The following is a 57510-nucleotide window of genomic DNA, read 5'->3' as shown; positions in this document are numbered from 1 at the left end:
CTCCGGTTTCAGGTCTGGCAGGAAGCGTTAAGATGCGGACGGGTCTCCGCGAGGTCTTCGAAATGGTGATAGGTCAGGGTCAGAGAGATCACGCCTGGGATCTGGTGCAGATCCATGATCGTCTCGGAGGCCAACTTTTCGGGCGTGTCCTCGACCACGACGACAACACGGCCATCTTCGGCAGTGGCATGGATTTCGACGCCGTCAAACCCTAGCATCGCCTCCTGGGCGGTTTGCGCGACGTCGGGGGCGACATGGACAAGGCATCCGCAGATGTTCATTGCAAGCTCTCCTGGGGGAGTGTTTCGTGGCGCTCAAATCGGATTGTATTGGCCGGGCACGCGCTGGCGCAGGCGCCGCAACCGGTACAAGCTTCTTGGTCAACGGCGGGCTCTGACCGTCCCCCAAGTAGCAGTTTGAACCCGATAGCGTTGCTGTCGCAGACGTCCTGACACACACGGCAGCTCACGCCATTCATCGAAAGACATCCTGCTGTGACATGGGCCCGCCACGGCCAATCACTCAGGTTTTCGGGTTTCAGTGCACCGGTTGTACAGGCCTCGGCGCAGGCGCCGCAGAACGTGCAGGGCGAGGCATCAAGGCTGACAACTGGCCAGCCTTGATGATTAAAGGTGATGATGTGTTTTTGGCAGGCCAAGACGCAATCGTCACATTGGACGCACAATTCGAAAAAGTGGTCCTGATCCGCGCCGGGCGGAATGATTGCTGTCCGGTCTTCGCGCAGCGGAGCACCACGCAGAAAGGCACGGCGGCTGGCTAGCTTATTCATAGGCTTGCGGTCCGCTGTTGATCTCGAGACTTACCAAACTCTTTATCGAACTGTCGCAGGCCAAAAATTGACCTATGTCATGTTCAATTTGATTAATTCTTGATCGTTTTTAAACTTTGCACATTTCACGCATAAGAAGAAGAGAATTTGTTTCTACCCCCGTATTTCGCCGGTGCATCTCAATCCAGGCCAATCATCGAGTCTCTTCGATAGACGCCTCTGTTCAGATTGTTTGAAAGTCCGCAACGGCGCATTGAGCCCAGTGTGTATTTTCAAATCCCCGCCTTGGTTTTCTTTTCACAATTCAAAGTTCATACCGGCCTCTGCGGTCAAAATATTGGCCCCCTCGGTTTCTGGGTAAAGCAGGGGGAATTGAAAAATTGAGTTGGCTGAGCGATAGGAAAAATATGCAGAAAACACCTGCCACTCACAGCTATGATGCGTTTCTGCAGCTGGGGAATTCACAAGATTTCTAGCAAAATTTGTTCATAGGAAAGAAGCCAGGCAAAAAAAACCCGCTGCTTGCAAACTACCGAACACTCGTAACAGCCGCCGATTTGTCTTTTGTCAGTTTTTAGGCGTTGGAGCAGGCGCGATCATGACAGCACCAAGCGCTGCATCTGGCGCAAGATTCGTGTAGGGATCTACGAGGAAACGCTTGAAGTGCGGGCGGTGTAGGTTGCGACGAGCAATGCGGCCCCCTCTCGGTAGCATCCTGCGGATGCGCCTGCGGGTCAATGGATGCCCCCATGTTGCCGAAGTTAATTGATCAAATCCCGACCGATCAGACCATCGGATCCGTGACTACCAAAACCATGCGCCACCCTGCCGCATGACCGGCTGTCGCACTTCCCTTAACGCCAAATCGGTCACACCTATCTGATTTTCAAGCAAGACTTCTACAGGTGAACAATGGACGCGCTTCTGCTGTCCCGCATTCAATTTGGGGCAAACATATCTTTCCACATCCTCTTCCCGACGATCACGATCGCATTGGGATGGGTGCTGCTGTTTTTCAAACTGCGCTTCAACGCAACCAAAGACACCAAATGGATGGATGCCTACCGCTTTTGGGTGAAGGTCTTCGCCCTGTCCTTTGCGATGGGTGTGGTCTCGGGCATCACCATGTCCTTCCAGTTTGGCACTAACTGGCCCGGTTTCATGGAGACCGTGGGCAATATCGCCGGGCCGTTGTTGGCCTATGAGATCCTGACGGCTTTCTTCCTCGAGGCAGTGTTCTTGGGCATCATGCTGTTCGGCTTTTCACGCGTGCCAAACTGGCTTCACACAACCGCGACTTTCCTAGTGGCGTTCGGAACGACTATGTCGGCCTTCTGGATTTTGGTCCTGAACAGCTGGATGCACACACCTGCCGGGTTCGAGATGCGGGACGGTGTAGCTTTCGCAACCGATTGGTGGGCAATCATATTCAACCCATCTATGCCTTACCGACTGACCCACATGCTGCTGGCCAGCGGCCTGACGGTAGCATTCCTGGTGCTTGGCTTCTCGTCCTTCCGCTGGCTGCTCGGAGATCGCGGGCAAGACGTGCGGGCAACTTTCAAGACCGGCGCGTGGCTGGGCGCATTGTTGATCCCGGCCCAAGTCTTCATGGGAGACATGCACGGGCTGAACACGCTTGAATATCAGCCGCAGAAGGTCGCCGCGATGGAGGGCAATTGGGAGACCAAATCAAACGTACCGCTGCTGCTGTTTGCCATCCCCGACGAAGCCGCGCGTGAAAACCACTATGAGGTCAGCATTTCCAACCTCGCTTCGATCATTCTGACGCATAAGGCAGATGGCGTGGTACCCGGCCTGAATGATTTTGTTGCCGCGGACGGCACCGTGCTGCACCCACCTGTTGCGCCTGTCTACTGGTCGTTCCGCATCATGGTCGGGACCGGTCTGGTCATGCTGCTGCTCAGCTGGGCGACACTGCTGTTCATGCGGCGCGGGCGCGGGCCTGCGGGAGTACCAAAACTCATGCAAATTGCATTGGTCCCGATGGCCTTTTCCGGCTGGGTCGCAACGCTGGCCGGGTGGTACACAACCGAGATTGGCCGTCAGCCGTGGCTGGTTCATGGTGTGCTGACAACTGAACAAGCCGTGGCTGATGTCCCCGCGCCGATGGTGGGAACGACACTGGCGGCCTACCTGCTGATCTACGCCCTGCTTCTGACGGCCTATATCGGTGTGCTGTTCTATTTGGCGCGGAAGGCGGCGCAGGGCGACCAACCCTCCCGCCCAGATCCGAAATACCCCAAAGCGGTTCCAGCGGAGTAAAGAACCATGACCTATTTTGGTGATCCGACACAGTGGCTGCCCCTGACTTTCGCAGCGCTTATGGGGCTCTCGATCCTTGTCTACGTTGTTCTGGACGGTTTTGATTTAGGCGTTGGGATCCTGTTCCCCTTTGCCGATGAGGCCGAAAAGGACCGAATGGTTGCCTCGATCGGGCCGTTCTGGGACGCAAACGAGACATGGTTGGTGCTGGCCATCGGCATCCTTCTGGTGGCCTTCCCGACCGCACATGGTGTTATCCTGACTTCGCTTTATTTGCCGGTGGCGATCATGCTGATGGGCCTGATACTGCGCGGTGTCGCGTTCGAGTTCCGGGTCAAAGCCCCGGCGCACCACAAACGCAGCTGGAACATGGCGTTCTTTGCGGGCTCGACGATGACCGCGTTGGCGCAGGGCTTCATGCTGGGCAAATACATCATGGGGCTGGACAGCACGTTCGGCACCTGGATCTTCGCCGCCATCACCGCCGTGTTTCTGGCCGTCGGCTATTCCTTCATCGGGGCCTGCTGGGTCATTCTCAAAACCGACGGGGTTCTGCAGAAAAAGGCCGTCGATTGGGCCAAAGGCGGTATCTGGGGGCTGATCATCGGCATCGGCGCGGTGTCACTGGCGACCCCTTGGGTCAGCCCGCGCATCTTTGACAAATGGTTCACCTTCCCCGAGTTCTTCCTGCTGCTGCCTCTTCCACTCATGTCGGGCATTCTGATCGCTTTGCTATGGTATGCCTTGCGTCACTTGCCCACCCGCAACGACAGTTGGGCCTGGTTCCCCTTCGCGGCGTCTATCGTTCTGTTCACACTGGCATTTTTCGGGATGGCGTACAGCTTCTATCCATATGTGGTGCCCGAGCAACTGACGATTTACGAAGCCGCAAGCGCTCCAGAAAGCCTGTTAATCATTCTGATAGGGACGGTCTTTGTTCTGCCGGTGATCGCCGGATACACGGTGATGGCTTACACGATCTTTCGGGGCAAGGCGACTGAGTTGCGATACGACTGAGCCGCGACAATCTTTGAATGACCCGTGGACCTGGAAAACGGGTTTTTTCGCAAAGTCTGGAGCGGCCGAAATCATCCATTTCTTAGACCCGAACCTCAAGAAACTCGAGCAACTGGTTGTGTTATGATCCAAAACTCTTGGAAATACGACAACAGGCCAATCTCAAAACCATTTAAAAACAAATATTAAGCCGAAATCTGTCGTGGCTGTTCAGACTTCGAGCTCCAGCTGCAACTCATCTCGCAACCCGCGGAAAATATATTCTTGGCACTCTCAGCCGTTCGGCGCGGGGTTATCGTTGGGCGGTACTTTGGCACATCTGATTTCTAAGGGTACGATTTATGGTTCCGACCGTCTCTTCAGTGTCTCTCGGATCTAGGTGTTCGAACACCCCGGTGCGAAGCTGCAAATCTTCCATCGCGCGTTCAACCACGGGCCGTGGAACCTCGTTCAGGCACGGACGCGCACCGGTCTTGATGTTTGGCAACTCTCGTAGGATCGTGCGGCACATGATCCCGGGCACAAACGGACCGTGACCCTCTTCGGCGATCAGCCGCCACTTGCGAATTACGCCTCGTCCGTTGCATTTGCCAGAAACACTCACCTCCATGCCGCCACGGTCGCTCCCGAAGGGATAAAGCGCTTGCGAAAGCATGTAGAGTGCAAAATACGCCCATTCTAGCAATTCGAGCCTCGCGTGTTGCCTCAACTGCGCCAGCAGACGGAGAGCCCCGTTCATCACCGGCAGTTCAAGGCCAGCGCGGAAGGCTACAGTCTTTGCGCCGGTCAGGGTCGGAAGAAGCGCGATATCGGGAACGTTGACGCTGTATCCAGCGCGGATCATACCCGGCTCCAGTTCATACAGTTTGCGATCCGTCCATCCGATGGTCGTCCGCCAAGCACCGTCACGCCATTGTTGATATGGGCGCCCGACGCCGCTCACGATGCTTTTGATAACGGACATGCCACGCGGTGCCCGGTTGCCGGGGAGGATGGCGATGTCGATCGTGTCGACGTCTTCCAGACCTTTGATCAGGTCTGCGACGATACACGAGGACAGGCCGGGCACGCTGGACGCGCCTGACAACACGAAAACACCGGCCTCCTTGGCATCAGTGTTCAAGGCTGCGATGCCTTGTGTGAATGTCGCACTATCTGACAGGTCAAGATAGTGGCAGCGATTGGTGATGCAGAGCTTTGGGATTGTGTAGGGGTCGCCGCGATAGTGCTGGAACGGTCCTGCGGCATCAATAACCACGTCCGGTTTCTGATCAAACAGCGCCTCGGGTGCTGTGCTGATATTCAGTTTTAATGTCTGCGCATTCAGGTCGTGAGCCAGAGCGCGCCCCCTTTCGGGATGCCGTCCTACCAGCCAGAGCTGATGTCCGTCTCGCGCCAGCAAGCGGGCAGTTAGAGATCCGAAAACGCCATACCCCCCTATGATCACGACCTTCATGACCTGATGCTCCGGATTATTTCCGCATCGCGGAAGGTGGCGTCCTGCCAGATCAACGCGCCAAACAACGGATGCGTCAGTTCCAAGGTGAATCGGAAATATCCACCACCAAGCTCTTCGTGGCCGACCACCAGACGCCCTGGGCATACCCATCGCGGAAAAGACAGCCGTCTTTGTCCCAGTTTCAGAAAATACCGGTCACTAACGAAGTAGAGGCCGGCCCGCGTGCTCTTGAGTCTAAGCGAGATGCCGATCCCAAAGCCGATATATTCTTCCAACCCGGTTGGTCCGGCAAAGCGTTTGGAACTGCCAACCATCTGCGGAAACCCGTTGGCCCGGCCATATTGCCGAATCCAAAATTGACCGTCCGTTGCCGCATCTTCCGTGACTGTCACCACGGCGGAGCGACCGACTGAGGTGCTATCGAAAGGCAGCGGTGCACCGATAGCTCGCAGGACAATGGCCAAAGCGCGTCCAATGAAGTTCATCTGCATGTGGATCACGCGTCCCTGATAGGCAAGGCTGGCATCACCCAGCAACCGTTTGTTGAATCTGCGTCGGATTGCTTTGGGCAAACGGGCCCATGCCGTAGCCCCCAGTAGGTTTTTGAACCGGTCGTCCTGGTCGCAGGCGGTATTGAATTGGGGTTGAATTGGTTCTGTTCCAAGCGCGGTCGAGGTTTCCTTCATTTCGAGCATTCTGTTGTTTCCGTCATAAGAGAAATTGAGGGTTAAATTTTTTACCGGCTCTTTTTGCCTCCGGTAAGGCTGAGCAGGGAAACAACCTTGGTTCCCATTTTCATCAACATCATCAGCTTCGGACGGGGCACTGTCAGCATGTCGCGGAACCATGTGTCGGCCGTTGTTAGGAACTCTTGCATATCCTGCATCCGCTGCAGCGTGATTGGGTCCAACCCGCTTTCGGTTTCAGCTTGGGCAACGCATGCGCGCAGAGCCTGTGTTGCGGGATCAATCTCGCGCTCTTTGCGCCCCTGAGCGATACGGATTCCCATCTCCCAAACATCTACCTCGGCCTCGTAATGCTCGCGCCGATCCCCCGGTACAGGAACGCGACGGATGAGCCGCCAGCTCACCAATTCCTTTAGAGAGTTGGACACATTGGATCGGGCAATACCCAGAGATTCGGCAATCTGTTCCGCGTTAAGGGGTCGGGAGCTGAGGTATAAAAGCGCGTGTATCTGTGCCACGGAACGATTGACACCCCACTGGTTCCCCATGTCGCCCCAATACAGGATGAACTGGCTTGCAGCATTTGATTTCGTCATGTCGATAATTTCTGTCATAACAGAAATATCAGGTATAAAGCACTGAAAATCAAGAGCACGATTGGAACTTCAAACAACAAAGCTATGTGGAGTGGGAGCTGAAGCGTCAAATATGAGATAAAATACTGGCTGAAAACGGTTTTTCGTGAGCGCTTTGATTTGGGCCGTCCGCTTGATTTCAACGATAACTTTACATACGCCCAGATCGGTGCATTGCCCTTTTCGGCTTTACGTCAAGTCGCGCGCAAAAAGAAAGCGTAGTAAGAGGATAAGTTGGGGGGTCGAAAAGAGGGGTTTTTAGAATAAGCTGAGAACAGAAACACTGCCACCTGTTCTCCGATTGGAGAACTTACGCGTATTCAAAATTTTTGAGTGCGGATAGTGCTTGCAAACTTCGGCGTGCCCGCAGCATTGGTTTTCACTTGAAGTGTCAGATTCGGGCCGTGAGCAACGGCTTGGTGACACGCATCTGGTGAAAGCTTAACCCTTGGCGACGTGGCTATGGTCATCGACTACGTCAGCAGAATACAGTGCGTCAATGGAATGAACTGAGGAACTTGCCGATGAAAATGCTCACCATAGTTGCATTGATTTCCGCGCTTGCCACAAACGCTTTTGCCCATTCGAAAGTGGACACCACCACACCCGAAGACGGCGCGACAGTTACTGAGGTGCCCTCTGAGATCAGCTTTAATTTCACGGATGATATTCGCCTGACAAAGGTTAACATGATCCATCAGGATGCGCATACAGTCACGCTCGACTTGGGAGACCAGACAAGTTTTAGCCGCGCGTTCGCGCTCCCGCTTCAAGGCATGGGTGAAGGTATCTATCGAATTGAATGGCGGGGCTTGGGTGTGGACGGACACGCAATGCAGGGTGAATTCACATTTACAGTGGACTGAGTATGCCCGATATCTGGGGAATAGGCGCAATACTGTCCAAGCTGATACTCTATGTCGGTATTGGCGGTTCGACTGGGCTTTTGATTATTCAGATTGCTTTCACCGACCTTGTGTCGCGTCTCAGCGATAGTATGCGTCTGCAGGTTGTGCTGTTGGCGGCGCTTGCGCTTGTTGCCTCTGTCCTCGGGTTCATGCTGCGTGGTGCTGCCCTGACGGGTGGGGCCGATGGGATGACCGATCCTGAAATGCTCGATCTGTTGTGGCAGACCTCGGTCGGCGACGCTCTAGTTCTTCGGATCACTGGGGCCATACTAATCATTGCCGGAGTGTTTATTCCCCTTGTTGGGCAATGGATCGCCCTCGCGGGTGGATTGCTCGCTTTGTGGTCCTTTGCTCAGGTTGGGCATATTCCTGAATTGGAACCAACAGGTGTTCGCTTGCTCTTGCTCTTGCACCTTTTAGGGGTCGCGTTTTGGATCGGCATCCTCGGACCGTTGCGCACCCTTTCGCTACGGCAAGAATATCTGAGCGACGCAGCCAAGTTGGGCCATCGATTTGGCCAGGCGGCTTCGATTGTTGTCCCTGCTATGATTTTGGCAGGGCTAATAATGGCTTGGATGTTGTTGGGCGATGTGAGGGCGCTGACGACTACCGGGTACGGGCAAACCCTTCTGATCAAAATCGCACTTGTAGGCGCGGTCCTGACGTCGGCGGCCGCAAACAAACTCCGCTTCGTTCCAGCCATGCAAGCAGGGGACGATAAGGCGGCGCGTCATCTGGCGCGCTCGATTGAAATCGAAACTACGGTCATACTGATGGTGCTTGTCGCCACCGCGACGCTCACCAGCGTTCTGACCCTACCGAATTGAGGCAACCCATGAAAAGGCGAGACTTCCTGTTCACAACATGCGCGGCGGCACTGGCACCGCGCATCGCTCTTGCATCAGCGCCCTTTGAACTGGTCGCACAGCCGGTCAATGCGCAAATTCTGCCCGAAGGTGATCCGGCAACTCCGATGCTTGGCTTTAATGGCAGTACGCCCGGTCCGGTGCTTCGCGCCCGTCAGGGCGATACATTTGATATTCGGTTCCTGAACCAGATTGGTGAAGGCTCGGCGGTGCATTGGCATGGGCTGCGCATCGACAATGCGATGGATGGCGTGCCGGGGATGACCCAACCCATAGTCGAGAAGGGTGCTGAGTTCGAATACAGCTTCCGAGCACCCGATGCGGGGACGTTCTGGTATCACTCCCACAACCGATCCTGGGAACAGGTTGCCAGAGGTCTCTACGGGCCGCTGATCGTTGAGGAGCTAAGCCCGCCCGATGTGGATCACGATCTGATTGTGATGATTGACGACTGGCGCATCACCGAAGACGGAGCGCTTGTCGACGGCTTTGAGAACAGGCACGACCAGGCGCATCAAGGGCGGTTGGGTAACTATGCCCGCGCGCTTTTCGAACCAAATATTCCGGTCCGGCGCGGTGATCGCGTGCGCTTGCGGTTGATCAATGTCGCAACAGACCGGATATTCCCGATTGAGCTTGAAGGCATCGACGGCAAAATCGTTGCGTTCGACGGCATGCCACTGCCGGACCCGCAAGAGGTTTCGAACCTCATTCTCTCACCGGCTCAACGCTTAGATATCATTGCTGACGTGACATCAGCAGATCACATCGCCTTTGTTTTCCCAACGCGCGACGATCCTTACCTGTTGGGTGAAATTCCGGTTGAAGGGGTAAACACCACGCGGCAACCGTCCGCGATTCCAACACTGCCACCAAACGAGCGGAAGCAGCCGGATCTGGACAATGCGGTGGACCTGTCGCTCACCATGCAAGGTGGGGCTATGAGCCGTCCCTTAAGCACGCAAACTGACATTTGGGCATTCAACGGACAATCTGGCTTATCAGATACGCCGCTCCACAAGTTTGAACGTGGCCAAACGGCGCGCATCCGTCTGGTAAACGACACCCGTTTCCCGCATGGCATCCATCTGCACGGGCATCATTTCTTTGAAGTTGAGGCGGACAGCAGCTTAGGCGCTTTCCGGGATACGGCGCTAGTCAATCCTGGTGAGACCCGCGAAATCGTTTGCGTGTTCGACAATCCCGGTAAATGGCTGTTGCACTGTCACATGCTGGGGCATCAGGCGGCTGGCATGAAAACATGGGTGGAAGTCGTATGAAACGCGTGCTGGTACTGGCTCTATGTGGCGTTGCGAGCGAGGCAATTGCCAGCCACGAAATGGAAGACCGAGATTTGACTAATGGGCGTGTTCTTTACGGAGACCACTGCGCGTCCTGCCATGGCATCAACCTGGAAGGACAACCAAATTGGCAGACTCCTGATGACAATGGTGTTCTGCCTGCACCACCGCATGATGAGACAGGGCACACTTGGCACCATGATAACCAGCTTCTCTTCGAGTACACCCGACTTGGTGGCGAAGCGGCGTTAGCCGTGCGCGGGGTCACTGGCTTTGCAAGCGGCATGCCGGCATTTAGTGATGAACTCACCAACAATGAGATTTGGGATATTCTGGCTTATATCAGGTCGACTTGGCCCGATCGCGTTCAGGAAATGCAAGCGAGTCGCAATCCGCCGCACAATTGAGGAAGACGGTCTTCTCTGCACTGTGGTAGTAGGGTCGTCCAAGTCCAAGACTGGTCCGTCTGCTGCCAAGACGCCACAGGGTTATGGCTTTATTTTTATAGGTTTCCGTCACTCAAAATTCGGTTCCAACGGATTGTCTTGGTTTCTGGCCAGAGCTTGCGCTTTTTCGGCTCAAGACTTTGAAGACGGCTTGTTTGTCCAGAAATCAAGCAACGTTTTCGCTATCTCGGTCTGGTGGTGGGCGTAGACCACCACGTCGAGCTTTTCCTGACCCAATTGGTTGCGTAGGGAGATTAGCTCGCCGCTTTCAATTTCCTTGTGCACCATGCTGAACGGCAGCCAACCAACACCGAGACCGTTCAGGATCATTTCCTTTGCTCCGCTTGAAAAGGCCGTCTGGCAAACGGGGTTTTTGCTAAAGTCGGCGGTTCCGAACGGAAGTTTGCTTTTGTTCAATGCTTCGCCAAAATAGCTGTTTTCGGGATAGACGATGGCAGGCGTATCCAAAGGCACGTCACCGTTTCCGCGCACTGCATAGCGCAATCCGCCACCGATGACCGGAATGAGGTAGTCGTGACCCCAAGTGCCGCGACGAATGCCTGCTCCGAACGGCATTGGGGTGACGGTTTGCGCCTCGTAGCATAGCAGCATGTTGGTATCGCCGCGCAGGAACAGAGTGACACAATCGTTCAGATTGGCAGTCCTGAGACGAAAACGGAGCCCCTTGAACGTAGTACGTGCACGCAATGCCATATCAGGGAAGGTGGAGACCACCGACGCATGTGTTGCGGCGATCGTCACAATCGAAACGGTCGGACCATGTTGCGCAATTTTTGTGCGCAGGTCATTTAATCTAGCGATCAAAGAGCGGATTTCGGCTTCGTTCGAGGCCAGTGCCAGACTGATCTCGACCCGGTTCGATTTGCGATCGAGAACTTCAATCCCCAGCCACTCCTCAAAACTGCGAATACGCCTTGAGAACGCGGGTTGTGTGATGTTTCTGCGGGCCGCGGCCCGCGTCATGTTCCGCTCTTCCAGAAGGGTCAGAACATCGTCAAACCACAGCATATTCATCCGCACCTCCATAGCACCCAAAGAAAATGTATGGGCAGCCTGCGAAATATGCACTGTTTTTATTCTTTTTCTTTTGAAACTGTTTGGCTGTAGGCAAAAGCAGGGAGAGTGTGGTGGCTGAGACAATTCAGATGACCGGCGGTGACGCGATGGTCGCGCCGGAGATGGTTTTGAGCTTGTGCAAGGAGCTATCGCTGACGCTGGCGAAATTTCCCCGGGTATCGCTTGGTCATCTTCCTACGCCTTTGGAGCCGATGGATCGCCTGAGTGAGGTTTTGGGTGGTCCACGTTTATGGGTCAAAAGGGATGATTGTACCGGCCTCTCGTCGGGTGGGAACAAGACTCGTAAGCTGGAATTTCTGATGGCTGACGCTGTCCAGAAAGGTGCAGATACCATCATCACGCAGGGGGCGACGCAATCTAATCACGCGCGTCAAACAGCAGCGGCGGCCGCAAAACTTGGCCTTGCGTGCCATATCTTGCTTGAGGATCGCACGGGTTCCAATGACCCGAACTATATTCTGAATGGAAATGTCCTGTTGGATCGATTGCATGGCGCCAGTGTCTCCAAGCGTCCTGGTGGTGCGGACATGAATGCCGAGATGGAAGCCTGCGCCGCGCGGATGCAGGCAGAAGGCAAAAACCCCTACATCATTCCGGGCGGTGGATCCAACCCGATCGGGGCATTGGGCTACGTGAACTGCGCGCGCGAGTTATGCGAACAGGCGGCCAATGCAGGTTTGAAAATTGATGCGCTGGTCCATGCGACCGGCAGCTCGGGCACACAAGCCGGATTGGTCGCCGGTCTTGCGACCCTAGAAAGTGACATTCACCTTTTGGGCATCGGCGTGCGGGCCCCACAAGACAAACAGGAAGGCATGGTACATGATCTGGCCGTGCGTACTGTCGAGTATATGGAGACGGACACGCCCATTGCGCGAGAAAATGTGCGCGCAAACTGCGACTACGTCGGTGCAGGATATGGTCTTCCGACCAAGGGGATGATTGACGCGCTCAAGCTGTTGGCCCGCACCGAAGGACTTTTGTTCGACCCGGTCTATTCAGGTAAAGGTTTGGATGGGCTCATTGACCAAACCCGCAAAGGCTATTTCGACGGCATGGACAATGTCGTCTTTCTGCACACCGGCGGAAGCGCAGCCCTGTTTGGCTATCCCGAAACTTTTGAACTTCCTGGCTACGTGGCCTGAAAATCTACAACAAACCAACAAGGAGATATCAAATGAAATTAAAAAAATACTTGATCAGCGCAGCTTTGGTTTCAGCTCTCGGCGCGCCACTCGCCGCTGAAGAGGTTAAGATCGGTGTTCCTACTTGGACCGGAGCGCAGGCTATTGCCCATGTCTTGGGTGAGATCGTGACCACCCGCATTGGCGGCACAGTGGAGTACGTGCCCGGTAACAACGCCACGATTTTTCAAGCGATGGATCAGGGTAAGGGTGATATCGATGTGCACCCTGATGTATGGCTGCCAAATCAGGAGGCCTTCACAAAGCAATATGTTGATGGTGCTGGCACCGTAACGTTGTCATCGAACCCCTATCAGGGCAATCAGGGTTTCTGCGTCTCCAAAGACTTTGCCGCAGAAATGAATATCACCGACATCGCGGATCTTGGACGCCCCGATGTGGCGGCTGCGATGGACAGCGATGGCAATGGCAAGGGTGAGATGTGGATCGGCGCACCCGGCTGGGCTTCGGCCAATGTGAACGAGGTGAAAGTCCGCGATTATGGCCTGTTGGACTTTATTGATCCAATCCGTGCCGAGGAAGCTGTGAAGACAGCGCGCATCAAGGACAGTATCGCCAAAAAGGAAGGATATGCCTTTTACTGCTATGAGCCGCATGCCGTCTGGTACATGTTTGACGTGGTGATGCTGACCGAACCGACTTATGACCCTGAAAAATACGTGATGGTGCAGCCCTCCGACGACCCTGACTGGTACAACAAGTCGATGGTAGCCAGTAAGGACGCTCTGAAGGAAGTTCAGATCGCCTGGTCCAACTCGCTTGGGGATCGGTCGCCGGCGATTGCGGAATTCTTCGCAAACTTCTCCCTGACCGCCGATGACGTGAGCTCGCTGGCCTTCGAGATCAGTGCCAATGGACGCGATGCAGAGGAAGTTGCGGCCGAATGGGTTAACGCCAATTCCGAGCGCGTAGATGCGATGCTGGGTCTCTGAGCCAGACCAAAAAACAACGGGCAGCACCTAGCGGTGCTGCCCCACTTAAAGGCACGCACGGGTGGGCGGATGAGCGACGAGACTGTAATCGAAATTTCCAACATCTGGAAAATCTTCGGGGCAAAACCTGAGGCCGCTCTGGAAGCCATTCGTGCGCGGGGGCTGACCAAGGCTGAAGTCCTTGCTGAATTCAACGCGGTGGTGGGCGTGGCCGATGTCAGCCTCAACGTCAATCGCGGTGAGATCTTCTGTATCATGGGCCTATCAGGGAGCGGCAAATCCACACTCGTGCGCCATTTCAATCGCCTGCTCGAACCGACGGCGGGCAAGATCGAGATCGAGGGCACGGACGTCATGGCGCTCGGCACAAAGGAGCTTCAGGCTTTCCGCAACCGGAAAATCGGGATGGTGTTCCAGAATTTTGCTCTGATGCCCCACCGTTCGGTCCTCGACAACGTGGCAATGCCGCTGGAAATCCGCCAGGTCGCCAAAAACGAGCGTATGCGGCAGGCGGCCGCCATTCTCGACATTGTCGAACTGGGGGCGTGGGGGTCGAAATTCGCTCACGAACTCTCTGGTGGTATGCAGCAGCGTGTGGGGCTTGCCCGTGCGCTCGCGGCCAATCCTGATGTTCTATTGATGGATGAGCCATTCTCCGCACTTGATCCCCTGATCCGGCGGCAGTTGCAGGATGAGTTCATCCGGCTGTCCAAAATCCTTAAGAAGACCACGATCTTCATCACCCACGACCTTGATGAGGCCGTTCGCATTGGAGACCGGATTGCGATCATGCGTGACGGCAAGATGGTGCAGATCGGCTCGGCTGAGGACATTGTCATGCATCCCGCTGATGACTACGTCGCTGATTTCGTGGCTGGGATATCGCGGCTGAAGGTGGTGCATGCTCATGCGGCGATGCAGCCCTTGGACAGCTATCTCGCTACGCACGGCCCACTGCCTGCTGACATTGATCGGGTGGACCACAATGAGACACTTTCAGCATTGATTACACGAGCTATCGACGACGAACGGCCGGTTCTGGTGTCCGAAGGCGGCCAAGACAGAGGTGTTATCACTCGCGCAGATCTGTTGCGCACCGTGATTGAAGGGACGGAAATGTCATGAGCGAAGATCTTGGTGTGAACCCCCTTGAAGACACAGAAAGCGAAGCCGCGCAGGCCTATGCCGAGGAACGCCGCGAGAATATCCGCACCTTTGTGCGCACCAGCCCCGATTACTACATCCGCAATTTCGACAAGATCGGGGCGTCCGCGCGCTTTACGGCAACTTTCAACGCAATGGCCGGGCTCTTCGGTCCGATCTGGTTCGGCGCACGTGGACTTTGGTCATGGGCATTGGCCTTTCTTGTCGTCGAAGCAATCGGATTTGTGCAGATCGCGCGGGGCTTATTCGGAGATTTGGGAGCAGACGCGCTGGCCCGTGTGACCTCGATCGAAGGTACGCTCGATTTGCGCTACCAGCAGCTTGCGGCCGCCCAAGAGAGCGGCTCGGATCGAGCCGCGGCCATTCAACGCCAGATCGAAGGGCTGGAGGCCAATATTGAAGGCTTCCGCGCCGAGGCAGAATTGCTCGCCGCGCAAGGCCCGTCGATTGCCCTTACCGGTGTTGCCATCTTGCTTGTGGCCAAGCTCATACAGGCTGTGGCCGCCAATTGGGCACTGGAGGCCCGGTTTTCCGACTGGCTCTCAGATCGCACCATTCGCTCTGGCATGCCGGTCAGCCAGATAGTCTTTAGCGCGGGTTTCATGATCCTGTTAGTCGCGACCGCAATGATCCACTACAGCTTCCCGGGCCGTTTTTCATTTCTTAGCGAATTCCCGACAGATAACTCAATTCGCCTGGCTAGTATTGACAGTGTAGAGGCATTTATCGCCTGGTGCGTCGCCAACAGTGTGGCGTTCTTTGACGGGCTCACCGCAGCTATTCGCTGGTTGCTGGATGCCATGGAGGTTGCGTTGGTTCAGACCCCCTGGATCGTGGTGGCCGCGCTGATCGTTCTGTTGACCTGGCTTACCGCTGGCTTGCGCATGGCTATATGGTCTGGTGCCTTTCTGGCCTATATGGGCCTTCTCGGCTTCTGGGAAAAAGCTATGACGACGTTGGCGCTTCTCGGCACTGCGGCGTTGCTTTCCATCGTGATTGGCATTCCTTTGGGCATGTTCTCTGCGCGTCGACCGCGCTTCTACGCGGTCATCCAACCGATCATGGATTTCATGCAGACCATGCCTGCTTTTGTCTTCATGGTGCCTGTGATTGCCTTTTTCGGGGTTGGTAAGCCAGCGGCAGTCATTGTCACTATGATCTTCGGTGGGACACCCGTGGTACGCCTTACCGTTTTGGGCCTGCGTGGTGTGCCTGAAAGCGTGCGTGAAGCCGCGATCAGTTTTGGCGCCAACAAGTGGTACCTTCTCACCAAGGTCGATCTTCCGCTCGCCAGCCCCTCCATTCGCGCAGGCATCAACCAGACAATCATGCTGTCGCTGGCCATGGTCGTCGTGGCCTCACTTATTGGTGCGAAAGGGCTGGGCGAAGATGTTCTCGAGGCGCTGCAATACGCCAATGTGGGCCAGGGTATCCTCGCAGGCTTTGCCATTCTCTTCTGCGCGATGATCCTTGACCGGATCGTTCAAGGTCAGCGAAAGTGACCCCCCTTGTCCTTGTTCATGGTTTCATGGGGGGCAGCGCACAATGGGATGGGTGTCGCGATACTTTGCAGCAGCATGCTGATGTGATTGGCGTCGACCTGCCCGGGTTCGGAGCAAATGCCCATCTGCCGCCAATCGACAGCATTGGCGGATATGCGGATTGGGTCGTCCGGCACCTCCGCGGCCTTGGAGTGGAGGAGTATCATCTGCTGGGTCACTCCATGGGCGGCATGATCGCTCAGGAAATTGCTTTGCGAGATAGTGAAAGGATTGACCGCCTTGTCCTTTATGCAACTGGCGCCATCGGTGTTTTGCCGGGGCGGTTCGAAACCATTGAACAAAGTAAAAAGCGCGCTGTAGAAGACGGCCCGGCAGCCACCGCGCGTCGGATCGCAGCAACTTGGTTTTTGGATCGCGAAGCTGCACCCGGATATGAACACTGCGCCGCGATTGCCGCTCAAGCCAAGCTGCCGGCCCTGGAGGCCGGCCTAGATGCGATGAAAATCTGGTCAGGGCAACAGAACCTGTCCCAAATCCAACAGGAAACTCTCGTCCTTTGGGGAGATCATGACCGAACATATCCATGGAGCCAAACTAATATGCTCTGGGAGGCGATCCCCAATACTTCGCTTGCTGTCGTACCGGCCTGCGCCCACGCGCTCCATGCAGAGCAATCTGACCTGTTTCAACGCCTTATATCCAACTTTTTGGATCGCTGAAGTATGCAGTCGACTTTGACTTTTGCATGGTCGCAGCCAGCTTTGTCCGCGATCCGGAAGTTCTTTGCCGGCTCGAGTTAGCGGTCGCAGCGAATGTCTGGTTTGGTCAGTCACGCCGCAGCGAATGCCGGAATCGATGAACCGTTGGAATAGGCCGCCAGTTCAAAATTGCTACTTGAGCTGGCAACGCTTCAGAATAGAGGATGTAACTTTGGTCGGCGGAAAGGTAAGTTCATTGGTCAAAAGGCAAAGTATCTCTTTATTTGACAAGAAACTTTTTTGGCCGGAGTGAGAGGATTCGAACCTCCGACCCCTTCCTCCTGAAGGCGAGTTCTCGGGATGAAGTAAACAAAATAAGGGCTTTGAATGCCAGCCATTGCACTTCGGTGGCAGATAGCGTTGCGATAACGTTGCGGTTTCATTGCGAGCAAACCCGGCCTCTGTCGTATGTTGGTAAGCTCTTGTTTTTCAGTAAGTCATCCAGCACCTTATGCTCAGTGCTAGTTTGTTCTCTGTTATATTGCCCAGATCCAGCCCACTTATGCACGGTGAAGAGCTCTGCCATCGGTCAGGCCATTCACTTTCTCCAGAATAGCGTCTGCGTCAATGCAGTGATGGCGATAGAGGTCGCCGATTGTTCCCGTCTGACCAAAATGCTCGACACACATTGGGACAACGCTGAAATGGCGGCCACAGGTATCAGCCTCACAGCAATTCCGGCTCCAGGTCGAGCCGTCGCTTGGATGGCAGACCTTGAAAGTGAAGGCGGATGATCTCGGGACTGGTTTTAAAGTATTTGAAGGTCTGGTCATGGGCAAAAGCTACGCGACCGCCCTGTCCTGCTCAAACAAAGCTCTTCTGACAAGACACCCCAAAATCTGCGGATTTAGGTGCTGACAACTAATTAAAGCCATAGAGATTGAAAGCTTGCACTGGACATTGCCTTTGTGAACAGGAAAGCATTTCAATAATGACTGTTTGAGAAAGCGGTCCTTGATGTAGCAACTTCAAATAAGGCCGGGCAAATGCAACCGGCGATAGTTAAAAATAACATGGGGGGAACTTATGAAGTATAAATCGATTGCCATTGCCGCATCCATCGGGTTGCTGGCCACAGGTGCATTCGCTGAGACGAAGGTCGGTATGATAACTACTCTGTCCGGTGGTGGAGCCGGCTTGGGAATCGATGTGCGCGACGGTTTCATGCTGGGTATCAACCAATCCGGGCGGGATGATATCGAGGTCGTCGTCGAAGATGATCAACGAAAACCCGACGTCGCCGTGCAGCTTGCTGACAAGATGATCCAGTCCGAGAAGGTGGATATCCTGACGGGCATTATCTGGTCGAACCTCGCAATGGCTGTTGTTCCAGCGGCAACGGCCCAAGGTAAGTTCTATTTGTCGCCGAACGCCGGACCGTCGGCGCTAGCCGGTCAAGGTTGTCATGAAAACTACTTCAACGTCGCCTGGCAGAACGACAACCTGCACGAAGCAGCTGGCGCCTATGCCAACACGGCAGGGCATAGCAACAGCTTCATCCTGGCCCCGAATTATCCGGCGGGCAAGGACGCTTTGACTGGGTACAAGCGGTTCTTCCAAGGCGATCTTGCCGGTGAGATTTATACCGAGCTTGGCCAAACGGATTATGCGGCCGAGATTGCTCAAATTCGTGCGTCCGGCGCAGACAGTGTCTTTTTCTTCCTTCCTGGTGGAATGGGGATTTCGTTTCTCAAGCAATACGCGGACAGCGGGGTCGATCTGCCCGTGGTGGGACCGGCGTTTTCATTCGATCAGGGCATCCTTCAAGCCGTCGGGCCCGCAGCACTTGGGATTGTGAATACCAGCCAATGGAACAAGGATATCGACAATCCAACAAATGCCGCGTTCGTTGAAAGCTTTTTGGCCGAGTACGGGCGGCTTCCGTCTCTCTACGCAAGCCAGGGCTTTGACACGGCACAGTTGATCGTTTCGGCGCTCGGATCGGCTGATGTCTCGGATCAAGACGCGTTCAGAGATGCATTGCGCGCGGCCGAATTCGACAGCACGCGTGGCGACTTTGAATTTGGTCCAAACCACCATCCGATTCAGACTATCTACGCGCGCGAAGTCATTCAGGAAGGGGATGTTTTCACCAACCGGATCATTGGTGTGGCGTTGGAAAACCACTCGGACGCCTACGCGGCAGATTGTAAAATGTAACCTGAGGCCGCCCCCAACTAAATGGCGGCGGCCCGTTTTTGCTCAAACCGTGACTTTCATCCTTATCGCCGAGCAGATTCTGAACGGAATACAGTTCGGCTTCATGCTCTTTCTCATGGCAGCAGGCCTGACGCTGATCTTCGGCGTGATGGGCCTAATAAATCTTGCGCACGGATCACTCTACATGGTCGGCGCTTTTGCAGCTGCGGCGGCCGCTGCGGCGACGGGGTCTTTCTTGGCGGCCGTTGCAGCTGCCATTTCTGCGGCGGCCATGGCCGGGGTCATCGTCGAATTGGCAGTCATTCGTCGGCTCTATGCCCGTGATCACCTCGAGCAAGTGCTTGCGACTTTTGCGCTGATACTGATTTTCTCCGAGGGTACGCGATGGATCTTCGGTTCATTCCCGCTGTTTCTCGAAATTCCAAGCTATCTGTCCGGTCCCGTTTCATTGCCAGGCGGCATTCAGTATCCGCTCTATCGCCTCGCGCTCATCCTTGTAGGGCTTTTCGTGGCGGTTGGGCTGTGGCTCTTCATCTCACGGACCCGCATTGGCATTCAGATTCGTGCCGGAGAAAATGACCGCGAAATGATTGCAGCACTCGGCGTTGATATTGGTCGCTTGTACACGTTTGTCTTCGCGCTCGGAGCAGCGCTCGCCGGATTAGCGGGAGCACTTGTGGGTGCCATCCAATCGGTCCAGATTGGAATGGGTGAGCCGATCCTGATCCTCGCTTTCGTCGTCATAGTGATCGGGGGCATCGGGTCCATTCGGGGGGCGCTTATCGGCAGTTTGCTGGTTGGATTGACCGATACCCTGGGCGGCATCTTCCTGCCGGAACTGTTCAAACTGTTCGTGGCGCCAGATGTTGCAACGTCGACTGGTTCGGCATTGGCATCAATGTCGATTTACGTTCTTATGGCTGGCGTGCTGATGTGGAGACCGACCGGGCTGTTCGGGGCAAGAGCATGATCCCAGAAAAAGCACTAAACGTCATTCTCACGAGCCTGCTTCTTTGTGTGCCGCTTTGGGCTTGGGTCTCGGACGAACCCTTCACAATTACGTTGGCGACCCGCGCGGTCATCTTCGCTCTGGCTGCGGTTGGTCTCAATATCGCGCTTGGGCTTGGAGGACTCGTGAGCCTCGGACACGCGGTCTTCTTTGGGATTGGCGGCTATGCGATGGGTATTCTGGCTTTTCACGCGCAGACGTATTCGCCATTGATGGAATGGCCGTTCACGATTTCTGGCACCAAGCTAATGCCTGTGATCTGGTTGGTGGCAATACTGTTTTCAGGTGCTACCGCCTTTATTATCGGGCTTCTGTCGCTTCGAACTTCAGGCGTTTATTTCATCATGATCACTCTGGCCTTCGGGCAGATGTTTTTTTTCTTTGCAATCAGCTGGCCCGCCTATGGCGGAGAAGACGGCCTTTCCATCTACATTCGAAATTCGTTCCCGGGTATGAACACGCTTGATCCCATACAGTTCTTCGGAATCTGTTTTGCAATTCTGGGCTTAGTCCTTTGGCTAAACGTGCGGCTCGTAAAATCGCCCTTTGGGCTTGCGCTAAACGCGGCGCGGCAAAGCCCCGAGCGGGTAGAGGCGGTCGGGCTTGATCCGTTTCGGCTGAGACTCATTGCATTGGTGATTTCCGGCATGATCTGTGGGCTGGCGGGGGCGCTTTTTGCCGATCTTAATCGCTTCGTCAGTCCGACGATGTTCAGCTGGCAGATGTCAGGTGAACTGATCGTTTTCATAATCCTCGGAGGGTTGGGCCGGACGTTCGGGCCAGTTGCAGGCGCGACTCTGTTCGTCGTACTCGAGCATGCGCTTGGAGGCATTAGCGAATATTTCCTATTCTTTCTTGGTCTGCTTTTGTTGGCGGTCGTCCTTTTCGCCCGCGGCGGCCTGTACGGCGTCATCACGGGAAGGTCCGACCGATGATGCGGCCCGTGTTGCAAGTTGACGGTCTTACTCGACGCTTTGGCGCCCTGATTGCAAACGACGACGTGACATTGGACGTGAGGCCCCGCGAAGTTCACGCCGTGATCGGCCCAAACGGGGCTGGTAAATCGACGCTCATCGCTCAGATCTGCGGCGGCCTAAAGTCTGACGCAGGTTCGGTTCGCCTTCAGGGCCAGGATATCACTCACGAGACCACTAAAAACCGGGCAAGGCTCGGGCTAGGACGCACCTTCCAGATTTCCGCTCTAGCGTCAGACGACACCGTCTTGCAGAATGCCATGCTGGGCGCGCTTGGGGCCAAAGGCCGACCCTGGCAATTCTTCCTACCCGTTCTTGACGACAAAAACCTGCGCGATCACGCAGAGAATGCATTGCGTCGTGTGGACTTGATCGACTTTGCAGACAAGCGAACAGGCGAACTCAGCCATGGTCAGCGCCGCCAACTGGAAGTCGCAGTTGCGCTGACCCTTGAACCAAAGGTGTTCATACTGGACGAGCCAATGGCCGGTTTAAGCGCGGAAGGCACGAAGCTGCTCACGAAGCTGCTGAGTGACTTGCGAAATCAGGCCCCGATCCTGCTTGTGGAACACGACATGGATGTCGTCTTCAAATTGGCTGACCGAATAACGGTTCTTAATTATGGGCGTGTAATTGCCACAGGATCAGTCGAAGATATTCGCAAAAATCCAATAGTTCAGCGCGCCTATCTTGGAGAGAACTTATGAGCCGTCTTTCCATCTCCGACCTAGTAGCAAGCTATGGCAAGAGCCAAGCCCTCTTTGGCGTTGATCTGACGATCGAAGCGGGCCAAGTCGTCGCCCTTATGGGGCGCAATGGTATGGGCAAGACGACCACCGTTCGCGCTATTTGCAGAATGATCGCAAGCAAAGGCTCGATGGAGTTTGCCGGCACCGACATTCGCAGACTGTCGAGCCACCAAGTGGCAAGGTTGGGCATCGGCCTTGTCCCCGAAGGCCGCCGCGCATTTCGCGATCTAACGGTGCGTGAGAACCTCGTAGCTGTGTCCCGACCTGGCCATTGGGATATAGACAAGGTCGTTGCGCTTTTCCCGCGTCTCAGCGAACGCGCCGATCAGCTTGCGGGCTCATTGTCAGGCGGAGAGCAGCAAATGTTGGTCATCGGGCGCGCGTTAGTTACCAATCCACGCTTGCTAATATTGGATGAGGCCACGGAAGGGCTTGCGCCAAATATCAGGCGAGAAATCTGGGAGACTGTGGAGCAACTGAAACGGGAATCTGGTCTTTCAATTCTGGTAATCGACAAATCGCTTAGCGAGTTGCGAGCGGTCTGTGATCGCGCGACAATCCTTGAGCGAGGCAGATCAGTCTGGTCTGGCGCAATGGACGATCTGGATAGTGAAATAAGCCAGCGGCATCTCGGCGTTTAGTTGGTACAAATGCCCAAGCCTTGACAGCTACCAAGCGTCCACGAAATCGCTTTTGATGGTTCGCCGCAAAATCAGAATAGCTGTCAAATAGCGAACCGCATTGCTTCCGCCTGGATGGAATGGCTGCTGTTTCTGCAGGCTGTGAGTTAGGAGAGACACAAATTCTAGCAACGCAGCGAGTGGCCGCTAAGCTGGCTGCGACGCAGTATTCGGTTGCAGTGCTCAAAGTCGGCTCTGGGCCGTTAGTTCAAAATTACTATTTGAACTAGCAACGCTCCAGGCGAGTGGAGGTAATTTTTGTTGGCGAAAAGGTAAGTTAATTGGTCAAAAGGCAAAATATCTCTGTATTTGATAACCTGTTTTATTGGTCGGTGTGAGAGGATTCGAACCTCCGACCCCTGCCTCCCGAAGACCGGTGCAGAGGGCCAAGTTATTGCATTTTAGTCAAAGGAGCCCTGTTATCCAGGCGTTGTCGCCAATCAAACCAGCCAAGTTCAGGTTCGGCAGGTTCATTGAACCTCAGAGCACTGTCTACATGGTCCGCTAGTTATCGTGGTCTATGTTCAGTGCTAGTTTGTTCTCTACATTATTGCCCAGATCAAGCCCACTTATGCACGGTGAAGAGTTCTGCCATGGGTCAAGCCATTCACTTTCTCCAGGATAGCGTCTGCGTCAATGCAGTGGTGGCGATACAGATCGCCGATTGTTCCGGTCTGACCAAAATGCTCGACACCCATTGGGATAGTCTGATGTCCAAGCACTGCCCCGAGCCAGGATAGAGTTGCAGGATGACCATCGATAACGGTGACGAGCTTGCAGTGTGGCGGAAGGTCGGACATCAGGGTTTCGATGTGGGAGCGTGCCGCTTGGTTGCCGCGAGAACGCGCTCGTTGAGCGGCGGTCCATCCGGCATTCAGGCGATCTGCGGATGTCACGGCCAATACACCTATGTCGCGACGGCCTTCACCAATCATACCGGCAGCCTTGATTGCCTCCGGCGCGACTGCTCCTTGATAGGCAATTACAACTTCGCAATTGGGCCCGGGTTTTCGCAACCAATAGGCCCCATCAATGGCACCTTGGCGGAACTCGTCGTCGACACGTTTGCCAGGCTGTTCAATCGGGTTGGTCGTCAGGCGCAGGTAGACAGACCCTCCAGTTTCATCGCGCAACCATGTGCGCTCGTCGGGCTGTCCTTCGCCATCGCGCTGCAGGTAGTCGAAGGCCCATTCCATAATCACCGCGAGCTCGTCGGCGAAGGCGGGTTCAAAAGCGGCCAACCCGTCTTGGCTCATCCCGATGAGCGGTGTTCCAACGGATTGGTGTGCTCCACCTTCTGGGGCGAGTGTGACGCCCGAAGGTGTGCCAACCAGCATAAAACGCGCGTCCTGATAACAGGCGTAATTCAGTGCATCGAGACCGCGGCTGACAAACGGATCATAGACGGTGCCAATTGGGATCAGCCGCTTACCGAACAGGGAATGCGACAAACCCGCTGCTCCCAGAAGCAACATGAGGTTCATTTCGGCGATACCAAGCTCGATATGCTGCCCTTCGGGAGTGAATTCCCATTTTGCCGTCGAAGGGATCCGGTGTTCTATGAAGGCGTCGGATTGCTCGGATCGGGCGAACAGTTTGCGCCGGTTAACCCAAGGACCAAGGCTTGTTGTGCCTGTCACATCTGGGGAGGTCGTCATTATGCGTTCGGCCAATGGGCTGTCGCCTTTTGATAGATCGTCAAGAATCTTGCCAAACGCCATCTGTGTCGAGATTTCGCGGCTGGTGTCGATCCCGATTGTCGGCACATCCAACTTGTCATCAAAATAGCGGCGCGGACCTTTGGCAAAGAAAGGTGTATTCGCAAGGAAATCCTTCAGTTTTTCTGGTTCCTGCACCGTCGCAAGCGGCTCCCATTCTTCGCCCTTCGGCACACCCATATGCGATTGCCACGTGGCAAACTGACTATTGTTCATCAGCCCGCCGTGGTTGTCCTTGTGGCCTGCAATAGGGGTGCCCCATCCTTTGACTGTGTAGGCCAGGAAACATGTGGGGCGATCATGATCTATGGCGGTGAATGTTTGAGCCATTGTCTCGACGCAGTTGCCACCCAGATTTTCCATAAGGGCCGCGAGCTCTGCATCCGTGCGCCGTTCGATCAGAGCGGTCACATCCCCCTGATCCCCCAGATCGTCCATGAGACGCTTTCGCCAATTCGCACCACCCATGAAAGTTAAAGCGGAGTAATCCTGGTTGGGGCAAGCATCAATCCAGTCGCGCAGTCGGTCGCCACCGGGCTCTTCAAAGGCCGCGCGTTGAAGAACCCCATATTTGACACGAACGACATCCCAACTGAATGCATCGAAGATTTTCTCGATCCGTTCGAACAAGCCCTCCCGGACTATACCGTCCAGCGACTGTCGGTTGTAATCGATGATCCACCACGTGTTTCGGAGGTCGTTCTTCCATCCTTCCTGTAGTGCCTCGTAGACATTGCCTTCATCCAGTTCGGCATCGCCTACCAGGGCAACCATACGTCCCATTGGCGCGTCTGAACCCCAGCTTTTGGCCTTGATGTAGTCCTGAATGATCGACGCAAAAGATGTGATCGCGACACCTAAACCCACAGACCCGGTCGAGAAATCAACATCGTCAATGTCCTTGGTCCGGCTTGGATAACTTTGCACACCTCCAAATCCGCGGAAATTCTCCATCTTCTCGCGGGTCTGATTGCCCATGAGATACTGCATCGCATGAAACACCGGCGACGCATGGGGTTTGACTGCAACCCGGTCCTCAGGCCGCAAGGCCGAGAAATAAAGCGCGGTCATGATCGACACCATCGATGCAGACGAAGCCTGATGGCCACCGATCTTGATCCCATCCACCTTTGGTCGGACATGGTTGGCATGGTGGATCATCCAATGAGACAACCACAGCAGGCGCTGTTCAACGATCTTCAGTTGGGTGGGATCAATGTGCATGGTGGTCTCCGGGTTCAGGCGGCGCTGCGGGCAGGGTAAGGCAAAGCTTGCTCCAGGTCTGCAAGGATATCTTCGACATCCTCCAGCCCGACGGACAGGCGGATTAGGCCATCACTGATCCCATGCTCGGCCCGTTCTTCGGGCGTATATGTCGAATGGGTCATCGATGCTGGGTGCTGGATCAGTGTTTCCGCATCGCCCAACGATACCGCGCGCTGGATCATGTTCAGGCGGTTCATGAATTCAATTCCACCAGACAGACCGGACTTGACCTCAAACGCTATCATAGCGCCCGGTTGGGACATCTGTCGCTGCGCTACATCGTGCTGGGCGAAACTCTCAAGCCCAGGGAAATAAACCTCGCCGACGGCAGGATGTGTTTCGAGGAAGGCCGCGACGACCTTGGCGGACGCGCAGTGACGCTCCAGACGCAGGTTTAGTGTTTTCAGGCCACGCAAGATCAGCATCGCGTTGAAAGGGGCCATTACCGCGCCGGTCATGTCCTTCATCCCGACAAGGCGGATCTCCGCAATCTGTTCGGCGGTTCCTACCACCAGACCGGCAACCACATCGCCATGCCCGCCGAGATATTTTGTAGCGGAGTGTAGAACGATATCTGCGCCGTGCTCGATCGGGCGGGTCAGATACGGGCTGGCATAAGTGTTATCTACGACGACCGTTGCTCCGATCGAATGCGCAATTGCGGCGCTTGCGGCGATGTCCACCAAGCGCATGTTCGGATTGGCCGGGGTTTCGAAATAAACCACGCGAGTCTTTTCAGAAACGGCCGCTTTCAGGTTCTCGGGGTCTGTCATGTCGACATGCGTGATGGTAACCCCCCATTTCGCCAAACCGTGACGCATAAAGGCGAAGGTGCAGCCATAGAGCGTTTTGTCTACGATGACTTCGTCACCTGGCGACAGCAGGGTCCAAAGCACTGCCGTGATCGCCCCCATGCCGCTTGAGAGAGCTAGCCCGGCCTCGGCCCCTTCAAGCACGGCAATGCGTTGCTCAAGAAGGTCGCATGTAGGGTTTGAAATACGGCTGTAGATATGACCTTCACGCTCGCCGGCGAACATCTCTCCACCAGCCTCTGCGGTTTCAAAGGTAAACGTGGACGTCAAATGCAGCGGTGGTGTCAGCGCACCGTCATTTTCCAGAGGGTTATAAGCGTGGTGAATGGCACGGGTGGCAAATCCGGTTGGACGAGTCATTAGAAGCTCCTGAATCATGCTGAAGCTAGTTTGCGCCTTTACTTTGGGCTAATGGTTGCGAAATATACCAACATATGTAGCAACATTGGCATATTCTGCTAAGAAAGAGGGTGAAATGGACGCAAAGGACAGGCAGATCATTCGAGCGCTGCAGCGGGACGGGCGCATGACGAACCAGGATCTTGCCGACGAGGTGAACTTGTCTCCCTCACCGTGTTTGCGCCGGGTCAAAAACTTAGAAGCAAACGGAGTAATAAAGGGATACAGCGCTGACGTTGACGCTGCCGCGTATGGGATGGCCATTACCGTCTTCGTGCGTATCAGGTTGGAGCGGCACAACGAAACGGACGTTCAGAATTTCGAAAAGCGCGTTCGGATGATCGATGAAGTTCTTGAATGCCACGTGCTGACCGGGGCAATGGACTACCAATTGCGGGTTTTGGTATCGGATCTCGAGGCCTACGAGGAGTTTATTCGTCACCGAATTCATCCTATCGGTGGGATCGCCTCGATCGATACCAGCTTTGTCTATGGAACGGTAAAGAAGACCGCTGTTTTTCCGCCCGGATAGATGGGCCGCGTTAGAATGGATTGTCTCCGAATGCCTACTTAAACTTTTGTATGCTCCGTTACTCTAAGTGCTCTTTGGATAGCCGGTAGTTAGCGGTGAAGCGTATTGAAAGCTGTACTTTGATTGTATGTTCTGTTGTTCCTTTGGAAGTTCGTATGGCGACTTCAAGAGAGAAGCTTCATTGAACCCTTGAGGCACTTTTCTGCATCTTCTGCAATCGCCCGGCAATCAACGCCAGCAATTCAGGCGTGCCGCCCCTTCGCACCAGTGACGTAGTCGTATAACTTGCAGTTCGTTACGCCCAACTGGGCGGCTCAAAAACTGCTCGGGGGGCCCCGGAGTTGGACAAACTATCAGTCATGCAAGCTTTTCGCCGTATCGTTGAACGCGGCAGCTTTGCTCGTGCGGCGGAAGACCTTGGTGTTTCTCCTGCGCTTCTCAGCAGAGAAATCAAGCTTCTGGAGGAAAGTCTGGGAACCGTCCTTCTGACCAGAACGACCCGATCCATGTCACTGACTGACACCGGCAGCCTTTATTACCAGGATGCAATTGGAATCCTCGATGCGGTTGAAAAAACGGAACAAACCATCAGGGATGGTTCAAAAGCAGTGCGAGGGCACCTTCGGGTGAATGCATCAAGCTCTTTCGGTCAAACCGTTATTGCACCGATGCTGCCCGAGTTTTTGGAAGCCTACCCCGATTTGCGATTTACGCTTTCGATGGACGACAAGGTGATCGATATGGTCGAGGGCGGGTTCGATCTATCGATACGCATCCGCGCTGCCATGCCGGATTCGGCCCTTGTTGCGCGACGGATCGGCGTGATGCGACAACGGATTTTTGCGTCTCCTGACTATTTGGAGCGATGCGGGACGCCGACCCAGCCGGCGGATCTGAATAATCACGCGATGATCGGCTTTTTGCTTGCTGATCATTTGACGAGCTGGAAGCTCTCGGCCGCCAATGGTGTCACAACATTGGAGCTTGATCCACGTGTGAGGGTTGGCAACAGCCTCGTTTTGCGGGATCTGCTGATAGCGGGGCAAGGTATCGGAACTCTGCCCGAGTTCGTCTCTGATGCTCCTGAAGCTAGCGGGGCCTTGGTGAGAGTTCTTCCTGACCATGAACTGCCTGCGCCGGAAGTGTTCGCCGTTACAGCATCTCGCTTGGGAATGGACGCAAAGGTCAAAGCCTTTCTTGATCATCTGCGCCTGGCTCTCAGGTCGTGACATTGTTCAATACAGGTAAATAGTGATGTCAAAGAGCGCGCCTTAATTGGCGACGTAACAAATTCCATTCTCTCAGGGAAAGTCACAGCCCTGAGAGGTCTCTTATGTCACGTATTCTCGTTCTCTACTACTCAAGCTATGGCCACGTCCGCGCATTGGCCGGTGCCGAGGCTGAAGGCGCCAGAAGTGTTCCCGGCATCGAAGTTGACGTTCGGCGTGTGCCCGAAACTGTCCCTGAAGAAGTCCGCCAAAAGGCCGGCTATGTCGTCGATGATACACCTATTTCCTCGCCGACAGACCTGGAAAGCTATGATGCAATAATTCTGGGAACGCCGACCCGATTTGGCATGATGGCTGGCCAAATGAAGTCCTTCCTTGACCAGGCTGGCGGGCTTTGGGCCAGGAACGCACTGGTTGGTAAAGTCGGGGCGGTCTTTGCTTCAACAGGTTCGCAACACGGTGGGCATGAGGCCACCCTTCTGACAACGCAAGTCCCGCTTCAACACTTTGGGATGCTGATTGCCGGAATGCCCTACACATTTGCTGGCCAGACTACATCAGAAGAAATCATTGGCGGCGCACCATATGGTGCCGGAACGATCGCCGGTGCTGATGGTTCCCGCACGCCTACTGAAACTGACTTGGCCGGAGCGCGGTTCCAGGGCGCTCATGTTGCAAGGATTACAGCGTGCCTCGCTGGATCAAACCTGCAAGCGGAAGCAGCGTAACCTGCGCTGCTCTGACGTTTCACTCAAATTCTCAAACGCCTTAGCCGGGAGACATACCATGTCGCGCTTAACCGATATTCTTCTCACCTCACTCGCCCCAGCGGTATGGGGAAGCACTTATCTGGTAACTACCGAAGCGCTCCCGGCTGGCTATCCGATTACCCTGGCTGCGTTACGAGCTCTGCCGGCTGGCTTGTTGTTGCTTGCAGTGACGCGCTGCGTTCCACCACGCGAATGGCTCGGCCGAACTTTCGTCTTAGGCAGCCTCAATTTCGCTCTGTTCTGGGTGCTCCTCTTCGTTGCTGCGTATAGGTTACCTGGCGGTGTGGCCGCCACCCTAGGATCGTTGCAAGCGATGATCGTGATTTTGATGGCGTGGGGATGGCTGGGAACCCCAATCCGACTTGGTGCACTTGGCGCCGCCGCGACTGGCGCAATGGGTGTGTCTCTGCTGCTGATCGGACCAGCAGCACATCTTGATTGGATTGGTATAGCGGCGGGTTTGGGAGGAGCCGCGTCAATGGCTGCTGGCACAGTTCTCAGTCGTAAATGGCAACCTCCGGTCTCGGCGCTGAGTTTCACAGCGTGGCAATTGACAGCCGGTGGTTTGATACTGCTGCCAGTCGCACTGTTCCTTGAGCCGCCTCTACCTGCGCTCAGCGCGACAAATGTCGCCGGCCTTATTTGGCTCGGGTTGATTGGTGCTGCAGCAACCTATGCTCTTTGGTTTCGTGGGATAGCGCGCCTGGACCCCAGTGCAGTTTCGATGCTCGGCATGATGAGTCCTGTTACAGCTGTCGTGCTCGGCTGGGTATACTTGGGACAAACGCTTAGCCTCCCTCAGTCGATAGGAGCAGCCATAGTTATTGGTTCTGTTGTGGTTGGCCAAAGCGTGAGTCGAAGGGATAAATCGGGTTTGAAAAAATGGAGACCAGCATGCGCGGCATGACACTGGAGGAAGCCACGGACTATTTTGCAACCTCGCGCGAAACCCTGGAAAACGTCTATAGGTCCTACAGTCCAGATGCGCTTACGAACGCAGCGGGAGTTATAAATTAGAGGATATTAAGTGCCAATTCAGTAGTTGGTGGATGTCGGTAGTGAACGAACTGAGCACATCTATCGAACGAAACGTTGCGGATATCGTTGTGGCCATTCCTTTGAAAACAACAAAGGCGCCCTTGGGCGCCTTGTTTCATTGGTCGGAGTGAGAGGATTCGAACCTCCGACCCCTGCCTCCCGAATGCAGTGCGCGGGTATCACAGCGCCTCAATCCTGCATCCCCCACAGCGTTGTCTGAGTAAAGCAAAGCTCTTGTAATCATGGGTATTGATGTTCATTCTGCCTACACCTACCTCACGGCACCCCTATCCAGAAAAATCTGGTGTCCAACTGGTGTCCAGACCTATGACAGCGAAAAACGGACGACAAATGGCAGACCGACTGACAGTCAACTCGCGCGGCGACATCGCTGCTCTTGAACCACGACAGACACGCTATCGCGCCTGGGATGCACAAACGCCTGGCCTGTGCGTGCGGGTGCAGCCCTCGGGCAGTCGCACCTGGTTCTATGAATACCGCGACCCGAGCGGCGCAAGGCAAGCCGTGAAGATCGGCAGCGCCGACCGCATCTCCCCTGCCGATGCCCGCAAAGCCGCTCGACAGTTCGGCCTCGACCCGGCAGCAGACAAGCGCAAGGCCAAGGCGGACCGGGCAGCAAAGCAAGCCGAAAAAGACGCAGCAGCCCTGCGCACGGTCGGTGCCTATCTCCAAAACGAATACCAGCCCAACCACCTGGACGCGACGCGCTCCGGCGACGCTACAGCCGACCGCGTCCGCAAAGCCTGGGCCTCCCTACTCGACAAAGATATGGCGCAGATAACCGTGCTGGACCTGGAGCGCGTGCGTCGTGGTCGTTTGCAGGAGGGGATAAAGCCGCAAACCCTGAACCGCGACTGGAGTGCCCTGCGTGCGATGCTCCACTCTGCTCGCCGGGCCGGGCTGATAAGCGATGTGCCCGAGCTACGCAAACTCAAGGAAAACGACGCTGAGCGTATCCGCTGGCTGGGACAGCGCGACCCAGGCGAGCGCGACAGATTCCTCGCTGCACTGGAAGATACACCTGAGCCAGCCCGCACAGTTGTGGTTATCGCCTACTGGACGGGAATGCGGCGAGGGGAGGTGTTCAGCCTGGAGTGGGCCGACATCGACTTTGCACGCGGGCAGATAACCGTGCGGCCCGAAACAGCCAAAACAGGCAGCGCCAGGCACATCCCTCTGCACCCGACACTGGCAGAGCATCTGACCGGGCTGTATCGCATCTCTGATCTGGTCTGCCCGTCGCCACAGACGAGCGAGCGCATGACCACTATCAAAACCGCGTGGCGGTCGTTGACCACTCGCGCGAACCTAAATGATTTTCGCCTGCACGATGTGCGCCACGACTTTGCATCCCGCATAGTCCAGAACGGCACCGACTTATACGTGGTCAAGGATTTGCTGGGGCACAGCTCCATCACACTGACCGAGCGTTATGCCCACCTGGCACCCGAGCGGCACAAGCAGGCACTGGAGGGGCTGGGATGAAAATAGACATCTCCGACGAGTTGGCTGAGCTGCTTCGCAAGTTTGAAGCAAACGAACCACCGTTTAAGACAGACCACGACCGGCTCGTTGAACTGCGCGAACAGTTGCACCGTAGTAGGGTGGCTGGTGCGAACAAGACAAACGCAATGCAGAGCCGGGCGGCGGCTGACTTCCGAAAACCCTGGCTCGCCAGATACCGGGCATTGCGCGCAGACGGTCTGTGCCGCAAACGAGCAATCGACAAGGTAGATGACGAAATGATCGCAGCGGGGAAAATGATGTCGCGCGCCTGGCTCTACAAAACCCTGACTGATAGCTGACCCATTTTCTACGCCGCTAAGCGGCGTAGACCGATGACCTGCCTGGGTCTGCCAAAGTGCTTCCTATCGACATACGAAAGGAGGCACATATGCCTTTCACTAACCACGGACTACCCGCCCAGGATGGTGGTGGTTTCGGCCACCGCGACTGGTCAATCCGCGAGCTGTATCACGCAGCTGGCTGGAGCGAAAATTTCATCTACGGTCTTATCCGGTCAGGTGAGATTACGGCTTACAAGCGTGGTCGTGTCACCTCGATTGTCGGCCAGTCGGTTGACGACTACCGCGCCCGCAACGCCATCCAGCCCGATGCAGTGGTTCAGGAGGACGTTGTATGATGTCAGACGAAACATCCATCCAAAAACTACGGCGTAAGGCCCAGCAAGTGCGCGTCGGCTCGGTCGTTGCAGAGGTTGAGCCCGTGTTGCTCAAGACGCCCGATGCAGCCCGGTTTATCGGCCGGTCCGAGGGCTGGCTTGTTAATACCCGCTCCAAAGACGCGCAGCGTTTTGATAGAGGCGAGGCTCTCGTCGGGCCTGCCTGGGTCAAAATCGGCTCCACCATTTATTACCCTGTCCGACAGTTCAACGGCGTCAACGGGCTTGTCGACTGGCTCAAATCCAACGCTGAGCCGATGGGGCAGATGCCGATGCCAGGGCGGGCCAGCTGATGGACCTTTCCAATCGAACCGACGAGCAGCTTGTCCGCTGCTATGCCAAGCTGCGGCTAGCAGGACAGGCGGTTGTCGATGTCGCCGAATATGTAGACCCGAGCGTGGTCGAGCACATCGCGAAGGTCAACAAGGGGCTTATGCGCACACTGTCGGGCGAGCTCACACGACGCGGGCTGACCGACAAGGCCAACGACGCCGCACGGCTCCTGGAGAAGTCAGTGCTCGGCCCTGAGAAGCGAGAGGCTGCGTGATTACACCGAGTAACCCTGGCCCAAACAGAAACGAGACCGACCACCAGGCCAGCCCCGCTCTGAATTGGTGCCCGGGCTACCACCCCCGAGCGAATGCGTGCCTACGACAGCGACGACGCTTCAAAGATAGCGGTTCGCGATCGAGGCCACAAGCTTACAAGGAGTCGACGCGATGAATGCGCAAATCCCGAACCCCGTTTCTTTCCAGTCCCTGTGGGACGCTGGCTACCCCAACTTAATCCCCGTGTCGCCTGTCGGTGGTCGCATTCAACCAGGCAGCTCGCTGCAGCCCGAGGGGATGGGCAAAGCGCCTGCTAAACTGACCAGACAGAACACCTGGGTCGGTATGGGCGGCTGGCAGAACCACCAGGCAACCAAAGATGACATTGCCGCCTGGGAAACCTGGCAGGCCAACATCGGTATGCAGATGGGCGCTCAGACAGTCGCCCTGGATGTCGACATCCTCGACGACAAGCTGGCGCAAAAGGCCAAGGAAATCGTGCTCGGTGCGTATCCCAACGCCCCTCTGCGCTACGGTCGTGCGCCGAAGTTCCTCGCGCTTTTCAGAGTTGTCGGCGAACCAATTCCGTCCAGCCGCATCGCGATTGACAACGGCAAAGAGGGGCATTTGGTTGAGGTTCTGGGCGTCGGTAGACAAGCCGTTGTCTGGGGCACGCATCCAAACACCCACAAGCCTTACAGCTGGCCCGCCGGACTGCCCCCGCTCAACGAGCTGCCAGAGACAACACTCGATAAGCTCGGTGCCGTTCGCAGCGACATCATCAAAGCCGCTGAGGCTATGGGCTACAGGCAGGGTGTACTGGAGCTGGACAGTGACGCAGACCACGACAGCAGCGAGCTGGGCGCGGTATCACCCGACCCTGAGCTGACGGCTGAGCTGCTGGCGGACCTGAAAAACGAATACACCTGGGATGGCTGGTTTAGGATGGGCTTGGCCGCTGCCGGTGCGAAACTGGATGCGTATGGCGAGCACGCTTTCCAAACATTCTCCAAAGGTAGCCCCAAATATGACCATCAGACCACGCAGGAAACCTACGAGATGTGCTGTCGCATCTCAAAAGGCAGGCTGGGTGCTGGTACCATTCACTACCGGGCCTCAGAGCAAGGGCTTGTCGAGGGGAAAAGGAAAGCACGCCACGCACAAGCGGTCAACGACCGTCGTGCTGAGTTAGATGCACAGCGCCACGCCGACGAGATAGCCGAAGTTGCCGAGCAACTACCGCCAGGCTGGCACGATGAAGTGGCTCGTCAGTTCGGGGCGCTCGACGGCGCGCTTTCCCACGGCATAGACAGGCTCAGGGCCGAGAAGTTCGCTGCACATGAGTGCGCGCCAGACCAGGCATACATCAAAGCAGATCCACCCGAACTGCCTTCGCCACCCAAAGGCGACCAGAGCACCCAAGCGCCCCTGCATCCCTCCACAGGCGGCACAGCGCCTCCAAGTGGGGCACCTGGTGAGGCATTCCTTCACAGCCTGCCACCGGGCCTGGTTGGCAAGCTGATTGAGTATGGATGGCACCAAAGCTACTCCAACACGAACACGCTATTGCTCGGGGGTGCGCTGGCTTGTGTAGCGACAACCGCTGCAAACCGTTTCGTTGTCGAAATGCCGGGTTTCTCGACACCGCTCGCCCTACAGATTATTGCAACGGCAGGCACGGGCGTAGGCAAAGAAGCGATGTCGTCGTTGGCAGCGACAGATGTAAAACTGAGCCCGTATGCCGATGTCTTCGGCAGTTTCGGCTCGCCAGAGGGTTTCCGCGCATCATTGGCCGACAACGCCGCTGTGCAGTGGAACGGAGACGAGTTTGGCAAGCAGCTGCAATACATCCGTGCCAACGCTGGCAATGCGGGCAACGCCGTGCTTACTCAGGTGATGGCCGCGTATTCCAAACCGCTTGAAACCCTGTTTGGTAGTCGTGTCAAAGATGCCAAAAAGAGCCTGCAATCTGTAGAGAACCCATATGTCGTGATGATACAAGCGACGACGCCGAAGACCCTCTATAAAGGGCTGATAGAGGAAGACCTAGACAGCGGACAGCTTAACCGCCTGTTGCTTATCCAAGGGCCAAAGAGCGCGAGAAAGAAAACGAAACAGCAACGTGCGGCGAGCAAGTTGTTTCTGACGCAAGGAATGCCTCAAGACATCGCTGACGGCCTGAAGTTTATCCGCGAGGTAGCTGACCAGCTCATCTCACCATCCGGTCAGCCAATAGGGGCTTATAGCCCCCTCACGCGGCTCTATGGCCCCAACAGCCACAAGTGTGTGCCAATTATTCCAGACGACGAGGCTGAGGCTCTTCTGGATGAGTTCGGCGTTGAATGCGACGACATCACGGAACAGATTGCGAATGAAAAGAGGGCTGGGTTTACAGCAAATTGGGCGCGAGGCCACGAGAATGCAATCCGCGTTGCCGGGGTGGTCGCGCTGGGAGACTGGGCGGTTATGAAAAACCCACCGCGCCAAATAAGCCTGACTGCTGAGCACGCGCTCTGGGGCATCAACCTGTCGCGGGAAACTGCACTTGCCTGGGAGCACATCGTCGCCTTTGAGCTGCCCGGGTCGCAGGATGCAGAGGACGAGAAATACATTCTGGAACTGGTCGGGAAACAGGCACCCAAACACGGCGGCTGGGCTTCGCTGAAGCAACTGAATGACGCGGACTTCCGCAAAATTGGCGGGGACCGCCGTCGTCGTGCCCTGACAACATTGCTGGAACGCCAGGAGGTAGACGAGAAGGTTGAGAAGACGGGTGGCCCCAAGCCGAAAAAACGGTATCGGGTACAGGTCGCATCTGCTCCGTTGCCTGTGAAACACCCGCCCGCGCAGCTTTCGGATGATGACGACATCATTGGAATGGCACCGCTATAAGGGGGATAGTTTGCGGTGCCCTCTTTTATAACGGGGGCACCCTCCCTTTAAGCGCGCTGTCGTCGTCGGCCGCATAATTGTGTGTGTGGAGGATACAAGGGAGACCCAGAAGGGGAGGGTCAAGGTCGGCCAGAAAATCCAGCAAAAACAAAAACTAATAAAAAAGAAAATAAAGAGGATATATATAGATTGTATGTAGTTTGATTTGTATTCTGACAGAATGCAAATCATCTGTTTTTGTGTGTTTATTTGGAGCAGGCTCCTATTTACCCCCTTTTTTAACCTAAAACCCCCACAGACGACCTCTGTGTAAATATTTGCTCCTCTGGGCCGCGATATGAGAAAGGCAGCGTTGGCTACCAAAATCTGCCGGGCTGGACAGACTACCCCCACAGATGCAAATTAGTTGCAGTTAGCAACTAATCAGGAGCCGCGCCGTTTTGACTATCAAGAACCTGTTGCACATCGACGGTTCGACGGTTGCCTTTAAGGACAGCTACTTTCGGGAGCTGGACAACGGCGACGACAAACGCATCGGCTATCCAGAAAGCTGGCGCAGCGTTCGTCGTCTTGAGAGCGTAGCCCGTCGCGTCGCTGAGGGCACTTGGTGCTGCCAGTATTGCGGCGAGCCGTTCGAGATGGAGCGCAACGCGCACGCAACCCGATGCCGTAAGACGAGCCTCTGTCGCACGATGGCGTATTTCGCCCGCTGGCGAGCCTGGCACGAGCAGGTTTATCAATCTGCCAAGCAAGACTACGAGCGAACACTTCGCGCATTCGGCCCCGACGACGAACGGCCCGGGCTGCAAAGCATCTGGAGTGGGCCACATCGCGCCGCGGCTCACGTCGTAAAAACCCGCGACCGACCGACCGCAAGGGCTACTAAGCCGCACTTTTCCCTTCACCTACGCCCCTGGGCTGATAGACTCTTGGGCAGTCAACCTGACTACTAACTACGCGGAGAAACCTCGACATGATCTCTAAAAACTGCGGGCCACCGCATCACTAATTTGAAGGTTCTACCAATGACCTACGACTTGTCGAACGCCACGCGGGGCGAAAACCGCACTGACCTGATTGACTTGGACGCACTTGCGAGTGCGCGCAGGTATCCGTCGAAACCCGTTTGCTGCTCAGACCCCGTTTGCGGCTGTCAGAACGCCTCAGACTCCCAGACCCCACAAACCCACTACACGACCGCCCAGAGCGCCTCTGAGGCTGATCTGGGCTGCGTTATCGGCCCCGAGGTCGCTGAGCCCACTGACGAGCCTTGCGCGCTTGTCGAGAGCCTCAGACAGCCTGTAGTCGAGCCCGACTGGATGTGGGATATTGATAAGGAGCCCGAGCCACACGAAAGACCTTATGCTTGGGCGCTTGCAATGATCGCAATGTTGCAGAACGAAGGCGCGATATGCCCCGATTGCCCGCGCCGTTTCACCGAAAACGCCGCTATGTGATATTGATGCGTATGGTCAATTTCACTGAGCAACTCCAGCAAATCCGCGCCATGCAAAACGAAGACCCGCTCGTGGCTGATGTCAGACGCTGGCTCAAAGACGAGGCGCACAGGTTCTGCCCGGTTGAGACGGGCGGCGGTGTTGTGGAGATGCTGGCAGAGCCTGAGCTGGGCGGCTGGGCTGTTCGTCCGGCCCACGGGCAGCTTGTCGCGAAGCAGCTGGCAGCGCCTGCGCCCGATGAACCTGGAGGAAATCTGGGCTTCGCCGTCTACGAGAACTCAAAGCTGACGGGCCATTATGTCTGGCCCGCGTCGTTTGATCGTGCAGCCGAGACGATGGGCTGGAGGCCACGGGATGCACGCAGACAATTACTGAAGATGGGGCACCTGCATGCCAATTCAGGCCGCGCAACAGCTACGCTGCCACACCGACTGGCCAAAAAAGTGAAACTGGCCAACCCAGTGCAGACCAGATACCCGCGCATCAGGATAATCGCACTGCGCGGACTTTTTTGCTGAGCATGGCATTTTTAAAAAATCGCTCGTTTGTGTCTGAAAACCAGAAGCGACCATGCACAACAACATAAGTCTCAGCGCTTTGAACTTCTTGGCGACGCGTGAGACAGAAAGAGCCAAGTGAGTAGGCTCAAATACACGCTGATGCAGTCTCGCAATTAAGCTTAGTCATGAGAAACAAAAGGACGCAAGCAATGTTGAATTTAGAACGCTTCTTATTTGTATGGCCGATTTTCTGGCTGATTGCCAGTGTTGCTGCCGCAGATGACGACAATATTGTTTTCGCCGACGAGAATTGGCTGGTTACAAAACAGGCGGCCGGAGAAGGCTGGCCAATCTGTGGTTTCGAACACCGAACACATGAGTTCAAAGTCGTATTGGGAGTAGAGGAAAATATAAGCGGCAAAGGGCCTACACCATTCTTTTACTTTTTCACCAGTGTACCGGATGAATTCGGATCGTCAGTGGTCGTAATGGGTGAAACTCGAATGCCGACGCCTTCGAGTGTGAGTGATTTGTACGTTGAAAACGGATGGGCAAACTTAGAGTTGGAATACCTTAGTGAAATTATCGATGATCAATCCGCGCGGCTTGTATCCCAGTCTTTGCTTGGCAGATTGCGTGCAGGTCAACGTTTGAGGATTGGAGAATTCAATATTGCACTCGGTAGCGGCCAAGCCGCATTCTCGGATGCGAACTTAAAGAGGTGCTTTCAAGGCCGAGTAACAAGCTCGCAGGCTGTTCGTCTTGGATTGCCTCATGAAACTGCTCAGACGGTACCTTGGAAAGCTGAAGTGTGTGACTTGGTGGCCGTCAACAGCAAATCTGCAATCGGTGCAAAATTGTACTACTACGAAGACAGCGACACACTGACTGCAGTCCTGATTTCGCAGCATCAGTATTCTGATGGAAAGGCAACGTATGTAGATCCTTTGATTTGTGAGGACGGCGACGTTAACAGCTGTGTTGGTGGTGTCATTCAGGGTATCAGGTCTGACAATTTAAGCTACTGGAAAACAGAGCTTATGCGGACTGGGTCGCTTGTCGAGGTGGTCACGAACCAATTTCGGGATGGTACATTGAGTGCATCGACCCTGGACCGGGATGGGCACTTTGCAGACACCTACATGATCGAAAAGTGTGCCGAACAACAGCTTGATGTAGGAGATTGATTGACCGAAAATGATTCAAGATGCAGAGCTTCTGCATCTTTAGGCACCAACCTTAAGATGCAGAGGTTTCTTTTGGTGTGGCACGCACCAATGGAAAAATATGCGAGGTCTAAGGAATGCGCGCTCAGCAACGTCAAGGAATTCGGCTTCTCATATAGCTCGCAAAGACTTTGGCAAACTGCCCCAAACCCGATGCTGAAGGCACCGCGGGGAACAACACGTTCGTCAATGGGGAACTTAGGAGGCGGTTTCAAAGTCAGGAGAACGATGGCAAGACTATTGGAGGTTTCTGACTTGTCGTTTCAGCAAAAAAAGTGAAACTTGTGTAGAGAACAAAAACAAAAAAAGACAACAGCGGTATGTCTATCGCGTTGGGAAAGAGGCTGAAAAAATTGTATTACTATCATGATGGGGAAAACGAAGTTGGTCCTTTCAAAGCCAGTAAACTTATTGAACTAGAGAAATCCGGTTTGATTGGGGCTGGTACTCTTGTACGTGCAGCTGACGAAGATGCCTGGCGACCTTTCAACCAACTGGATCCAGAAGAAACTTCAACATGGTCCAATACCGCTGAAGCCGAAGCGGACCGAAGCAGTGTTACCCCGCCACTCCGTGCTGTAAGAGAAGCAGAACCTAGCCGAGAAAAACAGGCAAAAGAATTCATTGATAGCAACAGTGCTTCGGTGGAAATAGAAGCAGCAAAACCCGGTACTTCCTCATTCGGCTGGCTTGCGAACCCTCCCACTCCCTGGAGGCGGTACGGCGCTCGTATGCTCGATACTAGCTTTAACGGCACAGTAGTTTTCTTTTTGTTTGGAACTGCATTCTATGCCATTGCACCTGCCGCTGCAGACGACTTCTTCTCGGTATTCGAGTCAGAGAATGCGAGGTTTCTAGACATTTTGCTAACAACCATTTTTGCCAGTTTACTAGGCGGTTTGCTTATTGGAGCGAGCGGCCTCACCTTGGGGAAGTGGATCTTTGGTATTAAAGTAACCAAGCTGAACGAAAGCAAGCTTGGGATCGGAGCGGGCCTCAAAAGAGACTTCACCGTATTGCTAAAAGGGCTTGGACTGGGGATCCCGATTGTGGCCCTTTTCACTATGTGGTCCGCCTACGGCTACCTAAACAAAAACAAATCAACGACTTGGGACGAAGGTAACTTCATAGTTTGGCATCGACCGAGTGGAACTTCGCAGTACATCCTAAATGTTATCGGCATCTTACTGATTTTCCTGTTTGTGGGTGGATTGACCGCTCTAGGAAATATGTAAGCGAGGCTCTACTAGTTTTGGCGTTCTTACTAGCGTCCATTTTTCTGCTTCTAGCTTGTGGAGCGGCTTCTCTGGGCGCTGGTTCATTCAGCTATCTCGCGGAAAACGTACAGGTTGCGCACGGCGTGTTGAGCATACTGAGTTTGGTTTTCTTTCTCCTTGCGATCGCTGTAGCAATTCTGGCCAACTCCAACGAGAAAGGCGAACTTCGCGGTCCGCAAACAATTTCGGCAATCATTTGCCTAATCTTGCTCGTGCCAACCGGCGGTATCGCTGTCGGAAGGCTCGTGAATTTTCAATCATCTCTAGAAATCATGCGTGGCGTTAAGAGTGCAAAAGGGGAGAAAGTATTTTTTGATCGTGACTTAGCAATTTTAGATGGAGAGATTGGATACGAAACACTGGCGTCATTAAAAAACGGACTGGTGGACGACGGATCTACACCAACTCTTATTCTAAAAAGCAACGGCGGCTCAATCGACAGCGCAGTGAAAATTGGAGAGCTACTGAGTGATTATCAAATAGACGTCGTTGTTGTGAATTATTGTGAGAGCGCATGTGTCATCATCGCGTTGTCAGGCACGCGTCTTTTTGTTTCCAGTCGTGCACGTTTCGGTTTCCATAGGGGTAGCGCAGTCGCCAGCAGAAATAGCCAACTTGGCAAGTACATCGCGGATCTGGCGACTAATGAATACATCTCAGCGCTTAAGTCGCTTGGTGTTCCACAGTCGGTACTCAAAATTGCGAAAGAGACGCCCGCCGATGAAATGTACTATTTGTCTGGCGACCAGATGATGCATTTCGGAATGGCATTGGACCTTTCCGAAAACTAAAAATAACCTGTGTAAACCCCGAAGGGCGCTCTGGCTCAGCCTAGTCGAACTGCTCACAACCTCGCCCGAAGGAGCCGTCCAGTGCGCTCAGCTGCATGTTCTGAATCGCTGTCCTAATTAGGTCAAAACTGGAGATTTAGAGGGAAAACTTAGTCCCAAAGCAAATGTGGATGTTCAGCGAATTTTAGCGCGAAGTCACCGCACTTCGGACAGAGGTAATGGATGTCCGTGAAAATCGAAAGCTCTCCAACTTTGGAGTGACCCCAGGTTTCTGATTTCTGCCCGACGCCTCTTGATAGCCCTTCGGCATCAATACGCTGGACGTGTACTGATCCACAAGAACCGCACACCAATGGCACGTTCAAGTAGTTCGCGGCGGTCAGCGAACTGCAGTCGGCACATATTTCCGGCCACTTTACACTTACATCGTGGGTCATTCTGCCTGAGCCAAGTAAGAAGCTGCCTTCGTAGTCACAACTGCTGCAATCAAACTCTATCGCAAAACCCATTTCTTGCTTCCCACTCCTTAGTTGGCAGTTCCAGGTCATCTCAATCACAGGCTTTTCTGGCTTTAGAAACCGCGGAACACATGCCGTCGGTTAGGAAAGAAAAACGATAGTCTCAGCCATTGGCGTAACGCTAATCTCATCTGCCGAAACCAGCTTTGTTTTTGCCACTTCTGACCCAAGCGAAGTCCATTAGACAGGTGCCGATAGCTGAACTTAAGCGACAGCTGCAAAGTCAGGTATGTTGCGTTCGTCGACGGTGTTTTCAACTAGCAAAGCTAGCACCTGAATTTCTGGGGTCGAATAACCCACTTCGGCCAACGAACGGACCGCTGCATCCAAAAAAACTTCATACAGCATGTTATCATGTCCAGGATTTCTGCATGCCAAGGCATAAAGTGAAAGGTTCCAAAAAACAGCTTCCGAGACGTTATTGACTAAACCTGACTTGAGCGCAGTGTATCCTGGTAGCCAGAGTTGCTGCTTTAGGATGTCGTTCTGAATTGAGCGCTGAATGTTTGCAGGCACCCCATGATTGTCCATCGTCTTCAGTGCAATCGCCTGAGTAGAGGACTTAACAAAGAACTTCTTGACCATTTTTTACACTCCATTTCAAACTATCATGTTAGGAAGCCGGCATTGAGCTTGTGATTTCATGCCAAGGCATTATCGACACTTGCAGAAAGGGCGCGAATGCTAGTCGAGCGTCGGTCAATCCAGTTCGTCGGTGGAACCGCCGCATTTATCTACCAGGTAGTCATGGAAGGAATAGAAACTATGGGCGTCCGGGTGGTTCTTGTTCACCTTCGATAGGCGATACTCGCGAGCGAACGCTTTGTGCCAAGTCGCTTTTACTTGATCAACCAAACATCCCTGAACCGTCCCCATTTCTTCATCAATGCTGACTACGAAACCAACTCGATTTCCTTGTTGTCTCCCAATACCAACGTAGTTGCGAACATAGAAACTTTTGTTGAAATCACTCCGGTCGATCTTGTGAATGGAGAAATTCCAGTCCGAAACACCGTTGCGTTCCAGAACTGCAAGGAGTTTTTTGTCGCAAATTTCTGCAGGAGTTGGCACGCCAAGTATTTTTGATGTGGCAAAATTCAATAACCCCATATCCAAGCTCCTTTTTCTGGCTTCAAGTTCGACTTAGTGCCAGGCCCTTTGATTTGCCTTTTTTCTCTCGCCAAAGACTTGTGTTTTTCTGCCAAATTCCAGCCAGTTGGCTTTGCCTGAGCGAAGCAGTTTGATCTGTTAGCTACAAAGTGTTTCTGGCAGCTGACACCTGAATGCAGGTGTCTCGTGTTGGATTGACACCCATATCGAATTCCAGACAGGCACCCCCTTAACCATGTGGGTGGTGGACTCGCCCTGGCGTTGCTCGAGTTAAAGGCGACACGGTCATATCACTATGTGTTTCAGTTATGAGCAAGTGTCAGCAACTGTAAATTGGCTCAGCTATCACATTAGCCTCCTGTCCGCAGCGGCGGCAGGCGAACTGCGGACTAAAGGTCATTTTTCAGGGCGCAACATTGAACAGTCGCCCGAAAACGCAACCAACGCTATTCAAGTTCGAACCAAGCGCGCAACGCTGGCACTTGGTTCCCCAAAGAGGCTCTGGTTTCGGAAAAGCAAAAGCCAATCGAAAGGGCTAAACTGTACGTTGAAACTACTTAACAATCGGGAAGCGGACGGTGAAACAACATGACACTTGTTTGGACTTAAAAAACAAATGCTCATCTTCCCCTACGGCCAAATAAGGTTCTAGGCATTTCCGCGATTATTTCCGCTCTAGCCTCTTCGAGCTTAGACGATTGTGAACCTGCATGGATTTCAAATGCATCGCGTAAGGTTGCACGCGTGTCTTTCAGTTCCTCCCTCAATCGGTCTGTCATTCGAGTTTCGAACTCTGCAGCTATCGAGTTCATTTTCTCTTCGACGATCTTCTCTACTGTTGCAGGCAAACCTAAGGCCAGTTTTTCGAGCCTTTCATAGTCGCTGGACAATCCCGTTGCTGCCTTTTCGAGTGCAGTGAATGTCGACTTGGCCTGCGAAAGCAGTGCGTTCGTTTCCAATTGGATGTTCCGCATTTCAGACAAGCTTTCTTCCGCAGCCTCTAATTTGGCAACCGTTTCAGTAAGCTGGAGACCAGCAGTCTTAATTTTTTCTACTGCATCAAATCCGTCTTTGAATGACATCACTTCCTCACATTACTGTATCTAGTTCCCGGGCGAGCTCTAAGAACAACTCGGTCTCAATAGCGCGAGCGGGTATGCTGTCGTGTATTGCTAGCAACTGACTACGCGAAGGGCTGTCTTCTACCAACCACTCACCTATCAAGTCACAAACCGATGCATCATGAGAAGCTACCAATGAAAGCAATTTGCTTCCGCTCGTTTCCCAGAATTTCAGAACCCCATCTGGTAGAGCCGCATTTAACCTCATTTCCGCTTCTGCTCCGGATTTTTCGTCATTTAGTAGCGAAAACAAAAATGCTGCTAAATTTAGACCCGGGCTGTCCTGAGTTCCCTCTAGAAGGCGCGCTAGTTGTGTTGAAAGCTTTCGCAGCACCCCTTGCTCACGCTGGAGCTTGCCGGTTTCATCAATCAGAAGCTCCTCCAGGGTCTTAACTACGTCTTTTTGAGGCATGTCCCGCAACATTGCCAATTGAAACGCACTACTGTCTACCTTGAAGAATGCTTCTAAATCTTCTCGGAAGCTATCTGCTTCATCTTCATTAAACGTCATACACTTGTCGTAAAGGTTCTTTGTTGATTGGAGCCGACTGTCTAGATGCTTTCGGCGCACCCAGTTCAACAGTTGCGAATAGAGTTCTGGCCAGTTTTCTTCTGTCGAAGCTTGTGCTTTTAATCGCTCCAGAGAACTAAGATCAGCGAACTTGCCATCAATAGCTTGAAAGCGAGCGGCAACTTTTTCACAAGCTTCCTTGAAAGAATTCGGAAGTTTCGAGACCTCAGTTTCCTTCACTCCTTCGTCAAACTGCCCCCAGTTGGTGACAACCCAAGGCGCGATTAGTCCCATTTGATAAAGTCGATAGAGTGTTTCCTGTAGTCTTTCTTTGCCGTGGCTCAAATCCGAGAATTGGCTCGCGTTGATAGAGACAGTTTCATCATTGGTTCCATTGATGAGTTCGTGCGCTCGTGTGACAAGTGCTAACTCCTCTTCGACGGAAATTAGCCCCTGTGATAGAAACCAAAGCTGCCGACGAAAGTCTCCGCGAACTTTCGGTTTGTCCGCAATTTGGTTAAAAGTCTTGGGTGAGGGATCTGCTCTTAGTCTTTCAAATATGGCTTCGACGTCGTCTGCTTCAGGCTTGAATAGCATTTGACAAAAGGATTTCTTCCGGTCGCGACCAGCCCGTCCAGCCTCTTGATAGAAAGCTTCCATAGAACTAGGCATCCCTGCGTGAAGCGTATAGCGAACATCCTGTTTATTCACGCCCATTCCAAATGCTTTAGTCGTTACAATGACATCAAGCAGCCCTTTTTTCCAAAGATCTTGGACTGTTTGTTTGTAGTCTTCAAAAGTCATTGGCTTTGGAATTTCAGGATTTCCTAGCCTCACATAAGCTGTGTCGAGATCAAATTTTTTTGGCATCTTTCCGGAAAACTGCCCTATTCGAAGACCCAGTTTTGATTGACCAAGCTTCTCAGAATATGCCCATACACCCAAATCACCATTCACATATCGCGAGAAAATATGAGTTGGTGGAGGCGCATTTCCATCACTCGATGCGACAATCCTCTTTACTTCATTTTCGACATAGGAAGGGCCACTGAACTCATGCTTGATGAAAAACTCTAATTCGGTCCTGCTGCGGTGCATTTCGTAGGCAACAAGTTCTTCCGGGATTTCGAACTCAGACTGAATATCGCGTAGTACGTTTACACTCGCGGTTGCGGTAAGCCCCAACACAGGTACATCTGATGAAATGCTGCCGAGTATGCCAGGTAACGTTAAATATGACGGTCTGAAATCATGGCCCCACTCGCTCAAACAATGTACTTCATCAACAACAAACATCTGTAACAGCTGTTTTGATTTCAGGTGATTTAGCAGCTCTCGAAACGAGGCAATTTGGAAGCGTTCGGGTGAAACAAAAGCAAACCTGATCTCTCCACGTCTTATTCGACCAGCCAACAGTTGATCGCGGATAGGAGCAGGCATGTCGCTGTCGATGTTAACCACGCGATCTGAAAACCCGGCAGTTTGTAATTCGGCTGCGTGATCTCTGCCAAGCGCCTTGATGGGAACGATCACAACAGTGGCGCCTTGGCTCAATAGTGAAGGCAACTGGAAACACAGAGACTTGCCGGATCCAGTGGGCATCAAACCTAGTGATTTTTTGCCCATAAGCGCATTGAAAATTAGCGTCTCTTGACCTGGGCGAAAGTTTTCATGCCCAAAGACCTTATGGCACAGCTCAGTGAGGTCTGACGCCAAAGGCAGCTCATTTGATACTTGATCTCCCGATTTTACAGGCAGATACGAAATCCCTAAGTCTTTTGCGCGTATTGTTCGATTAACTTGACCATCCCTAAAAGCATATGGAAGGTCTTGTACCGCGCTAGTTTGGACTGTGAGCTCACCTCTTCGCAAAACTTTGTCGTCTGGTCGGTCAAACAACAGCATATTGACGTGCAGGCCGTCAGCATCAAAAACAACTCTTGGCGCAGAAAAGTCCGAAAAAGAAAGCCGCGCGAACAATTCGAGCCAGCCAAACAAGTCATCCAGTGCGGCGTTTACCCAGCTTTGGGTTGCTACTGGCTGGAAGTCTTGCGACACGGACAACCGCCACACTGGTTCCGATAGGTCAAGCTGACCATGAGAGATCGCCGCCAGCACTGCTAACTGAAGGCGGATACTGGCGGTCACGTCGAAGCGCCAAGAAGGCATCAAGTGTTCTTCGTTAAGAGAACACTCTTTGTAAGCCTGCAGTCGCGGGCTTTCTTCGCATTGCTTACGCAACTCCGAAATGAATTGCTGAAACCGGCTGTTTTTTGCACGTAGATCAGATGTTGAAAGACGTAGTGTCGAAATTCCATGCCTATTTAGATACCTGTTGCGTTCACTGTCTTTTCTAATCTGAGCGGGCTCTTGATGTGAACCGCCGTCGATTTCGATCACTAGATCCGCCTGAGGAAGGAAGAAATCTACCTGTTGGGCATTACTGTCCACAGCCTTTCTAGGTCGATGGTTGTGCAAGTCATCCAATTTTTGGAACAGCGGAAACTCAGGCACTATCAGTTGCCCTATGAAAGCCCAATAACCTAACTCTAACGGCAACACCTTATGGAAGAACTCAGAGGCAGGATTGTATCCATCGGACGCTCCGCGAATGGTTCGATCCCATTTGCGTTCGTTGTCTCCTAGTAGAAGGAGTGGCGTTTCGACATTTTTTTCCCCTAACGCGAATTGTTGATACTGTTTAGGAACCAAAAGTTCGACGAGCCTGGGCGACGGTTTTGTTGGCGCGCCCCTCGTAAGTACTGAGAACGTATTTGCAACAAATTCTGGAACAGGTTTGACGTCGCCTTCGAGTCCAGAAACCTCAAACAACAGATCGCCGGAGAAGAAGCCAGCACAGAAACTTGACAAGCGATTATCCTCTTAGAGATCTGTCCTCGCGTAAACACCATGCTGGTTTCCGTTAGCATTTCAAGCTCACTGGGCACCCAAGACTGCGAAGAGAGCAGGCTCTAGCTTGGCCTTGGCAACGGCTTTGACCAAATGGTTGGCTATCGCTTGTTTATCTTAGCCAAGTTTTGCTGGAAGTGTATCCTGTCAGCTTACGTTCGACTTTGGCTCTGAGATATGAGAGCGACCCCCATACAGTTTCTCAAGGGGGACCCCCCTGGACAGCCTCCCGGTGGGGTCTGCCGTCGGTCTCAAATAAGCGCCAACGAATAAACAATAACATGCGCGTTGCCCGGCTCGTGGTTCGTTGTGGTTCGCTGGCGACGGTTACACGGTGCAACCTATCGCGCTGTCCGTTGACGCGACAACCTACCGACCACTCGCACCTGCCCACTTAAAATGCCGGGCTGTATCGCACGACGCGTGAGTGCGCACAAACCACGGCTTTCTGGTGTCCATAGCGGTGTCCAGCTCAACGATAGTAGCGGCTTATTTAGGTTAAGATATTGATAATATTGGTCGGAGTGAGAGGATTCGAACCTCCGACCCCTGCCTCCCGAAGACAGTGCTCTACCAGGCTGAGCTACACTCCGACCGTGGCGGCGGGTCTATACGCGTGGGTTGGGATGCGCAAGAGGGTTCTTGTGCGTGAAATTGGAAAATTCTTGGCGCTCTCTACTAGGTTGGGCTGAATGCACTACTCTAGAATCTCGGTTCTATACAGGCGAATTTTCGTGCCGCCGTGATCGACGAACGGACCAGTAGGCAGAAAAGGCAGGCGCGTCGCGCGAGCGAGGGCAGGGGCGCTGGTGATGACGCCGACGCGCCAACCCTGGAAGTGGTTCATCAGCGTTTTGCCAAGGCTGCCATATAGCGAACGCAGACGTTTTTCGTCACCGATCCGTGCGCCGTATGGAGGGTTCACGATAACCAGACCAGCGGGTCCGGGGGGTGGTTTGACATCGCTGACGGCACGATGCTGAAAACGGGTATGCTCCGCCACACCAGCTTGTTCGGCGTTGGCAGAGGCGGCCTCGACAGCGCCTGTGTTTCGGTCGGAGCCGTAGAACTGAAGGGGGCTTTCGGATGGGCGCCACGCGCTTCGCATTGCCTCCCACGCCGCTTTGTCGAACCCGGACAGCTGCTCGAAAGCGAAGGATCGCGAACGTCCCGGCGCCAGCCCAAGGGCGATCTCGGCGGCTTCAATGACAAAGGTGCCCGAGCCGCACATAGGGTCGACAACCGGCTCCGTCCTCTCGAACCCGCATTCACGCAGGAACATCGCAGCCATGGTCTCGCGCATGGGGGCCTTGGCAACAGCGGTTTTGTGACCGCGCTTGTGCAGCGGCTCGCCTGAGCTGTCGATCGACAGCGTGCATATATCCCTTTCGATGCGCAGTAGAACACGCAGATCGGCCTCGGGAGAAATCGCTGCGCCCAAGGTGTCAGAGATTGCGCCCTCAATGCGCTGGCGCGCAGCCCCGGCATGGTAAATGCGAGACTTGCGACTGATGGCTTCGACCTTGACGGGCACGTCGGGGCGTAGAAAGTCCGACCAGGGAAACTTGCGCGCGCGTTTGTCCAGCTGGGCCAGATGAACGGCAGGAAAGCTGCCGATGCGCACCAGGACCTTGTTGGCACCGCGCAGGACAAGATTGGCCCGCCAGACCTCGGACCAGTCGCCCGTACAGCTTACGCCGCCGGGCACGATACGCGCGCCTGCGAATCCGTGCTGCGTGGCCTCGGCGCAGAGCGGGGTTTCGAGGCCCGGTGTTGCCACCAGGAAGATATCTAGGTCGTGGGTCATGCTCATTTTTGTTGCTTACACCGGATGCGGCAGAGGTGCGACCGGCAAAATATCGGTGTGTTAGCGCCAATATGAACATTCGATTAAGACAAAGTGACAAACAATAGATAATTTCGAGCCTAACGGGTTTGCGTTTCTGGTCGTCGGCGCGTAAAGGACCGACATCAGACACACGCCTGCGGATTCCGACCAGCAAATAGCACTTTGCGACCCGGTTGGTTTATCATCCGCGCTATCAGATGCCTCTTCCAATTGGGCGATGATAGCTGGCGCAGGAGAGAGGCTTGGAAGACAGTAGCGAGATGCAAACTTTCAAACTGAAAAAAGGGCTGGAATTGCCGATCGAGGGTGCCCCGGATCAAACGATCCAGCCAGGGCCGGAATTCAGCCAGGTTGCGGCTTTGGGCGGCGACTATTTGGGGTTGAAACCCCGCATGCTGGTGCAGGAAGGCGATGAGGTGCAGCGTGGCACTCCGCTATTCTGCCACAAGGACGTCCCCGAGGCGATGATGGTTGCTCCGATGACCGGCAAGGTCATTCAAATCAACCGGGGTGCGCGCCGCGTTTTGCAAAGCGTTGTGATCGAAATCTCCGACCCGAATGACGCGGGCGTCGATTTCTCGGGCGTGGGCAATGGCGACACGGCCGAGGGCGTGGCAGAGAAACTCTGCGCGGCGGGTCTTTGGACGGCGTTCCGCACACGGCCTTATTCGAAAATGCCGGCCCCCGGCTCCAAACCTTCGGCGATCTTTGTCACCGCGATGGACAGTGAGCCGCTAGCCGCTGATGCCGCCGTGATCATCGCCGATGCAGGTGAAGCCTTTGGCGCCGGTCTGGCAGCGGTTGCCAAGCTGTCGGATGGCAAGACCTACCTGTGCCACAAGGATGGCGACGCAATTCCCGGTGCAGACGAGGCCGGAGTGGAAGCGGTGGCCTTCGCAGGCCCGCACCCTGCTGGTCTGGCGGGTACTCACATCCACTTCCTGGAGCCGCTTGCAGGAGAAAAACAGGTCTGGACCATCGGATATCAGGACGTCATCGCGATTGGTCGCCTGATGCAGTCCGGCCACCTAGACCCGAATATCGTGATCGCTCTGTCCGGGCCGGGCGCACGTCAGCCGCGTTTGATCCGCACCGCAATGGGTGCGTCGACAGATGAGCTGACGAAGGATGAGATCAACTTGGACGGAATACCCCGGATCATTTCTGGCTCTGTTCTGTCGGGTACTCAGGCCGAGGGACCGACCGCCTATCTGGGCCGGTTTGCGCGTCAGATCACTATCATCAGGGAAGACCACGATCAGATTCCGATGGGCTGGATCCGTCCGATGCCCTCGAAATACTCGGTCCAACCGGTCCTGGGTTCGGCATTGTCCAACAAACTGTATAACCTGACCAGCAACCTGAATGGTGGCCGTCGCGCGATGGTACCGACGGGCGTGTTCGAACGGTTGATGCCGCAGGATTACCTGCCCACGCAGCTGCTGCGGGCCTTGCTGGTGATGGACACTGACACCGCTCAGGCACTGGGTGCACTGGAGCTGGACGAAGAGGATCTGGGCCTTGTCGGCTTTGCCTGTCCGGCGAAATATGAATATGGGCTGGCGCTTCGCGACTGCCTCGCCAAGATTGAAAAGGAGGGCTGATCCAAATGGGTTTGCGCAGCTTCTTTGATCGGATCGAGCCAAACTTTACCAAGGGCGGCAAGTACGAGAAGTATTTCCCTATCTACGAGATGGTGGAAAGCTTCATCTACACTCCGAAAACTGTAACCACCGCCGCGCCGCATGCTCGGTCGTATATCGACATGAAGCGGATCATGACCTACGTCGTGATCGCGACGATCCCCTGTATCCTGTGGGGGATGTACAATACCGGCTATCAGGCGAACTCGGCCATCGCGCTGCTGGGGCCTGAATCGGCCACCGGATGGCGGATTGTTCTGCTGCAGATGTTTGGTATCTCGCTGGACCCGTCCAGCGTCTTTGCCAATGTGATGCACGGGCTCACTTATTTCCTGCCGATCTACATCGTGACACTTGTCGCGGGTGGTATCTTTGAGGTCATTTTTGCCACTGTGCGGGGCCATGAGGTGAACGAGGGTTTCCTTGTTACTTCAATGCTTTACACGCTGATCATGCCTGCAACCGCGCCTCTTTGGCAGGTAGCGTTGGGCATCATCTTCGGCGTTGTAATCGGGAAAGAAGTCTTCGGCGGCACCGGCAAGAACTTCCTGAACCCGGCTCTGGTCGGTCGTGCGTTTCTGTACTTTGCATACCCGGCGAGCATGTCCGGTGACACAGTCTGGACGCCGGTTGACGGCTTCTCGGGCGCAACCGCGCTGTCCGTCTCCGCGTCGCAGGGCTTTCAGGCTCTGGCCGCTGATGGCATCACCTGGTGGAATGCGTTCTTCGGCTCGATCCAAGGCAGCTTTGGTGAAACCTCAACGCTGGCCTGTATGATCGGTCTGGCCTTCTTGCTGGCCACGCGGATCGCCAACTACCGCCTGATTGTCGGCTGTCTGGCCGGTACGATCGGCTTTACCTTGCTGCTGAACCTCATTGGTTCGGACACGAACCCGATGTTCGCGATGCCTTGGTACTGGCACGTGGTCATTGGTGGGTATGCTTTCGGTCTGGCCTTCATGGTGACCGAGCCTGTTTCCGCCAGCCACACCAACATGGGTCGCTACATCTATGGCGCGCTGATCGGTATCATGGTTGTGATGATCCGTGTCATCAACCCAGCTTTCCCAGAAGGCATGATGCTGGCCATTCTGTTCGGCAACGTCTTTGCACCGCTGATCGACTACTTCGTCGTCCAAGCCAACATCAAACGGAGGGCGCGTCGCCATGTCTGATACGCAATCCCCAGATCAAAACGAGGCACCTAAAGGCGCGATCGCCAAGTTCCTGGCAGCCTCGCCGGACTCTGTCGGCAAGACGATTATCATCGCGGTTGCCGTCTGTCTGGTCGCTTCGATGGTCGTGTCCGCAGCCGCCGTTAGCTTGCGCCCGGTGCAGGAGACCAACCGCCTGAAGGACAAGCAGGTCAACGTTTTGCAGGTAGCGGGTGTCTATGAGCCTGGCATCGACGTGACCGAAGCCTTCGCCGCGTTTGAGCCTCATGTGCTGGAACTAGCGACCGGTGAGTTTGTCGATGATCAGTTTGATCCGGCTACGTTCGACGATATCGCCGCCGCCAGCGACCCTGAACTGAGCGTCGCGCTGGACGATGACCCGGCGGGCATTGGTCGCAAGTCGAACTACCGCGTGATCTATCTGCTGCGCGACGACGCAGGTGATCTGGACAAGGTGATCCTGCCGCTGCATGGCTACGGTCTGTGGTCCACGCTTTACGGCTTTATCGCGTTGGAGAACAACGGCAACGACATCTACGGGTTGCAATTCTATCAGCACGGTGAGACCCCCGGCCTTGGGGCCGAGGTGGACAACCCACGCTGGAAGGCGCTGTGGAACGGTAAAAAGCTGCGTGACGATAATGGTGATCTGCAAATCACCGTGTCGAAATCCCAGCCCGCTGCCGGACCCGACTTCTATATCGATGCGCTGGCGGGGGCGACCTTGACCTCGGTGGGTGTCGATAACCTGGTGAAATTCTGGATGGGCGATGCGGGTTACGCACCGTTTCTGGCCAAACTGCAAGCAGGAGAGCTCTGATGTCCCAGACCAAGAAAGAGATGCTGGTCGACCCGCTTGTCGACAACAACCCGATTACCTTGCAGGTGCTGGGCATTTGTTCCGCGCTGGCGGTCACCTCGTCGCTGCAGGTGTCGATGGTGATGGCGCTGGCGGTGATCTTCGTGACCTCGTTCTCGTCCTTTTTCATCTCGTGCCTGCGCAACCAGATCCCGGGCTCGATCCGGATCATCGTGCAGATGGTGATCATCGCCTCGCTGGTGATCCTGGTGGACCAGATCCTCAAGGCTTATGCCTTTGAGATCTCGAAAACCCTGTCGGTCTTCGTCGGCCTGATCATCACCAACTGTATCGTGATGGGCCGCGCCGAGGCGTTTGCGATGAAGAACCCTCCGGTTGCGTCATTTATAGACGGCATGGGCAACGGCATGGGCTACGGCCTGATCCTGCTGCTGGTCGGCTTCATTCGTGAGCTTTTCGGTGCCGGGTCGCTGTTCGGTATCACCATTCTGGAGACCGTCAACAATGGCGGCTGGTACGTGCCCAACGGCATGCTGCTGTTGCCCCCGTCGGCGTTCTTCATCATCGGTCTGATCATCTGGGCCTTCCGCACATGGAAGCCGAACCAGGTGGAAGAGCGTGAATACAAAATTCAGCAGGTAGAGGCCCACTGATGGAAGGTCTGATCTCACTGGCCGTAAAGGCCATCTTTGTCGAAAACCTTGCGCTCAGCTTCTTTCTGGGGATGTGTACTTTCATCGCCGTGTCGAAGAAGATCTCGACCGCGCTGGGTCTGGGGATTTCGGTCATGGTCGTGCAGGCCATCACTGTGCCCGCCAACAACCTGCTGCTGAACTACTTGCTGAAACCGGGTGCGCTGTCTTGGGCTGGGTTCCCCAATGTTGACCTGACCTTCCTTGGCCTGATCTCGTATATCGGCGTGATTGCGGCGATGGTTCAGATCCTCGAGATGGTTTTGGATAAGTATTTCCCGCCGCTCTACAACGCGCTGGGGATCTTCCTGCCGCTGATCACGGTGAACTGCGCCATCCTGGGTGGTTCGCTGTTCATGGTTGAGCGGGACTACAACTTTGCCGAGGCGACCACTTATGGCCTGTCTTCGGGCTTTGGTTGGGCACTGGCGATCACCGCAATGGCGGGCGTTCGCGAAAAGCTGAAATACTCGGACATTCCCGACGGCCTGCAAGGTCTGGGGATCACCTTCATCACCGCGGGTCTGATGGCGATGGCCTTCATGTCCTTCTCGGGCGTAAAACTGTAAGGAGGGCAGAATGGAAACTTTTGGTTTAGGCGTTGCCCTTTTCACAGTGATCGTCATCGCGCTGGTGACGATCATTCTGGCGGCCCGTTCGAAACTGGTCTCGACCGGTGACGTGAACATTACCATCAACGGCGAGAAGACCATCTCGGTCCCTGCCGGTGGCAAGCTGTTGCAGACTTTGGCGGCCGAAAAGCTGTTCGTTCCCTCCGCCTGTGGTGGCGGTGGTACCTGTGCGCAGTGCCGGGTGAAGGTGCATTCGGGCGGCGGGTCGATTTTGCCGACCGAAGAAAGCCACATCACCAAGCGTGAAGCGGCCTGTGGCGACCGTCTGTCCTGTCAGGTTGCGGTCAAGCAGGACATGGACATCGAAGTCCCCGAGGAAGTCTTTGGTGTCAAGAAATGGGAATGCACCGTTCGTTCGAACGAGAACGTGGCGACCTTCATCAAGGCTCTGACCCTGGACCTTCCCGAAGGCGAGGACGTGAACTTCCGCGCTGGTGGCTACATCCAGATCGAAGCCCCCGCGCACCAGTTGAAATACACCGATTTCGACGTGGAGGAGGAATATCGCGAAGACTGGGATCGCTTCAATCTATGGCAGTACGAGTCCGTCGTCGCTGAACCGATTGAGCGTGCCTATTCGATGGCTAACTATCCGGACGAAAAGGGCATGATCATGCTGAACGTCCGTGTTGCCTCGCCCCCTCCGGGGTCCGATGGCATCCCTCCGGGTCAGATGTCGTCATACATCTTCAACCTGAAACCGGGTGACAAGGTCACCATCTCGGGTCCGTTCGGTGAGTTTTTCGCCCGCGACACCCAAAAAGAGATGGTCTTCATCGGTGGTGGCGCGGGCATGGCCCCCATGCGTAGCCACATCTTCGACCAGCTCAAGCGTCTTGAGAACCGTGATCGCAAGATCAGCTTCTGGTACGGTGCGCGGTCGAAGAAAGAGATGTTCTTTGTCGAGGATTTCGACCAATTGGCCGAAGAGTTCGACAATTTCGATTGGCACGTCGCCTTGTCGGATGCGCAGCCCGAGGACGATTGGAAGGGCTATACCGGCTTCATCCACAACGTTCTGTTCGAGGAATACCTCAAGAACCACCCCGCGCCTGAAGATTGCGAGTTCTACATGTGTGGTCCTCCAATCATGAACCAGTCGGTCATCAACATGCTGCTGGATTTGGGTGTGGACCGCGAAGACATCATGCTCGACGATTTCGGCGGGTAAGAAACAAAAAAGCCGGCGCATGGTGCGCCGGCTTTTTTTGTTGGGCTCCAAACCGCGTCAGAGCCTCAAGTCACTCGCGTCCCTAGGCAGGCAGGACTTGATGTCGAACACCACGCTGTTGGGTTTGCCGTAAGCTCGGAACGTTGACGGATCAGCGTCTTTGTATTCCTGATGCGCGACGGCCAGAACGACTGCATCATAATTTCCGTCCTGAGGGGAACTTGAAAGCGAGAGGCCGTATTCAGCCTCGGCTGCGGCGGGGTCGGCATGGGGATCGTGGACGTCGACGCTGATGCCATAGCTTTGCAATTCCTCAATGATATCAACGACGCGTGTGTTCCGCAGGTCAGGACAGTTTTCTTTGAAGGTCAGGCCAAGAACCAGAACACGTGCTGCTCCGACATTGATGCCGCTTCGGGTCATGCGTTTGACCAGTTGAGACACCACATAACTGCCCATCCGATCGTTCAGCCTCCGCCCGGCCAGAATGATCTGAGGGTGATGGCCCACGGTCTCGGCCTTGTGGGTCAGATAGTAGGGGTCCACGCCGATACAGTGCCCGCCGACCAGACCGGGGCGGAAGGGCAGGAAGTTCCACTTGGTTCCCGCCGCACGCAAAACGGCCTCGGTGTCGATCCCCATCCGTCCAAAGATCATCGCTAGTTCGTTTACCAGCGCGATGTTCAAGTCGCGCTGAGTGTTTTCGATCACCTTTGCAGCCTCGGCCACGCGGATGCTTTCGGCCTTGTACGTTCCGGCGGTGATGATCCGCGCATAGAGCGCATCGACCAGATCCGCCACCTGCGGGGTCGAGCCCGAGGTCACCTTGCAGATATCCGCAATCCGATGGGTCTTGTCGCCGGGATTGATCCGTTCGGGGCTGTAGCCGGCAAAGAAATCAGTGTTGAAGCTCAAGCCCGAGGTGCGTTCCAGCACTGGTACGCAGTCTTCCTCGGTCGCGCCGGGATAGACGGTGGATTCGTAGATCACCAGATCGCCGGGTTTCAGGGCCATTCCCACGGTTTCCGAGGCCGCGAGTAGAGGCGACAAATCAGGTTGTTTGCCTGCGGTGATTGGGGTGGGCACCGTGACGATGAAGGTGTCGCATGCCGCGAGGTCGGAGGCTTGCGTGGTGAAACTCAGGCCCGATGCGGCGGCAAGGTCTTCGGGCTCGACCTCTTGCGTTGCGTCCTTGCCATTGCGCAAGGCGTCGATCCGTTCGGCGTTGATGTCAAACCCGACCACGGGGCCGATTTTTCCAAAAGCGACTGCCAGCGGCAGGCCGACATAGCCCAACCCAATCACGGCGATTTTGCGGGCGTCAGGATTGGTTTCCAGCATTCCGGTCTTGGCCCTCTACTTGCCGTGATAGTCGCGGAACCACGCGACAAACTGCGCGATCCCGTCTTTGAAATTGGTTTCCGGGCGGTACCCTGTCAGGCGTTGCAACAGGTCGGTATTGGCCCATGTGGCGGGGACATCGCCCATTTGCATGGGCATATAATTGCGGATGGCCTTTTTCCCGATCGCCGCCTCGATGGCCTCAATGAAATCCATCAGGCGCACCTTGTCACCATTGCCTATATTGACGACGCGGTGCGGCGCGACGGGGGACAGGCTGTCGCCGTCCTCGACCTCATCCGCGCTGGCGGGCCGCACCGGAGGCACGTCGATCAGCAAACGGATGCCACGGACCAGATCCTCGACATTGGTGAAGTCGCGATACATGTCGCCGTGGTTGTAGATATCAATCGGGCGATCCTCGAGGATCGCGTCCACGAACTTATAAAGCGCCAGATCGGGCCGTCCCCAGGTGCCATAGACGGTGAAGAACCGGAACATGGTGGTCGGCAGGTCCCAAAGATGGGCGTAGGAGTGTGCCATCGCCTCATTGGCCTTCTTGGTGGCCGAATAGATCGTCAGCTGCGTGTCGGCCTTTTCAACCTCGGTAAAGGGCATATCCTCATTCGCGCCATAGACCGAAGAAGTCGAGGCCATCAGAAGGTGCTGAACCTTGTGCTGACGCGCGACCTCCATCACGTTGAACGTGCCGACAACGTTCGAGTTGATGTAGC

The 57510-nt window shown here is 54.8% G+C and carries 53 protein-coding genes, 2 tRNA genes and 1 pseudogene (1 of these 56 only partly in view); 39 read left to right on the top strand and 17 right to left on the bottom strand.

Translation table 11 applies throughout. The annotated features are described in order from the left end of the window. Positions 1–8 precede the first annotated feature (8 nt). Positions 9–281 (bottom strand): chaperone NapD, encoded by a 273-nt coding sequence (locus tag ACR0J4_RS15335; protein WP_170641165.1) that lies wholly within the window; start codon positions 279–281, stop codon positions 9–11. Further along, a complete protein-coding gene (gene napF / locus ACR0J4_RS15330) occupies positions 278–790 on the bottom strand; it encodes a ferredoxin-type protein NapF (protein ID WP_170641167.1) in 513 nt (170 codons plus the stop codon). Before napF ends, ACR0J4_RS15335 begins: the two co-directional genes overlap by 4 nt. 582 nt (positions 791–1372) lie before the next feature. Here napF and ACR0J4_RS15325 point away from each other — a divergent pair. The 3 genes and pseudogenes from ACR0J4_RS15325 to ACR0J4_RS15315 form a co-directional block, all read left to right on the top strand. Next, positions 1373–1596: pseudogene (locus ACR0J4_RS15325) on the top strand (hypothetical protein); the annotation flags it as partial. 106 nt (positions 1597–1702) lie between these two features. Next, positions 1703–3076 carry a cytochrome ubiquinol oxidase subunit I gene (locus ACR0J4_RS15320; RefSeq protein WP_170641169.1) on the top strand — a complete coding sequence of 458 codons (1374 nt, stop codon included), beginning with the start codon at positions 1703–1705 and terminating at the stop codon, positions 3074–3076. Positions 3077–3082: 6 nt separating this feature from the next. Then, a complete protein-coding gene (locus tag ACR0J4_RS15315) occupies positions 3083–4093 on the top strand; it encodes a cytochrome d ubiquinol oxidase subunit II (protein WP_170641171.1) in 1011 nt (336 codons plus the stop codon). 292 nt (positions 4094–4385) lie between these two features. Here ACR0J4_RS15315 and ACR0J4_RS15310 read toward each other — a convergent pair whose 3' ends face one another. From ACR0J4_RS15310 to ACR0J4_RS15300, 3 genes are read right to left on the bottom strand one after another with little or no spacing between them, the layout of a single operon-like run. After that, on the bottom strand, positions 4386–5549 hold the full coding sequence (locus ACR0J4_RS15310) for a saccharopine dehydrogenase NADP-binding domain-containing protein (protein ID WP_170554909.1): 1164 nt from the start codon (positions 5547–5549) through the stop codon (positions 4386–4388). After that, the gene (locus ACR0J4_RS15305) at positions 5546–6247 is read right to left on the bottom strand and encodes a DUF4166 domain-containing protein (protein ID WP_480668719.1); all 702 of its coding nucleotides are present in this window, start codon (positions 6245–6247) and stop codon (positions 5546–5548) included. Before ACR0J4_RS15305 ends, ACR0J4_RS15310 begins: the two co-directional genes overlap by 4 nt. A 41-nt stretch (positions 6248–6288) precedes the next feature. Next, positions 6289–6852 (bottom strand): MarR family transcriptional regulator, encoded by a 564-nt coding sequence (locus tag ACR0J4_RS15300; protein WP_170641173.1) that lies wholly within the window; start codon positions 6850–6852, stop codon positions 6289–6291. Positions 6853–7397: 545 nt separating this feature from the next. On the opposite strand from ACR0J4_RS15300, the gene ACR0J4_RS15295 reads away from it, so the two are divergent. From ACR0J4_RS15295 to ACR0J4_RS15280, 4 genes are read left to right on the top strand one after another with little or no spacing between them, the layout of a single operon-like run. After that, positions 7398–7739 (top strand): copper resistance CopC family protein, encoded by a 342-nt coding sequence (locus tag ACR0J4_RS15295; RefSeq protein WP_170640256.1) that lies wholly within the window; start codon positions 7398–7400, stop codon positions 7737–7739. A 2-nt stretch (positions 7740–7741) separates the two neighbouring features. After that, positions 7742–8608 carry a CopD family protein gene (locus ACR0J4_RS15290; protein ID WP_170641175.1) on the top strand — a complete coding sequence of 289 codons (867 nt, stop codon included), beginning with the start codon at positions 7742–7744 and terminating at the stop codon, positions 8606–8608. An 8-nt stretch (positions 8609–8616) separates the two neighbouring features. After that, positions 8617–9927, top strand: coding sequence for a multicopper oxidase family protein (locus ACR0J4_RS15285; protein WP_170641177.1), 1311 nt, complete (start codon positions 8617–8619; stop codon positions 9925–9927). Further along, the gene (locus tag ACR0J4_RS15280) at positions 9924–10355 is read left to right on the top strand and encodes a cytochrome c (protein WP_170641179.1); all 432 of its coding nucleotides are present in this window, start codon (positions 9924–9926) and stop codon (positions 10353–10355) included. Before ACR0J4_RS15285 ends, ACR0J4_RS15280 begins: the two co-directional genes overlap by 4 nt. A 171-nt stretch (positions 10356–10526) precedes the next feature. Here the strand turns inward: ACR0J4_RS15280 and ACR0J4_RS15275 are convergent, their stop codons facing one another. Beyond that, the gene (locus ACR0J4_RS15275; RefSeq protein ID WP_480668728.1) at positions 10527–11423 is read right to left on the bottom strand and encodes a LysR family transcriptional regulator; all 897 of its coding nucleotides are present in this window, start codon (positions 11421–11423) and stop codon (positions 10527–10529) included. A gap of 200 nt (positions 11424–11623) precedes the next feature. Here ACR0J4_RS15275 and cuyA point away from each other — a divergent pair, with 200 nt between their 5' ends. The 10 genes from cuyA (at position 11624) to ACR0J4_RS15225 (ending at position 22586) form a co-directional block, all read left to right on the top strand. Continuing rightward, positions 11624–12637: a D-cysteate sulfo-lyase gene (gene cuyA, locus ACR0J4_RS15270; RefSeq protein WP_480668727.1), complete on the top strand. Its 1014-nt coding sequence runs from the start codon at positions 11624–11626 to the stop codon at positions 12635–12637. 32 nt (positions 12638–12669) lie between these two features. After that, positions 12670–13629, top strand: a complete 960-nt coding sequence (locus tag ACR0J4_RS15265; RefSeq protein WP_170377011.1) for an ABC transporter substrate-binding protein — start codon at positions 12670–12672, stop codon at positions 13627–13629. 69 nt (positions 13630–13698) lie between these two features. Then, positions 13699–14754: a betaine/proline/choline family ABC transporter ATP-binding protein gene (locus ACR0J4_RS15260; protein ID WP_170554923.1), complete on the top strand. Its 1056-nt coding sequence runs from the start codon at positions 13699–13701 to the stop codon at positions 14752–14754. After that, positions 14751–16295, top strand: coding sequence for an ABC transporter permease subunit (locus ACR0J4_RS15255; protein ID WP_170554926.1), 1545 nt, complete (start codon positions 14751–14753; stop codon positions 16293–16295). Before ACR0J4_RS15260 ends, ACR0J4_RS15255 begins: the two co-directional genes overlap by 4 nt. Positions 16296–16321: 26 nt before the next feature. Continuing rightward, positions 16322–17014: an alpha/beta fold hydrolase gene (locus ACR0J4_RS15250; protein ID WP_480668726.1), complete on the top strand. Its 693-nt coding sequence runs from the start codon at positions 16322–16324 to the stop codon at positions 17012–17014. A gap of 1065 nt (positions 17015–18079) precedes the next feature. Continuing rightward, positions 18080–19213: an ABC transporter substrate-binding protein gene (locus ACR0J4_RS15245; protein ID WP_170641183.1), complete on the top strand. Its 1134-nt coding sequence runs from the start codon at positions 18080–18082 to the stop codon at positions 19211–19213. Positions 19214–19262: 49 nt separating this feature from the next. Beyond that, complete coding sequence (locus tag ACR0J4_RS15240) at positions 19263–20183, top strand: branched-chain amino acid ABC transporter permease (RefSeq protein ID WP_170641185.1); 921 nt, start codon at positions 19263–19265, stop codon at positions 20181–20183. Next, entirely contained in the window at positions 20180–21157 is a 978-nt protein-coding gene (locus tag ACR0J4_RS15235; protein ID WP_170641187.1) for a branched-chain amino acid ABC transporter permease, read from the top strand. The genes ACR0J4_RS15240 and ACR0J4_RS15235 overlap by 4 nt, the downstream gene beginning before the upstream one ends. Then, positions 21154–21903 carry an ABC transporter ATP-binding protein gene (locus ACR0J4_RS15230; protein WP_170641189.1) on the top strand — a complete coding sequence of 250 codons (750 nt, stop codon included), beginning with the start codon at positions 21154–21156 and terminating at the stop codon, positions 21901–21903. The genes ACR0J4_RS15235 and ACR0J4_RS15230 overlap by 4 nt, the downstream gene beginning before the upstream one ends. Then, complete coding sequence (locus ACR0J4_RS15225; protein WP_170641191.1) at positions 21900–22586, top strand: branched-chain amino acid ABC transporter ATP-binding protein; 687 nt, start codon at positions 21900–21902, stop codon at positions 22584–22586. Before ACR0J4_RS15230 ends, ACR0J4_RS15225 begins: the two co-directional genes overlap by 4 nt. A gap of 608 nt (positions 22587–23194) precedes the next feature. Here the strand turns inward: ACR0J4_RS15225 and ACR0J4_RS15220 are convergent. Both ACR0J4_RS15220 and ACR0J4_RS15215 read right to left on the bottom strand, forming a co-directional pair. After that, positions 23195–25567 (bottom strand): 1-deoxy-D-xylulose-5-phosphate synthase N-terminal domain-containing protein, encoded by a 2373-nt coding sequence (locus tag ACR0J4_RS15220; RefSeq protein ID WP_170747344.1) that lies wholly within the window; start codon positions 25565–25567, stop codon positions 23195–23197. A gap of 14 nt (positions 25568–25581) precedes the next feature. After that, the gene (locus tag ACR0J4_RS15215) at positions 25582–26781 is read right to left on the bottom strand and encodes a methionine gamma-lyase (protein WP_170641194.1); all 1200 of its coding nucleotides are present in this window, start codon (positions 26779–26781) and stop codon (positions 25582–25584) included. Between the two features lie 115 nt (positions 26782–26896). On the opposite strand from ACR0J4_RS15215, the gene ACR0J4_RS15210 reads away from it, so the two are divergent. The 4 genes from ACR0J4_RS15210 (at position 26897) to ACR0J4_RS15195 (ending at position 30258) form a co-directional block, all read left to right on the top strand. After that, a complete protein-coding gene (locus ACR0J4_RS15210) occupies positions 26897–27352 on the top strand; it encodes an Lrp/AsnC family transcriptional regulator (RefSeq protein ID WP_170554944.1) in 456 nt (151 codons plus the stop codon). 359 nt (positions 27353–27711) lie between these two features. Continuing rightward, positions 27712–28581, top strand: a complete 870-nt coding sequence (locus ACR0J4_RS15205) for a LysR family transcriptional regulator (protein ID WP_480668718.1) — start codon at positions 27712–27714, stop codon at positions 28579–28581. Between the two features lie 104 nt (positions 28582–28685). Further along, positions 28686–29309 (top strand): NAD(P)H:quinone oxidoreductase, encoded by a 624-nt coding sequence (gene wrbA / locus ACR0J4_RS15200; RefSeq protein ID WP_170377257.1) that lies wholly within the window; start codon positions 28686–28688, stop codon positions 29307–29309. Between the two features lie 58 nt (positions 29310–29367). Beyond that, on the top strand, positions 29368–30258 hold the full coding sequence (locus ACR0J4_RS15195; RefSeq protein WP_170641197.1) for a DMT family transporter: 891 nt from the start codon (positions 29368–29370) through the stop codon (positions 30256–30258). Positions 30259–30512: 254 nt separating this feature from the next. Here ACR0J4_RS15195 and ACR0J4_RS15190 read toward each other — a convergent pair. Then, a tRNA-Pro gene (locus ACR0J4_RS15190) sits at positions 30513–30585 on the bottom strand. A 155-nt stretch (positions 30586–30740) separates the two neighbouring features. Here ACR0J4_RS15190 and ACR0J4_RS15185 point away from each other — a divergent pair. From ACR0J4_RS15185 to ACR0J4_RS15130, 12 genes are all read left to right on the top strand, one after another. Next, on the top strand, positions 30741–31895 hold the full coding sequence (locus tag ACR0J4_RS15185; RefSeq protein WP_170747343.1) for a site-specific integrase: 1155 nt from the start codon (positions 30741–30743) through the stop codon (positions 31893–31895). After that, entirely contained in the window at positions 31892–32215 is a 324-nt protein-coding gene (locus ACR0J4_RS15180) for a hypothetical protein (protein ID WP_170708377.1), read from the top strand. Before ACR0J4_RS15185 ends, ACR0J4_RS15180 begins: the two co-directional genes overlap by 4 nt. An 89-nt stretch (positions 32216–32304) precedes the next feature. Next, entirely contained in the window at positions 32305–32553 is a 249-nt protein-coding gene (locus ACR0J4_RS15175; RefSeq protein WP_170708379.1) for a helix-turn-helix domain-containing protein, read from the top strand. Next, complete coding sequence (locus ACR0J4_RS15170) at positions 32553–32885, top strand: hypothetical protein (RefSeq protein ID WP_480668717.1); 333 nt, start codon at positions 32553–32555, stop codon at positions 32883–32885. Before ACR0J4_RS15175 ends, ACR0J4_RS15170 begins: the two co-directional genes overlap by 1 nt. Further along, entirely contained in the window at positions 32885–33139 is a 255-nt protein-coding gene (locus ACR0J4_RS15165; RefSeq protein WP_170747341.1) for a hypothetical protein, read from the top strand. The genes ACR0J4_RS15170 and ACR0J4_RS15165 overlap by 1 nt, the downstream gene beginning before the upstream one ends. 172 nt (positions 33140–33311) lie before the next feature. Then, a complete protein-coding gene (locus ACR0J4_RS15160) occupies positions 33312–36032 on the top strand; it encodes a bifunctional DNA primase/polymerase (RefSeq protein ID WP_170747340.1) in 2721 nt (906 codons plus the stop codon). Between the two features lie 440 nt (positions 36033–36472). Continuing rightward, positions 36473–36985, top strand: a complete 513-nt coding sequence (locus tag ACR0J4_RS15155; protein WP_170747339.1) for a hypothetical protein — start codon at positions 36473–36475, stop codon at positions 36983–36985. Between the two features lie 72 nt (positions 36986–37057). Next, positions 37058–37489 carry a hypothetical protein gene (locus ACR0J4_RS15150; RefSeq protein WP_170747338.1) on the top strand — a complete coding sequence of 144 codons (432 nt, stop codon included), beginning with the start codon at positions 37058–37060 and terminating at the stop codon, positions 37487–37489. An 11-nt stretch (positions 37490–37500) separates the two neighbouring features. Further along, complete coding sequence (locus ACR0J4_RS15145; RefSeq protein WP_480668716.1) at positions 37501–38007, top strand: hypothetical protein; 507 nt, start codon at positions 37501–37503, stop codon at positions 38005–38007. Positions 38008–38198: 191 nt separating this feature from the next. Beyond that, complete coding sequence (locus ACR0J4_RS15140; protein WP_170747336.1) at positions 38199–39176, top strand: hypothetical protein; 978 nt, start codon at positions 38199–38201, stop codon at positions 39174–39176. 359 nt (positions 39177–39535) lie between these two features. Next, entirely contained in the window at positions 39536–40450 is a 915-nt protein-coding gene (locus ACR0J4_RS15135; protein WP_170747335.1) for an RDD family protein, read from the top strand. A gap of 128 nt (positions 40451–40578) precedes the next feature. Beyond that, the gene (locus ACR0J4_RS15130) at positions 40579–41283 is read left to right on the top strand and encodes a hypothetical protein (protein WP_480668715.1); all 705 of its coding nucleotides are present in this window, start codon (positions 40579–40581) and stop codon (positions 41281–41283) included. A gap of 722 nt (positions 41284–42005) precedes the next feature. Here ACR0J4_RS15130 and ACR0J4_RS15125 read toward each other — a convergent pair. The 6 genes from ACR0J4_RS15125 to ACR0J4_RS15100 all read right to left on the bottom strand — a co-directional run bounded on the left by ACR0J4_RS15125 (position 42006) and on the right by ACR0J4_RS15100 (position 49266). After that, the gene (locus ACR0J4_RS15125; RefSeq protein WP_170747333.1) at positions 42006–42386 is read right to left on the bottom strand and encodes a hypothetical protein; all 381 of its coding nucleotides are present in this window, start codon (positions 42384–42386) and stop codon (positions 42006–42008) included. Positions 42387–42500: 114 nt separating this feature from the next. Next, on the bottom strand, positions 42501–42911 hold the full coding sequence (locus ACR0J4_RS15120; RefSeq protein WP_170747332.1) for a hypothetical protein: 411 nt from the start codon (positions 42909–42911) through the stop codon (positions 42501–42503). 620 nt (positions 42912–43531) lie between these two features. Beyond that, on the bottom strand, positions 43532–43993 hold the full coding sequence (locus ACR0J4_RS15115; RefSeq protein ID WP_170708420.1) for a hypothetical protein: 462 nt from the start codon (positions 43991–43993) through the stop codon (positions 43532–43534). A 7-nt stretch (positions 43994–44000) separates the two neighbouring features. Further along, positions 44001–47414, bottom strand: coding sequence for a DEAD/DEAH box helicase (locus ACR0J4_RS15110; protein WP_170708422.1), 3414 nt, complete (start codon positions 47412–47414; stop codon positions 44001–44003). Between the two features lie 555 nt (positions 47415–47969). Further along, positions 47970–48046, bottom strand: a tRNA-Pro gene (locus ACR0J4_RS15105). A 104-nt stretch (positions 48047–48150) separates the two neighbouring features. Next, on the bottom strand, positions 48151–49266 hold the full coding sequence (locus tag ACR0J4_RS15100) for a THUMP domain-containing protein (RefSeq protein ID WP_170554951.1): 1116 nt from the start codon (positions 49264–49266) through the stop codon (positions 48151–48153). Positions 49267–49562: 296 nt separating this feature from the next. On the opposite strand from ACR0J4_RS15100, the gene ACR0J4_RS15095 reads away from it, so the two are divergent. Genes ACR0J4_RS15095 through nqrF form a run of 6 tightly spaced genes read left to right on the top strand, consistent with a single transcriptional unit; the run spans position 49563 to position 55435 of the window. After that, entirely contained in the window at positions 49563–50906 is a 1344-nt protein-coding gene (locus tag ACR0J4_RS15095) for a Na(+)-translocating NADH-quinone reductase subunit A (RefSeq protein ID WP_170641199.1), read from the top strand. Between the two features lie 5 nt (positions 50907–50911). Further along, positions 50912–52120: an NADH:ubiquinone reductase (Na(+)-transporting) subunit B gene (locus ACR0J4_RS15090; protein ID WP_170641201.1), complete on the top strand. Its 1209-nt coding sequence runs from the start codon at positions 50912–50914 to the stop codon at positions 52118–52120. Further along, positions 52113–52940 (top strand): Na(+)-translocating NADH-quinone reductase subunit C, encoded by an 828-nt coding sequence (locus ACR0J4_RS15085; protein ID WP_170641203.1) that lies wholly within the window; start codon positions 52113–52115, stop codon positions 52938–52940. The genes ACR0J4_RS15090 and ACR0J4_RS15085 overlap by 8 nt, the downstream gene beginning before the upstream one ends. Beyond that, positions 52940–53593 carry an NADH:ubiquinone reductase (Na(+)-transporting) subunit D gene (locus ACR0J4_RS15080; protein WP_117873115.1) on the top strand — a complete coding sequence of 218 codons (654 nt, stop codon included), beginning with the start codon at positions 52940–52942 and terminating at the stop codon, positions 53591–53593. Before ACR0J4_RS15085 ends, ACR0J4_RS15080 begins: the two co-directional genes overlap by 1 nt. Beyond that, positions 53593–54201, top strand: coding sequence for an NADH:ubiquinone reductase (Na(+)-transporting) subunit E (gene nqrE, locus ACR0J4_RS15075; RefSeq protein WP_170377273.1), 609 nt, complete (start codon positions 53593–53595; stop codon positions 54199–54201). Before ACR0J4_RS15080 ends, nqrE begins: the two co-directional genes overlap by 1 nt. A gap of 10 nt (positions 54202–54211) precedes the next feature. Further along, on the top strand, positions 54212–55435 hold the full coding sequence (nqrF, locus tag ACR0J4_RS15070; protein WP_170554956.1) for an NADH:ubiquinone reductase (Na(+)-transporting) subunit F: 1224 nt from the start codon (positions 54212–54214) through the stop codon (positions 55433–55435). Between the two features lie 57 nt (positions 55436–55492). Here the strand turns inward: nqrF and tviB are convergent, their stop codons facing one another. Continuing rightward, positions 55493–56776, bottom strand: coding sequence for a Vi polysaccharide biosynthesis UDP-N-acetylglucosamine C-6 dehydrogenase TviB (tviB, locus tag ACR0J4_RS15065; protein ID WP_170747331.1), 1284 nt, complete (start codon positions 56774–56776; stop codon positions 55493–55495). Between the two features lie 15 nt (positions 56777–56791). Continuing rightward, positions 56792–57510, bottom strand: the 3' portion of a protein-coding gene (locus ACR0J4_RS15060) for an SDR family NAD(P)-dependent oxidoreductase (protein WP_170641207.1). Its footprint extends 295 nt past the window's final position; only the last 719 of its 1014 coding nucleotides appear in the window; the start codon falls outside the window, past its right edge — the gene reads right to left on this strand; its stop codon occupies positions 56792–56794.

This window comes from Ruegeria sp. B10 (genome assembly GCF_056539825.1).
The sequence above is the reverse complement of the archived record's forward strand: the minus strand, read 5'-3'. Positions and strand labels throughout refer to the sequence as shown.

Coding starts and splice junctions, on each gene's coding strand:
- ACR0J4_RS15095 (WP_170641199.1), top strand. CDS start 49,563: ATGCAAACTTTCAAACTGAAAAAAGGGCTGGAATTGCCGATCGAGGGT.
- ACR0J4_RS15315 (WP_170641171.1), top strand. CDS start 3,083: ATGACCTATTTTGGTGATCCGACACAGTGGCTGCCCCTGACTTTCGCA.
- ACR0J4_RS15090 (WP_170641201.1), top strand. CDS start 50,912: ATGGGTTTGCGCAGCTTCTTTGATCGGATCGAGCCAAACTTTACCAAG.
- ACR0J4_RS15165 (WP_170747341.1), top strand. CDS start 32,885: ATGGACCTTTCCAATCGAACCGACGAGCAGCTTGTCCGCTGCTATGCC.
- ACR0J4_RS15175 (WP_170708379.1), top strand. CDS start 32,305: ATGCCTTTCACTAACCACGGACTACCCGCCCAGGATGGTGGTGGTTTC.
- tviB (WP_170747331.1), bottom strand. CDS start 56,776: ATGCTGGAAACCAATCCTGACGCCCGCAAAATCGCCGTGATTGGGTTG.
- ACR0J4_RS15290 (WP_170641175.1), top strand. CDS start 7,742: ATGCCCGATATCTGGGGAATAGGCGCAATACTGTCCAAGCTGATACTC.
- nqrF (WP_170554956.1), top strand. CDS start 54,212: ATGGAAACTTTTGGTTTAGGCGTTGCCCTTTTCACAGTGATCGTCATC.
- ACR0J4_RS15145 (WP_480668716.1), top strand. CDS start 37,501: ATGGTCAATTTCACTGAGCAACTCCAGCAAATCCGCGCCATGCAAAAC.
- ACR0J4_RS15250 (WP_480668726.1), top strand. CDS start 16,322: ATGGGGGGCAGCGCACAATGGGATGGGTGTCGCGATACTTTGCAGCAG.
- ACR0J4_RS15215 (WP_170641194.1), bottom strand. CDS start 26,781: ATGACTCGTCCAACCGGATTTGCCACCCGTGCCATTCACCACGCTTAT.
- ACR0J4_RS15225 (WP_170641191.1), top strand. CDS start 21,900: ATGAGCCGTCTTTCCATCTCCGACCTAGTAGCAAGCTATGGCAAGAGC.
- ACR0J4_RS15230 (WP_170641189.1), top strand. CDS start 21,154: ATGATGCGGCCCGTGTTGCAAGTTGACGGTCTTACTCGACGCTTTGGC.
- ACR0J4_RS15295 (WP_170640256.1), top strand. CDS start 7,398: ATGAAAATGCTCACCATAGTTGCATTGATTTCCGCGCTTGCCACAAAC.
- ACR0J4_RS15140 (WP_170747336.1), top strand. CDS start 38,199: ATGTTGAATTTAGAACGCTTCTTATTTGTATGGCCGATTTTCTGGCTG.
- ACR0J4_RS15305 (WP_480668719.1), bottom strand. CDS start 6,247: ATGCTCGAAATGAAGGAAACCTCGACCGCGCTTGGAACAGAACCAATT.
- ACR0J4_RS15150 (WP_170747338.1), top strand. CDS start 37,058: ATGACCTACGACTTGTCGAACGCCACGCGGGGCGAAAACCGCACTGAC.
- ACR0J4_RS15125 (WP_170747333.1), bottom strand. CDS start 42,386: ATGGTCAAGAAGTTCTTTGTTAAGTCCTCTACTCAGGCGATTGCACTG.
- ACR0J4_RS15280 (WP_170641179.1), top strand. CDS start 9,924: ATGAAACGCGTGCTGGTACTGGCTCTATGTGGCGTTGCGAGCGAGGCA.
- napF (WP_170641167.1), bottom strand. CDS start 790: ATGAATAAGCTAGCCAGCCGCCGTGCCTTTCTGCGTGGTGCTCCGCTG.
- ACR0J4_RS15245 (WP_170641183.1), top strand. CDS start 18,080: ATGAAGTATAAATCGATTGCCATTGCCGCATCCATCGGGTTGCTGGCC.
- ACR0J4_RS15100 (WP_170554951.1), bottom strand. CDS start 49,266: ATGAGCATGACCCACGACCTAGATATCTTCCTGGTGGCAACACCGGGC.
- ACR0J4_RS15300 (WP_170641173.1), bottom strand. CDS start 6,852: ATGACAGAAATTATCGACATGACGAAATCAAATGCTGCAAGCCAGTTC.
- ACR0J4_RS15310 (WP_170554909.1), bottom strand. CDS start 5,549: ATGAAGGTCGTGATCATAGGGGGGTATGGCGTTTTCGGATCTCTAACT.
- ACR0J4_RS15265 (WP_170377011.1), top strand. CDS start 12,670: ATGAAATTAAAAAAATACTTGATCAGCGCAGCTTTGGTTTCAGCTCTC.
- ACR0J4_RS15220 (WP_170747344.1), bottom strand. CDS start 25,567: ATGCACATTGATCCCACCCAACTGAAGATCGTTGAACAGCGCCTGCTG.
- ACR0J4_RS15085 (WP_170641203.1), top strand. CDS start 52,113: ATGTCTGATACGCAATCCCCAGATCAAAACGAGGCACCTAAAGGCGCG.
- ACR0J4_RS15120 (WP_170747332.1), bottom strand. CDS start 42,911: ATGGGGTTATTGAATTTTGCCACATCAAAAATACTTGGCGTGCCAACT.
- nqrE (WP_170377273.1), top strand. CDS start 53,593: ATGGAAGGTCTGATCTCACTGGCCGTAAAGGCCATCTTTGTCGAAAAC.
- ACR0J4_RS15170 (WP_480668717.1), top strand. CDS start 32,553: ATGTCAGACGAAACATCCATCCAAAAACTACGGCGTAAGGCCCAGCAA.
- ACR0J4_RS15195 (WP_170641197.1), top strand. CDS start 29,368: ATGTCGCGCTTAACCGATATTCTTCTCACCTCACTCGCCCCAGCGGTA.
- ACR0J4_RS15185 (WP_170747343.1), top strand. CDS start 30,741: ATGGCAGACCGACTGACAGTCAACTCGCGCGGCGACATCGCTGCTCTT.
- ACR0J4_RS15115 (WP_170708420.1), bottom strand. CDS start 43,993: ATGTCATTCAAAGACGGATTTGATGCAGTAGAAAAAATTAAGACTGCT.
- ACR0J4_RS15180 (WP_170708377.1), top strand. CDS start 31,892: ATGAAAATAGACATCTCCGACGAGTTGGCTGAGCTGCTTCGCAAGTTT.
- wrbA (WP_170377257.1), top strand. CDS start 28,686: ATGTCACGTATTCTCGTTCTCTACTACTCAAGCTATGGCCACGTCCGC.
- ACR0J4_RS15160 (WP_170747340.1), top strand. CDS start 33,312: ATGAATGCGCAAATCCCGAACCCCGTTTCTTTCCAGTCCCTGTGGGAC.
- ACR0J4_RS15235 (WP_170641187.1), top strand. CDS start 20,180: ATGATCCCAGAAAAAGCACTAAACGTCATTCTCACGAGCCTGCTTCTT.
- ACR0J4_RS15275 (WP_480668728.1), bottom strand. CDS start 11,423: ATGCTGTGGTTTGACGATGTTCTGACCCTTCTGGAAGAGCGGAACATG.
- ACR0J4_RS15080 (WP_117873115.1), top strand. CDS start 52,940: ATGTCCCAGACCAAGAAAGAGATGCTGGTCGACCCGCTTGTCGACAAC.
- ACR0J4_RS15255 (WP_170554926.1), top strand. CDS start 14,751: ATGAGCGAAGATCTTGGTGTGAACCCCCTTGAAGACACAGAAAGCGAA.
- ACR0J4_RS15135 (WP_170747335.1), top strand. CDS start 39,536: ATGTCTATCGCGTTGGGAAAGAGGCTGAAAAAATTGTATTACTATCAT.
- ACR0J4_RS15210 (WP_170554944.1), top strand. CDS start 26,897: ATGGACGCAAAGGACAGGCAGATCATTCGAGCGCTGCAGCGGGACGGG.
- ACR0J4_RS15335 (WP_170641165.1), bottom strand. CDS start 281: ATGAACATCTGCGGATGCCTTGTCCATGTCGCCCCCGACGTCGCGCAA.
- ACR0J4_RS15285 (WP_170641177.1), top strand. CDS start 8,617: ATGAAAAGGCGAGACTTCCTGTTCACAACATGCGCGGCGGCACTGGCA.
- ACR0J4_RS15205 (WP_480668718.1), top strand. CDS start 27,712: ATGCAAGCTTTTCGCCGTATCGTTGAACGCGGCAGCTTTGCTCGTGCG.
- ACR0J4_RS15260 (WP_170554923.1), top strand. CDS start 13,699: ATGAGCGACGAGACTGTAATCGAAATTTCCAACATCTGGAAAATCTTC.
- ACR0J4_RS15320 (WP_170641169.1), top strand. CDS start 1,703: ATGGACGCGCTTCTGCTGTCCCGCATTCAATTTGGGGCAAACATATCT.